Annotated in this window: 60 protein-coding genes and 1 pseudogene (1 of these 61 cut by a window edge); 45 read left to right on the forward strand and 16 right to left on the reverse strand. The window is 57.5% G+C overall.

The window, feature by feature from the left end; translation table 11 throughout:
• Together Q8N00_03075 and Q8N00_03080 are read left to right on the forward strand one after the other, a co-directional pair.
• On the forward strand, positions 1–1,278 hold a 1,278-nt coding region (locus tag Q8N00_03075; GenBank protein MDP2381767.1), incomplete at its 5' end, for a nitrate oxidoreductase subunit beta.
• Positions 1,279–1,360: 82 nt separating this feature from the next.
• Positions 1,361–2,011: a CHASE3 domain-containing protein gene (locus Q8N00_03080; GenBank protein MDP2381768.1), complete on the forward strand. Its 651-nt coding sequence runs from the start codon at positions 1,361–1,363 to the stop codon at positions 2,009–2,011.
• Positions 2,012–2,067: 56 nt separating this feature from the next.
• Here the strand turns inward: Q8N00_03080 and Q8N00_03085 are convergent, their stop codons facing one another.
• The gene (locus tag Q8N00_03085) at positions 2,068–2,913 is read right to left on the reverse strand and encodes a uroporphyrinogen-III synthase (GenBank protein ID MDP2381769.1); all 846 of its coding nucleotides are present in this window, start codon (positions 2,911–2,913) and stop codon (positions 2,068–2,070) included.
• Between the two features lie 8 nt (positions 2,914–2,921).
• Positions 2,922–3,767 (reverse strand): formylglycine-generating enzyme family protein, encoded by an 846-nt coding sequence (locus tag Q8N00_03090; protein ID MDP2381770.1) that lies wholly within the window; start codon positions 3,765–3,767, stop codon positions 2,922–2,924.
• Positions 3,768–3,925: 158 nt separating this feature from the next.
• On the opposite strand from Q8N00_03090, the gene Q8N00_03095 reads away from it, so the two are divergent.
• The 3 genes from Q8N00_03095 (at position 3,926) to Q8N00_03105 (ending at position 7,129) form a co-directional block, all read left to right on the forward strand.
• Positions 3,926–4,369 (forward strand): VOC family protein, encoded by a 444-nt coding sequence (locus Q8N00_03095; protein ID MDP2381771.1) that lies wholly within the window; start codon positions 3,926–3,928, stop codon positions 4,367–4,369.
• A 73-nt stretch (positions 4,370–4,442) separates the two neighbouring features.
• Positions 4,443–6,080 (forward strand): MBL fold metallo-hydrolase, encoded by a 1,638-nt coding sequence (locus Q8N00_03100; protein MDP2381772.1) that lies wholly within the window; start codon positions 4,443–4,445, stop codon positions 6,078–6,080.
• Positions 6,081–6,097: 17 nt separating this feature from the next.
• Positions 6,098–7,129: an NAD-dependent epimerase gene (locus Q8N00_03105; GenBank protein ID MDP2381773.1), complete on the forward strand. Its 1,032-nt coding sequence runs from the start codon at positions 6,098–6,100 to the stop codon at positions 7,127–7,129.
• Positions 7,130–7,188: 59 nt separating this feature from the next.
• On the opposite strand, the gene Q8N00_03110 is transcribed toward Q8N00_03105, so the two are convergent.
• On the reverse strand, positions 7,189–7,761 hold the full coding sequence (locus Q8N00_03110) for a hypothetical protein (GenBank protein MDP2381774.1): 573 nt from the start codon (positions 7,759–7,761) through the stop codon (positions 7,189–7,191).
• A gap of 138 nt (positions 7,762–7,899) precedes the next feature.
• On the reverse strand, positions 7,900–8,628 hold the full coding sequence (locus Q8N00_03115) for an HAD family phosphatase (GenBank protein MDP2381775.1): 729 nt from the start codon (positions 8,626–8,628) through the stop codon (positions 7,900–7,902).
• A 200-nt stretch (positions 8,629–8,828) separates the two neighbouring features.
• Here Q8N00_03115 and Q8N00_03120 point away from each other — a divergent pair, with 200 nt between their 5' ends.
• A complete protein-coding gene (locus tag Q8N00_03120; protein MDP2381776.1) occupies positions 8,829–10,835 on the forward strand; it encodes a cation:proton antiporter in 2,007 nt (668 codons plus the stop codon).
• A gap of 4 nt (positions 10,836–10,839) precedes the next feature.
• Here the strand turns inward: Q8N00_03120 and Q8N00_03125 are convergent, their stop codons facing one another.
• Both Q8N00_03125 and Q8N00_03130 read right to left on the reverse strand, forming a co-directional pair.
• On the reverse strand, positions 10,840–11,520 hold the full coding sequence (locus Q8N00_03125) for a S16 family serine protease (GenBank protein ID MDP2381777.1): 681 nt from the start codon (positions 11,518–11,520) through the stop codon (positions 10,840–10,842).
• Between the two features lie 14 nt (positions 11,521–11,534).
• Positions 11,535–12,623: an aromatic ring-hydroxylating dioxygenase subunit alpha gene (locus Q8N00_03130; GenBank protein MDP2381778.1), complete on the reverse strand. Its 1,089-nt coding sequence runs from the start codon at positions 12,621–12,623 to the stop codon at positions 11,535–11,537.
• A gap of 426 nt (positions 12,624–13,049) precedes the next feature.
• Between Q8N00_03130 and Q8N00_03135 the strand changes: the two genes are divergently transcribed.
• From Q8N00_03135 to nth, 6 genes and pseudogenes are all read left to right on the forward strand, one after another.
• The gene (locus Q8N00_03135) at positions 13,050–13,565 is read left to right on the forward strand and encodes a DsrE/DsrF/DrsH-like family protein (protein MDP2381779.1); all 516 of its coding nucleotides are present in this window, start codon (positions 13,050–13,052) and stop codon (positions 13,563–13,565) included.
• A gap of 62 nt (positions 13,566–13,627) precedes the next feature.
• Entirely contained in the window at positions 13,628–13,873 is a 246-nt protein-coding gene (locus tag Q8N00_03140; GenBank protein MDP2381780.1) for a sulfurtransferase TusA family protein, read from the forward strand.
• 99 nt (positions 13,874–13,972) lie between these two features.
• Positions 13,973–14,863, forward strand: a pseudogene (gene ftcD, locus Q8N00_03145) (glutamate formimidoyltransferase).
• Positions 14,864–14,872: 9 nt separating this feature from the next.
• Entirely contained in the window at positions 14,873–15,652 is a 780-nt protein-coding gene (locus Q8N00_03150; GenBank protein ID MDP2381781.1) for a cyclodeaminase/cyclohydrolase family protein, read from the forward strand.
• Positions 15,562–15,756: a 30S ribosomal protein S21 gene (gene rpsU / locus Q8N00_03155; GenBank protein ID MDP2381782.1), complete on the forward strand. Its 195-nt coding sequence runs from the start codon at positions 15,562–15,564 to the stop codon at positions 15,754–15,756. The genes Q8N00_03150 and rpsU overlap by 91 nt, the downstream gene beginning before the upstream one ends.
• A 74-nt stretch (positions 15,757–15,830) precedes the next feature.
• On the forward strand, positions 15,831–16,490 hold the full coding sequence (gene nth / locus Q8N00_03160; protein ID MDP2381783.1) for an endonuclease III: 660 nt from the start codon (positions 15,831–15,833) through the stop codon (positions 16,488–16,490).
• 111 nt (positions 16,491–16,601) lie between these two features.
• Here nth and Q8N00_03165 read toward each other — a convergent pair whose 3' ends face one another.
• Complete coding sequence (locus Q8N00_03165) at positions 16,602–17,021, reverse strand: hypothetical protein (protein ID MDP2381784.1); 420 nt, start codon at positions 17,019–17,021, stop codon at positions 16,602–16,604.
• A 9-nt stretch (positions 17,022–17,030) separates the two neighbouring features.
• Positions 17,031–17,384, reverse strand: coding sequence for a hypothetical protein (locus tag Q8N00_03170; GenBank protein ID MDP2381785.1), 354 nt, complete (start codon positions 17,382–17,384; stop codon positions 17,031–17,033).
• Between the two features lie 102 nt (positions 17,385–17,486).
• Here Q8N00_03170 and Q8N00_03175 point away from each other — a divergent pair, with 102 nt between their 5' ends.
• From Q8N00_03175 to Q8N00_03210, 8 genes are all read left to right on the forward strand, one after another.
• Positions 17,487–17,918: a PGPGW domain-containing protein gene (locus tag Q8N00_03175; GenBank protein ID MDP2381786.1), complete on the forward strand. Its 432-nt coding sequence runs from the start codon at positions 17,487–17,489 to the stop codon at positions 17,916–17,918.
• Positions 17,919–17,935: 17 nt separating this feature from the next.
• Positions 17,936–20,596 (forward strand): DNA polymerase I, encoded by a 2,661-nt coding sequence (polA, locus tag Q8N00_03180; protein ID MDP2381787.1) that lies wholly within the window; start codon positions 17,936–17,938, stop codon positions 20,594–20,596.
• Positions 20,597–20,653: 57 nt separating this feature from the next.
• Positions 20,654–20,917 carry a hypothetical protein gene (locus tag Q8N00_03185; protein MDP2381788.1) on the forward strand — a complete coding sequence of 88 codons (264 nt, stop codon included), beginning with the start codon at positions 20,654–20,656 and terminating at the stop codon, positions 20,915–20,917.
• 180 nt (positions 20,918–21,097) lie between these two features.
• The gene (locus Q8N00_03190) at positions 21,098–21,355 is read left to right on the forward strand and encodes a hypothetical protein (protein MDP2381789.1); all 258 of its coding nucleotides are present in this window, start codon (positions 21,098–21,100) and stop codon (positions 21,353–21,355) included.
• A gap of 434 nt (positions 21,356–21,789) precedes the next feature.
• Positions 21,790–22,323: a hypothetical protein gene (locus Q8N00_03195; GenBank protein ID MDP2381790.1), complete on the forward strand. Its 534-nt coding sequence runs from the start codon at positions 21,790–21,792 to the stop codon at positions 22,321–22,323.
• A 214-nt stretch (positions 22,324–22,537) separates the two neighbouring features.
• Entirely contained in the window at positions 22,538–23,404 is an 867-nt protein-coding gene (locus Q8N00_03200; GenBank protein ID MDP2381791.1) for a hypothetical protein, read from the forward strand.
• A gap of 394 nt (positions 23,405–23,798) precedes the next feature.
• A complete protein-coding gene (locus tag Q8N00_03205; protein ID MDP2381792.1) occupies positions 23,799–23,978 on the forward strand; it encodes a hypothetical protein in 180 nt (59 codons plus the stop codon).
• Positions 23,975–24,286: a type II toxin-antitoxin system RelE/ParE family toxin gene (locus Q8N00_03210; protein ID MDP2381793.1), complete on the forward strand. Its 312-nt coding sequence runs from the start codon at positions 23,975–23,977 to the stop codon at positions 24,284–24,286. Before Q8N00_03205 ends, Q8N00_03210 begins: the two co-directional genes overlap by 4 nt.
• Before the next feature lie 7 nt (positions 24,287–24,293).
• Here Q8N00_03210 and Q8N00_03215 read toward each other — a convergent pair whose 3' ends face one another.
• The 3 genes from Q8N00_03215 to Q8N00_03225 all read right to left on the reverse strand — a co-directional run bounded on the left by Q8N00_03215 (position 24,294) and on the right by Q8N00_03225 (position 27,616).
• Complete coding sequence (locus tag Q8N00_03215) at positions 24,294–25,565, reverse strand: hypothetical protein (protein MDP2381794.1); 1,272 nt, start codon at positions 25,563–25,565, stop codon at positions 24,294–24,296.
• Positions 25,566–25,765: 200 nt separating this feature from the next.
• Positions 25,766–26,344, reverse strand: a complete 579-nt coding sequence (locus Q8N00_03220) for an LPP20 family lipoprotein (protein ID MDP2381795.1) — start codon at positions 26,342–26,344, stop codon at positions 25,766–25,768.
• A gap of 3 nt (positions 26,345–26,347) precedes the next feature.
• Complete coding sequence (locus Q8N00_03225; protein ID MDP2381796.1) at positions 26,348–27,616, reverse strand: hypothetical protein; 1,269 nt, start codon at positions 27,614–27,616, stop codon at positions 26,348–26,350.
• A 221-nt stretch (positions 27,617–27,837) separates the two neighbouring features.
• Here Q8N00_03225 and Q8N00_03230 point away from each other — a divergent pair, with 221 nt between their 5' ends.
• From Q8N00_03230 to Q8N00_03240, 3 genes are read left to right on the forward strand one after another with little or no spacing between them, the layout of a single operon-like run.
• Positions 27,838–28,857 carry an alkaline phosphatase family protein gene (locus Q8N00_03230; GenBank protein MDP2381797.1) on the forward strand — a complete coding sequence of 340 codons (1,020 nt, stop codon included), beginning with the start codon at positions 27,838–27,840 and terminating at the stop codon, positions 28,855–28,857.
• Positions 28,858–28,863: 6 nt separating this feature from the next.
• Positions 28,864–29,301 (forward strand): hypothetical protein, encoded by a 438-nt coding sequence (locus Q8N00_03235; GenBank protein MDP2381798.1) that lies wholly within the window; start codon positions 28,864–28,866, stop codon positions 29,299–29,301.
• 13 nt (positions 29,302–29,314) lie between these two features.
• A complete protein-coding gene (locus tag Q8N00_03240; GenBank protein ID MDP2381799.1) occupies positions 29,315–30,679 on the forward strand; it encodes a HEAT repeat domain-containing protein in 1,365 nt (454 codons plus the stop codon).
• A 99-nt stretch (positions 30,680–30,778) separates the two neighbouring features.
• Here the strand turns inward: Q8N00_03240 and Q8N00_03245 are convergent, their stop codons facing one another.
• Entirely contained in the window at positions 30,779–32,107 is a 1,329-nt protein-coding gene (locus Q8N00_03245; protein MDP2381800.1) for a hypothetical protein, read from the reverse strand.
• Between the two features lie 197 nt (positions 32,108–32,304).
• Here Q8N00_03245 and Q8N00_03250 point away from each other — a divergent pair, with 197 nt between their 5' ends.
• The 4 genes from Q8N00_03250 to Q8N00_03265 all read left to right on the forward strand — a co-directional run bounded on the left by Q8N00_03250 (position 32,305) and on the right by Q8N00_03265 (position 36,098).
• Positions 32,305–33,387, forward strand: a complete 1,083-nt coding sequence (locus tag Q8N00_03250; GenBank protein MDP2381801.1) for a HEAT repeat domain-containing protein — start codon at positions 32,305–32,307, stop codon at positions 33,385–33,387.
• 113 nt (positions 33,388–33,500) lie between these two features.
• Positions 33,501–34,601 (forward strand): HEAT repeat domain-containing protein, encoded by a 1,101-nt coding sequence (locus tag Q8N00_03255; protein MDP2381802.1) that lies wholly within the window; start codon positions 33,501–33,503, stop codon positions 34,599–34,601.
• Positions 34,594–35,358: a HEAT repeat domain-containing protein gene (locus Q8N00_03260; GenBank protein MDP2381803.1), complete on the forward strand. Its 765-nt coding sequence runs from the start codon at positions 34,594–34,596 to the stop codon at positions 35,356–35,358. Before Q8N00_03255 ends, Q8N00_03260 begins: the two co-directional genes overlap by 8 nt.
• 29 nt (positions 35,359–35,387) lie before the next feature.
• A complete protein-coding gene (locus Q8N00_03265) occupies positions 35,388–36,098 on the forward strand; it encodes a HEAT repeat domain-containing protein (protein ID MDP2381804.1) in 711 nt (236 codons plus the stop codon).
• Positions 36,099–36,106: 8 nt separating this feature from the next.
• Here the strand turns inward: Q8N00_03265 and Q8N00_03270 are convergent, their stop codons facing one another.
• The gene (locus tag Q8N00_03270) at positions 36,107–37,432 is read right to left on the reverse strand and encodes a UDP-glucose/GDP-mannose dehydrogenase family protein (GenBank protein MDP2381805.1); all 1,326 of its coding nucleotides are present in this window, start codon (positions 37,430–37,432) and stop codon (positions 36,107–36,109) included.
• 176 nt (positions 37,433–37,608) lie between these two features.
• Between Q8N00_03270 and Q8N00_03275 the strand changes: the two genes are divergently transcribed.
• The 3 genes from Q8N00_03275 (at position 37,609) to Q8N00_03285 (ending at position 40,396) form a co-directional block, all read left to right on the forward strand.
• Positions 37,609–38,019: a CBS domain-containing protein gene (locus tag Q8N00_03275; GenBank protein ID MDP2381806.1), complete on the forward strand. Its 411-nt coding sequence runs from the start codon at positions 37,609–37,611 to the stop codon at positions 38,017–38,019.
• Positions 38,020–38,080: 61 nt separating this feature from the next.
• The gene (locus Q8N00_03280) at positions 38,081–39,652 is read left to right on the forward strand and encodes a fused MFS/spermidine synthase (GenBank protein MDP2381807.1); all 1,572 of its coding nucleotides are present in this window, start codon (positions 38,081–38,083) and stop codon (positions 39,650–39,652) included.
• A 264-nt stretch (positions 39,653–39,916) separates the two neighbouring features.
• A complete protein-coding gene (locus Q8N00_03285; GenBank protein MDP2381808.1) occupies positions 39,917–40,396 on the forward strand; it encodes a hypothetical protein in 480 nt (159 codons plus the stop codon).
• 99 nt (positions 40,397–40,495) lie between these two features.
• On the opposite strand, the gene Q8N00_03290 is transcribed toward Q8N00_03285, so the two are convergent.
• Together Q8N00_03290 and Q8N00_03295 are read right to left on the reverse strand one after the other, a co-directional pair.
• The gene (locus tag Q8N00_03290) at positions 40,496–40,828 is read right to left on the reverse strand and encodes a hypothetical protein (protein ID MDP2381809.1); all 333 of its coding nucleotides are present in this window, start codon (positions 40,826–40,828) and stop codon (positions 40,496–40,498) included.
• 208 nt (positions 40,829–41,036) lie between these two features.
• A complete protein-coding gene (locus tag Q8N00_03295) occupies positions 41,037–41,384 on the reverse strand; it encodes a 4Fe-4S dicluster domain-containing protein (protein MDP2381810.1) in 348 nt (115 codons plus the stop codon).
• Positions 41,385–41,595: 211 nt separating this feature from the next.
• Between Q8N00_03295 and Q8N00_03300 the strand changes: the two genes are divergently transcribed.
• The 15 genes from Q8N00_03300 (at position 41,596) to Q8N00_03370 (ending at position 55,219) form a co-directional block, all read left to right on the forward strand.
• Positions 41,596–42,090 (forward strand): DUF192 domain-containing protein, encoded by a 495-nt coding sequence (locus Q8N00_03300; GenBank protein MDP2381811.1) that lies wholly within the window; start codon positions 41,596–41,598, stop codon positions 42,088–42,090.
• A gap of 46 nt (positions 42,091–42,136) precedes the next feature.
• Positions 42,137–42,457 (forward strand): Rieske 2Fe-2S domain-containing protein, encoded by a 321-nt coding sequence (locus Q8N00_03305; GenBank protein MDP2381812.1) that lies wholly within the window; start codon positions 42,137–42,139, stop codon positions 42,455–42,457.
• A gap of 56 nt (positions 42,458–42,513) precedes the next feature.
• A complete protein-coding gene (locus Q8N00_03310) occupies positions 42,514–42,864 on the forward strand; it encodes a protease inhibitor I42 family protein (GenBank protein ID MDP2381813.1) in 351 nt (116 codons plus the stop codon).
• Positions 42,865–42,866: 2 nt separating this feature from the next.
• Positions 42,867–43,706 (forward strand): D-amino-acid transaminase, encoded by an 840-nt coding sequence (gene dat, locus Q8N00_03315; GenBank protein MDP2381814.1) that lies wholly within the window; start codon positions 42,867–42,869, stop codon positions 43,704–43,706.
• Between the two features lie 83 nt (positions 43,707–43,789).
• On the forward strand, positions 43,790–44,302 hold the full coding sequence (gene rimP, locus Q8N00_03320) for a ribosome maturation factor RimP (GenBank protein MDP2381815.1): 513 nt from the start codon (positions 43,790–43,792) through the stop codon (positions 44,300–44,302).
• An 84-nt stretch (positions 44,303–44,386) separates the two neighbouring features.
• Entirely contained in the window at positions 44,387–45,550 is a 1,164-nt protein-coding gene (gene nusA / locus Q8N00_03325) for a transcription termination factor NusA (GenBank protein MDP2381816.1), read from the forward strand.
• Positions 45,551–45,573: 23 nt separating this feature from the next.
• The gene (gene infB, locus Q8N00_03330) at positions 45,574–48,111 is read left to right on the forward strand and encodes a translation initiation factor IF-2 (GenBank protein MDP2381817.1); all 2,538 of its coding nucleotides are present in this window, start codon (positions 45,574–45,576) and stop codon (positions 48,109–48,111) included.
• A gap of 16 nt (positions 48,112–48,127) precedes the next feature.
• Positions 48,128–48,415: a DUF503 domain-containing protein gene (locus Q8N00_03335; GenBank protein MDP2381818.1), complete on the forward strand. Its 288-nt coding sequence runs from the start codon at positions 48,128–48,130 to the stop codon at positions 48,413–48,415.
• Positions 48,416–48,441: 26 nt separating this feature from the next.
• A complete protein-coding gene (rbfA, locus tag Q8N00_03340) occupies positions 48,442–48,837 on the forward strand; it encodes a 30S ribosome-binding factor RbfA (protein MDP2381819.1) in 396 nt (131 codons plus the stop codon).
• A 13-nt stretch (positions 48,838–48,850) separates the two neighbouring features.
• Positions 48,851–49,807, forward strand: coding sequence for a tRNA pseudouridine(55) synthase TruB (truB, locus tag Q8N00_03345; GenBank protein ID MDP2381820.1), 957 nt, complete (start codon positions 48,851–48,853; stop codon positions 49,805–49,807).
• A 44-nt stretch (positions 49,808–49,851) separates the two neighbouring features.
• Entirely contained in the window at positions 49,852–50,121 is a 270-nt protein-coding gene (gene rpsO, locus Q8N00_03350; GenBank protein ID MDP2381821.1) for a 30S ribosomal protein S15, read from the forward strand.
• A 148-nt stretch (positions 50,122–50,269) separates the two neighbouring features.
• Positions 50,270–52,387, forward strand: a complete 2,118-nt coding sequence (pnp, locus tag Q8N00_03355) for a polyribonucleotide nucleotidyltransferase (GenBank protein MDP2381822.1) — start codon at positions 50,270–50,272, stop codon at positions 52,385–52,387.
• Positions 52,388–52,392: 5 nt separating this feature from the next.
• The gene (locus Q8N00_03360) at positions 52,393–53,646 is read left to right on the forward strand and encodes a pitrilysin family protein (GenBank protein ID MDP2381823.1); all 1,254 of its coding nucleotides are present in this window, start codon (positions 52,393–52,395) and stop codon (positions 53,644–53,646) included.
• Positions 53,647–53,986: 340 nt separating this feature from the next.
• Positions 53,987–54,496 carry a hypothetical protein gene (locus Q8N00_03365; protein MDP2381824.1) on the forward strand — a complete coding sequence of 170 codons (510 nt, stop codon included), beginning with the start codon at positions 53,987–53,989 and terminating at the stop codon, positions 54,494–54,496.
• Between the two features lie 51 nt (positions 54,497–54,547).
• Positions 54,548–55,219 carry a hypothetical protein gene (locus Q8N00_03370; GenBank protein ID MDP2381825.1) on the forward strand — a complete coding sequence of 224 codons (672 nt, stop codon included), beginning with the start codon at positions 54,548–54,550 and terminating at the stop codon, positions 55,217–55,219.
• Between the two features lie 56 nt (positions 55,220–55,275).
• Here the strand turns inward: Q8N00_03370 and mutS are convergent, their stop codons facing one another.
• Positions 55,276–55,555: the end of a DNA mismatch repair protein MutS gene (gene mutS / locus Q8N00_03375; protein ID MDP2381826.1), read on the reverse strand. 2,387 nt of this gene lie beyond the right edge of the window; the window shows 280 of its 2,667 coding nt (coding positions 2,388–2,667); the start codon falls outside the window, past its right edge — the gene reads right to left on this strand; its stop codon occupies positions 55,276–55,278.

Below are 55,555 nucleotides of genomic sequence, written 5' to 3' on the forward strand. Positions count from 1 at the left end.
TATAATTGGCAACTGGGACGGAAGATGCTGTATCCCTACGAGGAGCGGCATCCCAAGTGGCAGTTTGCCTTTGTGTTCAACATCAACCGGTGCTTGGCCTGTCAGACCTGTTCGATGGCAGACAAGTCCACCTGGCTCTTCTCGAAGGGGCAGGAATACATGTGGTGGAACAACGTGGAAACCAAGCCGTACGGCGGGTACCCCCAGTTCTACGATGTGAAGATCACCCAGCTCATCGAGCAGGTGAATCCGGGCGGCCAGGTGTGGAACGTCCGGGTCGGACGGAAGCACCATGCGCCGTACGGCGTGTTCGAAGGGATGACCATTTTCGACGCGGGCGCCAAAGTGGGCCAGGCGGCGATCGGGTACATTCCGACGGACCAAGAATGGCGGTTCGTGAACATCTATGAAGACACGGCGACCTCGATGCGCGCCCTCGTGGAAGGCATCGACAAAACCGGGTTCTCACGGGACGAACCGTGGAAGATGACGGGCAGCAGTCTGCCGGAGCATGAAACGTTCTTTTTCTATCTCCAGCGGATTTGCAACCACTGCACGTATCCGGGCTGCTTGGCCGCCTGCCCGCGGAAGGCGATCTACAAGCGACCCGAAGACGGGATCGTGTTGATCGACCAGAACCGGTGCCGTGGGTACAAGAAGTGCGTGGAGCAGTGCCCCTTTAAGAAGCCGATGTATCGGGGCACCACACGCGTGTCTGAAAAGTGCATCGCGTGTTATCCGCGCATCGAAGGGAAAGACCCGTTGACGGGCGGCGAGCCGATGGAAACGCGGTGTATGGCCGCCTGCGTCGGCAAGATCCGGATGCAGAGCCTGATGCGCATCGGCGACGACGGCCTGTGGGCGGAAGACCGCTGGCACCCGCTCTACTACGCGATTCGCGTGGAGCAGGTGGCGCTGCCGCTGTACCCACAGTGGGGCACCGAGCCCAACGGGTTCTACATCCCGCCGCGGCACAGCCCTCGTGGCTATGCGCGTCAGATGTTTGGCCCGGGCGTCGACAACGCCATCGAGAAGTATCTCGTGCCCAGCCGTGAGCTGTTGGCGGTCCTCCAGTTGTGGAGAGCCAGCCAGCAGATCATCTTCCGGTACGATGTCATTCCGGGTCCGAAAGTGTTTGAAACCCAGATCCACGGGAAGCGGTTCGAGATGTACAACGATACCGTGTTGGGCTTCAACAAGTCGGGCAAGGAAGTGGCGCGTATTCAGGTCGAAGAGCCGATCTACATTCGGCCGGCCGAGCGCGTCACCTGGTTGTAAGATCAATCGGTGCAGCGTGGGAGGGGGGAGTTCCCCCTCCCACGAGAGAGAAGAGACTGTCGGCGGCACCATGAACATGGATGTGAAACGTAAAATAACGGCGAGCCTCTCCGTGGTGATTCCGCTGTTGTGTATCCTGGCGATTCAGGCGAGCTGCCTAAGCTGGTGGCAGGCGATGCAAGATGATCGTGAAACATACACGCAGGTTAAAGAAGAACTGCTCCGGCTCGAGCGTCTCGTGCCGGCCGTGGATAACGGGTTTCGAGGCTATGTCCTGATGAAGGAATCGATGTTTTTAGATCCCATGGTTGCGGCTGAAGGGAAAATACCGAGGCTGTTGGATCGCCTGGACAGTATGACGGACCCCTGGCCAGATCTTCAGAGTCGTATCCGGGTGCTATCCGGACGGGTGAATGAGCTACTGCAGGTCAAGCGCCGGCTCACGAAGGAGTTTGCTCAGGGGAATGAAGCGGAGGTGCTCTCCTACATCAGGGGAAAGGAAGGGGTGGTATTAGCCAATACCATCGCCCTCGCGTTCGAAGATCTGGCCAACAGGGTGGATCAGCGTGAACGTGCACAGATGCGGGATCGGGCCCAAGCGAAAACGTGGACCCATGTGATGTTCGTCCTCACGACGCTCGGGACGCTCGGCTTAGGGATGGGCATGGGCCGGATCGTGAGGATCTCAAACCAGGCGACCTTCGTCTCCGGCGTCAGTGTCTACGAGAAATAAGCCTGCCTCGATCATCCTGCCGTATCGCCAGAGGGTAGTTAGCGGGCATTGCTCGTTCACGGCTTTCGTGGTCTGTCCTTCAGGAGGGATGAGGCCAGGCCGGCAGCTTCCTTGACGAGGATGCCCATCTTCGAATGTGAAGGCTCAAGGTCCACTGGCCAGCCATAATGGCGCAGGCGCTCGCTGGCGGTCGGCCCGATGGATGCCACCATCATTTTTTTGCAGGCCTCTTTGAACTGCGCTGTGGTGCCTTCCTGTTCGAGTAACTGCATGACATGATCGATCTGCGCGGCGTTGGTGATCAACATCACCTGAACGGTGCCTGCGATGATCTCGCCAAGTACCTGCTTCAACGGGCCTGTGTCTTCTGGCAGCGCCCAACGGTAGATAGGCACGGGAAAGACTTCTGCGCCGCGTTGTCTCAGGGCTTCCAAGAGTTCAGGATTGGGTATGCCATATTCTTGCACGGCGACACGAAGGCCTTTGACTGGACGGTACTCGTCGAGCGTGGAGACCACCTCGATCCATGTATTCGGTTCCGGCACGGTGAGAGCCGGCGTAAGGCCCAGGGTCTTGAGGGCCGCGACCGACTTGGGGCCACGAGCGACGAGGGCCGTGTGCGTGAGCCCCGCGATGATTGAGGCCATGGGATGGCACGAACGGAGAATGTCGAAGAGGGTTGTGGTGCCGATGCCCGTCATCAGGATGAGGATATCGACCGATCCATCGATCAATATTGCGCCGAACCGCAATGCCGCGAGGTTGTCCTGGATGGGAATTTCGTGGAGGGCAGGAGCCACGCGTGCATGCCCGCCATGATGCTCGATCAGCCGGGTCATCTCCCTGGCCATACGGCTTTCGAATGCTGCGACCGTCAGGCCAGAGAATCCCTGTCCGCTCATGGCGATCTCTATTGGACCGGTGGCGTGATGGCGCAGCGGAAACCCGTCGATTCGTTCCGAATCGTCAGATCGCTGTCCACGCGCGTGAAGATGCGGACCGTGGGAGTCTCATTTTGCCATCCGGCGCCCCGAATGACTTTCTTGATGCCGCTCTCAGGGCCTTGGGGATTCTTCGCCGGGCTCTTCTCGTAGTAACGAGCGTCGTACCAGTCGTTGACCCATTCCCAGACGTTGCCGGCCATATCGTAGGCGCCGAAGGGGCTCTTGCCCAATTCATAACTTCCCACGGGCATCAGCGTCTTTTCGCCGATCCACTTTTGATTGAAATTGAGATGTTTCACGGTGGGCTCGACATTCCCCCAGGGGAATCGTCGATCGGTCGTGCCCTTTGCCGCTTTTTCCCATTCGGCTTCGGTGGGGAGGCGTTTGCCGGCCCAGGCGCAATAGGCTTCCGCATCGAACCAATCCACATTGATCACGGGCCGGTCGGTCAGTGACTCAGCGATCGTGTTGCCTTGCCAGAGGTTGCGCGTCGGGTTCTTGGGATTTTGTGGAACACGATGGCCTGTGGCTTTGACGAATTCCAGATATCGACCGTTCGTCACTTCGAATTTGTCGATAAAAAAGATGTCCACAAACACGTCATGCCGTGGGTACTCGTCGCGTCCGCCATCCCGGTCTCCATGTGGGACTCCCATCGGAAAAGAGCCGGCCGGGACCACGACCATCGGTGCGCCGTCTTTACCCGTTGGCGGTGTGAGCAGCGCCTGAGGCGATTGGTCGGCTGCGAAGACCGGAGAGAGGGTGAGCAGCGTACCGAGTACAGTCGAAACAAGCCGTAGTGGGATAGACATCGTGGGGGACTCCTTATTCAAGATCTGAAGGAGCATCGTATCATAGCCGGGCGAGGAAGCGCAGCCGTCAGCTGTTCGAATTGTGTTCTCGTTCGTTGGGTTTTTCGTTGACGGAGGAGGAAGGGCTCCCTACTATACGGACAGGATTGAGGATGATTATGAGTGCTCCACTCCATCGAGGTTTGCGACATGTGGCGCTGCGCGTCACGAATCTCGTTCGTTCGCGCATGTTCTATGAACAGCTGCTGGGCATGAAGGTCGTATGGGAGCCGGATTCTGACAATGTGTATTTCAGCTCCGGTTCCGATAATTTTGCGCTGCACCAGATCCCGCCGTCGGAGCTAGCGGTCTATCAACCGGTGAAGGGGCAATTGTTGGATCACGTCGGCGTCATTCTTGAGAGCCCTGAGGCAGTCGATAGGATGTATCGAGACGTCGAGCCTCGTCTTACGAAACTAGGCGGGCAGGTCGAGAAGCTGCCGAAGCAACATCGCGACGGGAGTTATTCCTTTTACTTTTCCGACCCCGATGGGAACGTCATTCAAGCTCTGTTCGAGCCCACCATCAGCAAGCTTACATGGGAAGTGACGAGTGATCGGTGATGCGTGATCGGTTGAAAGACAGGCATCGGTCCGTTCCGCACCCATCACCCATCATTCTTCACACATCACGATCATGAAGATCTGGGACAGTCTGCCGAAACATCAGTATCTGAGTCTCGCGCCCTGGGCCTGGGTTCAACTCGAAAGCGCCGAGGCTCCGGGGCCCTTTCCCTTTGTTGCAGGGGTCGCGCCGGAAGTCGTCGCCAGTCTCCAAGAGGCCCATAGCCTCATGGCCAGCGCGATTGATACGGCGATCAGCGATGTATTTTCCAAGCGGGCTCCGGTCGACGACCCTGATCGCCAGCGACGATTGGAAGATGCCTATGCGGAGGCGATCCGCGCACGTCCCTATCTGCAGCAGCACATTCGCTGTGGACGGAAGCCGGATGGGACGTTTCAATGGGAGTTTCCGACCGACCCCTCCAAGTCCACCACGGTCACCAACGGTGGGCTCAGAATCTTCCACTCTGTGAAACGGCAAGCCATTCCGATCGGGTTCGACCAACGGCAGTTGGGGCCGGTGGTCGGCAAAGTTCTCGGGTTGTTGGACGGTACGCACCAGGCCGACGAAATACGAACGGTGGTGGCAACTTCGGGGCGAGACGGTGAACGCCTGCTCACACGATTGATCGAATCCCTTCACCAGCATGAATGTTTAGTCAGCTCGAACACCGCCTCTGTCAGATCCCGTTGGTTCGAGACGGTCCAGGATCAAGACATGGTCCATCTCGGTCATGCCGCGTTGCTGTACCGGCAACGGGAGCAGGCGCTGCTGTTCGATCCCTGGCTGCTTCCCTGGTTTGCGGAATCTTCTATCCCGTCGCTGTGGGGATCGCTCTTGCCCAAGCCGGCTGCGGTGTTCTTAACGCATGATCACGACGATCATGTGGATCCTCGTACGCTGTTGCACCTGCCTAAAGACACGCCCATCGTCGTACCGAGCCGAAGGAATCGGCGGATGTTCTCCTACGATTACCTGTCGCTCTTGCGAGAACTGGGATTCGGTCGCGTGATCGAACTGGCCCATGGAGAACGTTGGGACTTCGAAGGAGGGGCCGTCTACTCCGTACCGTTCTATGGCGAAGATCCCTGCGATCTTGAGATGCCGCGCAATTGTTATCTCATCGCCGATCGGGGCTATAACGTGCTCGTGCATGCGGACAGCGGGCCGACGAATAGCGGCAAGTCCGCCCTCAAGGATGGCGTGATCCAGTCACTCGTGCAGCAGCATGGCCCGATCCCATTGGTATTTGCGTCACAACAGCAGCTACTCGAAATCCGTGGCCATGCGGCTCATGCTGCCTTGTCGCATCCTGGGAAATGGCTCGATGTGGGAGAGAACGGCTATCTCACGAACGAATATCTTGCCGAGGTGTGCGCGGCGGCGCAGGCCAAACTCTTCGTGTCCTATGCCACCGGCGGCGCAGATTGGTACCCGGACCATCTCTCGTTCATGTTCAGCCAACGGAATCCCGCCCGTACCGCCCTGTTGACGGCCCATTGGGAACGGCCCGAAATGCTCAAAGATCTTCTTTCCACGTACGGATGCGGGTATCATCACGGCCATGCCTTGGATCTGTTCCGCCGCACGACCGAGGGGCAGGTGGAACCGATGAAGACCGGGGAGTCCTTGACGCCTCTGTCGCTCTACCGTCTCGACCATGGCGATCCGCCGTTTATGAATGCCAGCCGCACCACACCATCTCGATAACTCAAGAAGGACTCACTATGGCCACGCGCAAGACTCAGAAGGCTCCGATCCTCGTGACCGGTGCCGCCGGATTCATCGGCTTTCATACCGCCACCAGATTGCTGGAGCGAGGCGAGCAAGTGATCGGGCTCGACAACCTGAACGACTACTACGACGTGCGATTGAAAAAGGCGCGGCTCGCGAAGCTCAAGGCCTTCAAGTCGTTCTCGTTCACGAAGCTCGATCTGGCCAATCGGGCCGGCATGAAGAAGCTGTTTGCGAAGCAACCGATCCGGCGTGTGGTCCATCTGGCGGCGCAAGCCGGGGTGCGCTATTCATTGGTCAACCCGCATGCCTACACCGATAGTAATATCGAAGGGTTTTTGAACATTCTGGAAGGCTGCCGGCATACGAAGGTCGAGCATCTGGTTTATGCCTCGTCGAGTTCCGTCTATGGCGGCAATACCCAGATGCCGTTTTCGATTCACGATAACGTCGACCATCCGGTGTCCCTCTACGCGGCCAGCAAGAAGGCCAACGAACTGATGGCCCATTGTTACGCACATCTCTACCGGATGCCCTGTACGGGTCTGCGGTTTTTTACCGTCTATGGGCCCTGGGGAAGGCCTGACATGGCTCTCTTCATCTTTACGAAGGCGATTCTGGAGGGGAAGCCGATCGAGGTCTATAACCATGGAAAGATGCGCCGGGACTTTACCTATGTCGATGACATCGTCGAAGGCGTGATCAGAACCCTGGATCATACGGCGACGCCCAATCCTGCCTGGTCCGGAGACAAGCCCGATCCCGGAACCAGCTCAGCGCCGGCCCGGATCTACAATATCGGGAATCATCAGCCGGTTGAGCTGTTACAGTTTATCGAGGTGTTGGAGCAGGCGTTAGGCAAGAAGGCGGTGAAGAAACTTTTGCCGATTCAGCCGGGCGATGTGCCGGCAACCTATGCGGATGTCGAAGACCTGACGCGAGATGTTGGATTTGCTCCAGCGACGTCGATCGAGGACGGCATCGGGCGGTTCGTGAAGTGGTATCGGGAGTTCTACAAAAAGTAAGGGGCGCCAGCCCTTCAGATCAGCCGGCGCCCCTTAGGTCTCTCGCTCTCAGCTGACTGTTAGGGGCAGCCGATCGGCACAAATCCCTGCCCGAACATTTTCGATAACGTGACGTATCGCGCGTTGTCGTAGAAGGAATAACTCGCGCCCCGTTGATTCCTGCCTGAAAGATCTCCGCCATACGAGGGATCCGCCCCGTAGAAGAATCCGCCACGGGTTTTCTCCGCAAGATGGAGCCATTCCCCGTACTTTGCACAGACCTCAGCCTGAACTGCCCCCGTTGACGCGACGCTGGCATGCCAATCTTTGGCCCAATCGGGGACGGTCTGCCCTCCACCGTTCGTACCAGCCTGATTGTGGTCAGAGTACGGAGGGATATCGTAGTGAGGTGCCATTGCCACGGTCGGGCGATAGGTCGGCATGTCATCAAGGGAGGGTACGACGGAGAGAGGTTTGAGGGTCATCATGGTGCAGCCAGGAAGGTCCTTATTCGTGTAGAGGGTGCTCCCGTCTGCTTGAGTACATTGGCGCATCTGTAAGGGATCGGAGGCGATGGTGGCATCGGAGAATGCCGGCGTGGAAGTCAGGGTGAGGACCGCAGATGCGATCACGAACGCCTGGGCTAGTTGCATAGGGCACCTCCCCTGAGACGGTGGAACAGACAGGAATTGCATCTTCATTCACCTTTGTAAAATGATACTCACCGATGGTGACGGTACGTTAGTCCACCGGAGACAAAACCGTCTATTCATCTTTCGAGGGGGGTTCTGCTATCGACCTGACTGTTGGCGGAGCGGTGTTGGTGGCCGATTTGCCGAGATGAGACGGAGGACTGCTTCCGGGGTGACGCCCGCGAGGTTCGGCAGGATATAATCGGCTTCTCCCAATTTTTCAGCAGGATACGTCGTGGCGAGGGCGAGGACTGCCATTCCGGCTCCGTGAGCCGATTGAATGCCGGCCAGCGAGTCTTCGACGACCAGGCATTCCCCGGCTGTGATGAGGGGTGGGCGGGGTTCCTGGGCATTCACTAATTTGAGCGTGTGGCGATAGATTGCCGGGTCCGGTTTGCCGATCGCGCAGTCGTCTGCCGACACCACGACCGGGAAGTCGCGCGCAATGGCCGTGTCGCGCAGGGCATGGTCGATTTGCTGTCGTCTGCCTCCGGTGGCAATGGCTAATCGATACTGTGCTGTGGCTCGTTTCACAAACTCAACGACGCCGGGGAAGAGGGCTGGTTTGTGGCGGGAGGTGTATTCACGGAAGAGCGTCGCTTTGCGCTCCATGATGGCCGACAAGACATTCCGGTCACAGGTATGGTCGCGTACAGCGAGGAGCGCAGTGGCACAGGTCCGTTCATCCATACCCAGATAGGTGCCGTAGTATTCTTCTTTCGTGAGCGAGAGACCGGCCTCGGCCAATGCTTGCTGGAAACAATGCAGGTGCGGTGCCTCGTCGTCGGCGATGACGCCATTGAAGTCGAAAATGATTGCACGGATCATGTTGGGGCCTCGGCTCGTCGTTCAGTGCAGCCACTGTAGCGAAACCCATTTCATTGAACAAGCAGCTTTGCCTTGTTCCCGCATCGTGGCTAGGGTATTCTCCGGTCTGAGTTCGTGAAACGTGAGGCGTAAAACATGACGTGTTCGAAGAACCTCTCTTACCTAACATCCGCAGTCCTTACAGGTGATCAACTCCCTGTATGACCGACTACGGCGTGCTCGCAAATCTGCTCGTGATCTTTTCGGTGTCGATTGCCGTCGTCTTCGTCTTCCATCAGTTCAGGCTTCCCTCGATCGCGGGATTTTTGGTCGCAGGCGCCCTCATTGGCCCCCACGGGTTGAACCTGATCTCGGATATCGGCACGGTCCAGGTGCTGGCGGAGATCGGGGTCGTGCTGCTCCTCTTCACGATCGGCATCGAATTCTCGCTGGCGCAATTGGCCTCGTTGCGCCGCCTCATGTTTCTGGCCGCACCAATTCAGGTCGGCGGCGTGCTGGTGATTGCGTGGCTCGGGGCGATGCTTGTCGGACTGTCCTGGAGGCAGGGACTGTTCTGGGGATTTCTCTTCTCCCTGAGCAGCACGGCGATTGTGCTCAAGACCCTGGCCGAACGGGGAGACAGCGACTCGATCCATGGCCGGGCCACGATCGGGATTCTCGTTTTTCAGGACTTGGCCGTCGTTCCCATGATGCTCCTGACGCCGATTCTTGCCAGCCAATCGGACATAGGCGGGTTGGCGATTCTGCTCACCCTGGGGAAGTCGGTACTAGTCGTCATGCTCGTCATCGCCGCCGCCTGGTACCTGGTCCCTAAACTCTTAGAGCATATCGTCCGCAGCCGCAGTCGCGAGCTGTTCCTGTTGACGATCATCGTCCTCTGTCTCGGCATCGCCTGGCTCACCTCCCTCGGCGGGCTCTCGTTGGCGCTGGGCGCGTTCATTGCCGGAATGGTCATTTCCGAGTCGAAGTACAGCCATCAGGCCATGGCCGAAGTGCTGCCGTTCCGAGACAGTTTCAATAGCCTCTTTTTTGTGTCGATCGGCATCCTCATGGACTGGCGCGTGTTGTTCACGCACCCGTTGCCGGTGGCTGGGCTCCTGGTGACGATACTGTTGGTGAAGTTTGTCGCCGGGGCCGGAGCGGTGTTGTTGGCGGATGTCCCTCCACGTTCGGCGGTATTGGTTGGCGTCGCCCTGGCCCAGGTCGGAGAGTTTAGTTTCTTGTTGGCCCAGCAGGGGCAGGAGACCGGCTTTCTGCGTGGGGATCCCTATCAGATTTTTCTGGCGGTCTCGGTGCTCTCCATGATCGTGACGCCGTTTCTCATGCAGTGGTCGCCGCACCTGGCCCGGCGCGTGGAGGCATGGCAACGGCTTCATCATTGGCTGCCCAGTCGCACCACCGCCCACGTCATGCAGACCGAGAGTAAGCAGATCCGGATGAAGGACCACGTCATTATTGTGGGGTATGGGTTGAACGGAAGGAATCTCGCACGTGTCCTGAGCGAAACGGAGATCCCGTACCTGGCTTTGGATCTCAATGGCGATACCGTTACTCGCGAAGCGAAACATGGGGTGCCGGTCTACTACGGCGATGCCACGAACCCGAACGTCTTGCGGCATATGAAGATCGATGATGCCAAGGTGTTGGTGGTTGCCATCTCAGATCCCTTTGTCACCAGACGGACGGTGCAGGTTGCCAAAGGACTCAATCCGAAAGTGCATGTCGTCGTGCGAACTCGGTATCTGCGCGAACTTGAGGAACTGCACCAGCTCGGCGCGGATGATGTGGTACCGGAGGAGTTTGAAACCTCCATCGAAATTTTCGCCCTGGTGCTCCGTACCTATAAATTGCCGCAGGACTTTGTCATGCAGAAGGCCGAACAGGTTCGCCGTGAAGGCTATGCGTTACTTCGGCGCAGCGAGTTGCCCGAACTGGCGCATCATCTTCGTGGCGGGACCTTAACCGATGCGGAAGTCGAAACATGCCGTATCGAGGACGATTCGCCGGCGCGGGGGAAGACGCTAACGGAGATTTCTCTCCGTCCTCGAACGGGCGCGTCGGTCATCGCCTGGACCAGAGCGGGGGTGACGCAATCGAATCCATCGGAGAAGACTCGGCTGATGGCGGGCGATATTGTGGTGCTGCTCGGTTCGCGTGCCCAGATCAGGCAGGCGATGGGGCTCCTGGTGGAGACGGGTTCGAAGTGAGCCGTTACCGTCTTGCCGTCGTCATGAGCTGGTAGGCCTCCTCCAGCGTGGCCACTTCAAGGATCGTCACGTGCCATCTCGTTGCCAGCTGGGAGAGATCCCCGTCTGGTGAGTTGAGTTGCCCACGGGGGATGAGCAGGGTCTTAAACTGTGCGCGGGCTGCCGCTTCGATTTTGCTGGGAAGCGCACCGACCGCTTCGATCCGACCGTCCTGCATGATTTTTCCGGTCAGTGCGACGTCCGACGTGATTTCGTCGCCTCGCCAAGCCGCCACAATGCCCACCGCGACAGCGCTGCTTGCGCTGGCTCCCTCGGTCAACGAGTTGTATGACCGGTTCTTGATCGTGATCACCCATTCTCGTCCGTCCTCTCCCATGGCCTTCGTGGCAGCCGCGACTGCCTGCTTCACGCCTTCTTTCCAATCTTCGCTGACGGCTGAACCGCCACCGAGGTGAATTTCATTGAAGAGGATTGTCGGCCCCTCCCGTCGAGGGTCTTTGTCGAGTTGGAGCACGATGTAGTGGACCGTACCGGTCTGCCCATTGGCGAGCACGCCCAGGGCCGGCACCGTGGCAAAACGATGTTGATCGGCTGACCACAGGGGAACGGTTTGGGTGCAACACATGATGGTGGAGAGCAGGAGTATCAGCCGAAGTCTATGTCGAGTCGTGCCGTGGTCCGCCATGGAAGTGAGTAGGCTTAACTCCTCCAGCGTAGCGTGACTCGTTCTTTGAGCGGATGGTCGAGGGGCTGCCCTGTCTGCACCGATGCCAGATGTGCGGCCTTCAATTTGTAGTACCACTTGGCCGGCGTATCGGCATCGTCGATGAGCATCAAGGAGGGCTTGTAACGTAACCCCACCGCTTGGCGCTCCATCGCTTCTCGGTCCTGCGCCATGAAAATGTTGGCGAAGTAGCGAAAGATACTCTTGGAAAACGGCACCCAGCCGAGGCAGTTCCAGGCTGCAGTAAAATCGACGCGGCATTGCTGGTCCGTGATCGGCGTGACGGTGGCGCGGCTGGACACGAACAGCGATCCGGACTGGACGAACTCAAACCGCTGGTTGGGCAGCACAAAGTCGATGGTCGTCGTGAGCGGTCCGCCGTAAATCATGTTCAGGAGCTTATAGGGTCCGCTGTTCTTTGACGGCGCATGCGGCACCATGCGGAAGCCGTTGGGAATCGGTTCAAAGGCCTTGGCCTTTTCGTGCATGCTCGCCTGGGTGCGCCACCAGGAGCTCTGGTGCACAAAGGGGCCGTGAGCCGGGTCCATCAAGCCGACGATCCCGTCGTCGATGGTGCAATCCAGCAAGGTCGAGATGTGAGTCATCCGATAGGGGGATGAGGGCAGCGGCAGTGGCGGCACGTCCGGGACGATCTGATTCGGTCGTTGTGGGTCGGGAATGAACACCCACACATAGCCGTCCCGTTCACGGCAGGCATAGGTGGTGATGCCGATTTTATCCGGTTGAATGGGGGAGTTGTCGACGAGCGCGGGAATCCCCTGACAGCGGCCTGCCTGATTGAATTGCCAACCATGGTAGGCACATTCGACGCAGTCGCCGTTCATTTTCCCAAACGAGAGCGGCATGCCTCGATGGGGACAAATGTCGCGCATGGCTGCGACCGCACCCTGCGCCGTCTTGCAGACCAGGATGGGCAGACCTAAGAGGACAGTCCCTTTCAGGCTGTCGGGAGCGAGTTCACTGCTCAGGCAGGCGGGATACCAAAAACCGAGCAGTGGCGCGCTCTTGGATGGCTTAATTTCGGTAATGAAGTCGCTATTCATGGAAAAAGGAAGGAGGCACGTGAGAGGACCAGCCTGCTTGTGAATATAACGAGCAGGTCACAGAACGTCAAGCCAGCAGGTGGTGGACCATCTTCTTTACCCATAGCAGGGAGTAGCCGGATCAACGATTCATTTTTTATCTTAGCGGGGTGGCCTGCTTGGGCTCCCATTGCGCGCGTCCAACGAGGGCCTTCCCCTTACATCACATCTGTTCAGGGAGTCGCCAGACTGTCCTTCACTGCGCGCATCGGACGAGCACCGTTTCATCGTGCGCGTTCTGCGAGCAAGAAGGATGGTCTGGCGGCTCCCTGATCTTCCTCCCTTCCTTGACAGCAAAAAGAAGCAGAGACTATAGTTTAATTCGCGTTGAAATGGCCGGTTTCAGACGTTTCAGACAGAAAAGAGGTCGTTATGACAATTGCGCAGATGGACCCGGCGGTGGCCTTGGCAGACTTGCAGGCTTCCAAGCCCGATAGAGTGACGATTGTGTTATTGAGCGGCGACATGGACAAGGCGATGGCGGCGTTCATCATTGCCACGGGGGCGGCTGCCATGGGAATGAAGGTCACCGTCTTTTTCACGTTCTGGGGCCTCAATACCATTCGCCGGAAAGGTGTCGCCAGCTCCGCGAAGGACTGGCTTCGTCGCATGTTCGGCCTGCTGAACACCGGAGGTGCGGATACTCTCCCTCTCTCCCGGTTCCATTTCTGGGGCCTGGGCACGAAGATGATGAAAAAGGTCATGAAGCAGAACCGGATGCCTGGTGTGCCGGAGCTGATGGATACGGCGCTGGACCTCGGTGTGCACTTCATTGCCTGCACGACCACCATGGGGCTGATGGGGATCACGAAAGATACCCTTATCGAGGGTATCGATCAGTTCGCAGGGGTGACGACGTACCTTGCGGAGGCCAAGCAGGGTAGTGTGAATCTTTTTATTTAGACGCGAGTGCTGAGTACTGAGTGAACTGTTCGGCTCACAGCACTGAGGATAGAGAGGACCGCATGATTCAAGCCGATGTGAAGCTCGATACGCTCGGGTACTTTTGCCCGATGCCGATTATCATGACCTTGAAGAAGATCAAGGAACTGACGTTAGGCCAGGTTCTTGAAGTCGTGTCGGACGACGAAGGAATTAAAAAAGACATGCCGGCCTGGTGCGACACGACCGGACATCAAATGGTCGGGCTCGAAGAAGAACAGACGAAGTCGGGAATGATCTATAAAGCGTTTGTGAAAAAGACAAAATAATTGCACAGGCTCAGTGGAGACAGTTGGTGGAAGCCGGAGGGACGATGAGATGATCACGCCTCCGGCTTCGTCGTTTTCATGCGTGAAATGGAGTCGGACGTGGATCGGATCGTCGAATGTGTGCCCAACTTCAGTGAGGGGCGAAACCAGGCGACGGTGCTGGCGCTGGTACGCGCCGTGGAATCCGTGCCAGGGGTGTGGCTGTTGGATCACACGATGGATCGGGACCACCATCGTTCCGTCCTGAGTTTTGCCGGCGAGCCAGATGCCGTGGCTGAAGCGGCGTTTCGTACCATTCGCGTGGCGACCGATCTCATCGATCTTCGCACGCACGAGGGCGTGCATCCTCGTGTAGGGGCTACGGATGTCGTGCCCTTCGTGCCGGTGCGAGGCGCGACGATGCAGGATTGTATTCTTCTGGCGAAGCGCGTGGGACAGCGGGTCGGAACAGAGCTGGAGATCCCAGTCTTCCTGTATGAACAAGCGGCCCTACACCGTGATCATGCCCCGCTCGAATCGGTCCGTCGAGGCGGGCTGCAAGGCTTGGCCTTCCGCATGGCCTCCGATCCTGACTGGGCGCCGGATTTCGGTCCCCCCCGCCTCCATGAGACGGCCGGTGCCATCGTTATCGGCGCGCGGCCTCCTTTGATCGCGTTCAATGTGAATCTCCGCTCGACAGACCTGGCACTGGCGCGATCTATCGCGAAGGATATTCGCCAATCGAACGGAGGGCTGCCCCATCTCAAAGCCATCGGGGTCGAGTTGCCCAGTCGTCGAATGGTTCAGGTCGCCATGAATCTTACCGATTACATCATCACGCCGATCCATGTGGCGTTCGAAGCGGTCCGCACCCGTGCGGCCGCGCAAGGCGTGGCAGTCGCGGGGAGCGAAGTGATCGGACTGGTGCCTCAAGCGGCCTTGGTTCAGGTTGCTGCGCAGAGCCTGTCGCTCGAACAGTTCAATGCCACACAGGTATTGGAGACAAGGTTGGAGTCTCGGTTGGCAGGCAAGCAGGCCGATCATGTTCCGTCGCGCAAACAGGAGCCGGTTGATCTGCAGGCGCAATCGCTCGCGGATTTTCTGGAGGCTGTGGCTGCGGCCACTCCGCTTCCAGCTGGCGGCACGGTTGTGGCCTTCGTCGGTGCGCTTGCTGCGTCACTGGGGGTCATGGGGGCTCGACTGAGCAAGCAGCCAGCCGTCGAGCATCGGTTGAGTGAGATCAGCCGGCGACTGTGCGAATTGATGCAGGCAGACGGCGAAGCCTATCAGCGATTTCTTCAGGCCTCGACAGTCACGAAGTCAGACAAGACCCGTCCTGCCCTCTTGTCCTCGGCACTCCACCTGGCGACGGAGATTCCGCTCGAAATCGCCGAGCAGGCGACGGAGGCCGGAGTTCTTCTCCATGCCTGCTCGGCAGGAGTAAAGCCTCGGGTTCGGTCTGACGTGACCGTTGGGCTCATGCTGGCGATTGCTGCGGCCGATGCGGGACGGCACACCGTCGAAGGAAATATAAAAATTCAACTCAATCAACGACTTAAGAATTCTCTGCAAGGTCGTATTGAACAGATGACAATCCGTCTTGAGGAACTCAAGGGGCTATGCTACAGTACGCCCCTTGGTCAGGGTCGTGCTGACACGAGAGAAAAACCTGTACAGGCATCGCCTGGGAAAGTAGACAGACGGGAAGAATGGAAATCAAAGTCTTCAATAATAACGTCGAGAAAGCCCTCAAAGTTGCCAAAAAGAAGCTCGCGGGGGAAGGCCTCTTCCGGGAACTGAAGCGTCGGCGGTTTTACGAGAAGCCGAGCGTCAGGAAGAAAGCCAAGGAGCGCGAGGCACAGCGTCGTCGTCAGAAGTGGTTGGCGAAGCGTAAGCCAGAGTAAGCGTCCTTCCGCGGGTTTGCCCGTTCGGTTGAAGCTACGCACTCCCTATAGGCCTCCATATACTTTCCTTGTCCATGCGCCAGGATCAGATCACTGCTGCGCTTCGCATCGTGAAGCGCGAGATTCGGCAGTGGGAGGAACCGGTCCTCGGCGTCGTGGCTCGCGAATCGAATCGGGATCCCTTCCGTATTCTCATTTCCTGTCTGCTCAGTCTCCGGACCAAAGATAAAACGACCGGTGAGGCCAGCGTCAGGCTCTATGCGCTCGCGCATCAGCCTGCCACGATGCTGACCATTCCGCTTCAGCAGATCGAGCAAGCGATCTACCCCGTCTGTTTCTACCGGACGAAAGCCAAATCCATTCATGAAATTTGCCGTCGGCTGTTGGAGGTCTATGGCGGCGGCGTTCCCGATTCCATCGAGGAGCTGATCACGCTGTCAGGGGTCGGCAGGAAAACGGCGAATCTAGTGGTGACGGTCGCGTTTGGGAAACCAGGCATCTGTGTGGATATCCATGTCCATCGGATCAGCAATCGCTGGGGCTATGTGAAGACGGAGACGCCGGATGAGACCGAAGTGGCGCTACGCAACAAGCTTCCCAGGCAACATTGGATTACTTTCAACGATCTGCTCGTTCCGTATGGTCAGCACCTTTGCCAGCCGGTCTCGCCGTTCTGCAGCAAGTGTAAACTCACAGAATATTGCGATCGGGTTGGAGTAACGCGCTCGCGATAAGCGAGTGCAAGCGAGATGGGCGGAACGGGCTCGACAAGCGGGACAAGTAGAATCAGAGTTTGCACGTCGCGCCTGCCTCGCTTTTCACGCGAGTCTTGCGCTAGCGTTTCACTAGATGAAGAGTGTCGTTTCTGCGCCAGAGGTCAGGTTGATAATGGCAGGGAGTCCCATGACTTCGTCGACGTTCTTTGTGACGGCGGCATTATCCACGCCCATATATTCCAGCCCGGCGCTGCAGGCGATCAGACGAAACTTCCCGACCTGTTTTGCATCGTGAAACATTTCCGAAATCTTCGGGACCTTCTTCTCTTTCAAGAGTCGAGCGACCTCGTCGGCTGATGACGCATATTCCGGCGGAAAATCGATCGCGTCGATGTTGCCTTCGGCCAGTTTCTTGATCGTCCAGAACAAGAGAATCACGATCACGTCTTTTCCCATCGCCGCAGCGGTGAGCCCCAGGGTTGCGACCTGGTGCAGCGTATCGTAGGTGGCGTGATGGGCGAAGATGACGAACTTGGGTTGGGGTGGCATCGGTGATCGTTATTTCTTCGGGGCGCGCGCTTTGACGCTGTTCACATAATCGGCAATGGCCGCATCGACTTCGCCCAGGGTCATGGGGCGGTCATGGGTTTCACTTTCGTCCACGAGATACCGCTCCTGCTCTTTTTCCTGCCGTAGAACCACAGAGTTTTCCGGGGTCACCTCGATCAGCATGAACCACTCGCGGGTTCCCTGTGTGATAACCACTTCCTTGCCCAGGCCCTTTTTCGTAATTTCAATGTGAAGATCGTCGGATGCGAGAACGGTAGAAGGAACTATGGAAAGTCCTGCGGCCAAGAATGCCACCCCGAGCAAGCGACTGACGAGTCTTATGAAGGGCGCGCGCGGCGACATCGTAGGGAGATTATAGCCCGTTGCGAAAGGCGCCGCAAACCGTCGATACCACCCGGTCGTTGGCTTGAGTGCCTCAAGGTCGCATGTTAGGATGCGCGTCCCATGGATGGTCTACTCGCAACAATTCAGCAATGGATTCCGGTCGAAGTGCTGATCGGGCTCACCGTGGCCTCGGTCATCGGTTTTATCGGCTCGCTGATTGCTATCCCGTTGATTCTCGTCCGCTTGCCGGCCAATTATTTCGACACGCGCACTCCCCGCCATTGGATGAAAGACCATCATCCCCTACTGCGCCTGTTGGGGCTGGTCGTGAAGAACGTCGTGGGTGTGGTGTTTGTCGTCGTCGGCTTGTTGATGGTTTTTTTGCCGGGGCAGGGTCTGCTCACCATGCTGATCGGGGTGTCGCTCATGGATTTCCCCAGAAAACGCGAGTTGGAGGCCAAAATGGTCGGCCAGCCGACCCTGCTGGGCATCATCAATTCCATGCGCCACAAGTTCAATAAACCACCGCTGACATTAGCGCCCGATCCCTAACGCCTATTTCCAACACCATGCCGAGCCTCGAATCCAACCGCAAGACGCTCTATCTCATCGATGGGAGCGCCTATATCTATCGTGCCTTCTTCGCCCTCCCGGCGATGAATAATTCCAAGGGCCTCCAGACCAACGCCATCCTCGGCTTCACGACGATGTTGCTGAAGATTCTGCGCGAAAAGAAGCCGGACGGCCTCGTCGTGGCGTTCGACGAAAAGGGTCCGACCTTGCGTCACGCGGAGTTCACCGCCTATAAGGCGCAGCGTCCACCGATGCCGGACGGCATGAGTGCCCAGATTCCCTACATCCACCGTGTTGTGGATGCCCTGAATATTCCCGCTGTCCGGCAGTCCGGGCATGAGGCAGACGATTTGATCGGCACCCTCGCGCATCAGGCCGAACAGGCCGGCTTCGACGTCGTCATCGTCACCGGCGACAAAGATATGTTCCAACTCCTGACGCCCCACGTGCGTATCTACGATCCGGTGAAAGACAAATGGCTGGGCGAAGCGGAATGCCGTGAGCGCTTCGGCGTCGAGCCGGCGCGTGTCGTCGAGATCATGGGGCTCATGGGCGATGCCGCAGATAATATTCCTGGCGTGAAGGGCATCGGTGAAAAGACGGCGATGAAGCTGATCGCCCAGTTCAATACGATCGAAGAACTGCTCCGTCGTGTCGAAGAGGTGACGCCACCCCGGATCAAGGCGATGTTGATCGATCAAGCCGAGAATGCCCGCCTCAGCCGAAGGCTGGCGACCATCCAGCTGGATAGCCCCATCCCCTTCGAGCCCGAGACCTATCATCTGAAACCGCCGCATCAGGACCAGCTCACCGACCTCTTGCGTGAGTTGGGATTCACCTCGTTGCTGAAGACGTTTCAGTCCTCGTTCACACAGACTGAGAAGGAGGTGGTGGAGACGGCGCTCGTGCAGGATGAACCCTCCGCCCAGCGATTTGTGGAGAGTTTGCCGAAGGGCGGCGACCTCGGCCTGCAATGTCTGTTGACTCCCGGGCCCGTCGTCCAGGCAGATGTGCAGGGCATCGCGCTGTCCACCGGAGAGAAGACCGCCTTCATTCCGCTCGACGTCCATGCCTATATGCGGCCCATCATTGCCTTGCTGCATGACTCCACGAGAACCAAGGTGGTCCATGACCTGAAAGCAACCTTGCTGGTGTTTCACCGTATCGGCGTGACCCTCGCAGGCCCGTACCTGGACACGATGGTCGCGGACTATCTGCTCAATCCCAACCGCCGAGATCACCAGCTCGAAACCATCGCGTTGGAAGTGCTGGACCATCGGCTTGGGACAGGGAAGAAGGAGAAGGCTGCGCCGAAATCGCTGTTCGATGCCGAGGATACCGGGTCACAAGAGGAGGCCACAGAGGCCGCGTCGGTGCTGGCCAAGCTGGCGCAGCCTTTGACGGAACGGTTGGCGGAACAGGGGAGCCTCAATCTCTTTCACGAAATTGAAATGCCGCTGGTGGCGGTCTTGGCGGAGATCGAGCGGAATGGATTCTTGTTGGATGTCGAGGGGCTGCAGCGGCTCAGCAAAGAACTGGAGCATGACCTCGACAAGATGATCGAGACGATCCAGGGATTGGCCGGCGGCGAGTTCAACATCAATTCGCCGAAGCAGCTCGCCACGGTGCTCTTCGAGAAGTTGGGGCTCAAGCCGATCAGAAAGACTAAGACCGGCTACTCGACCGATGAAGACACGCTCACGCAGCTCGCCACACAGCATGAATTGCCTGCGCAGATCGTGAACTACCGGAGCCTCAGCAAACTCAAGTCCACCTATGTGGATGCCTTGCCTGAGATGGTGAATCCGGAGACCAAGCGGCTCCATACGTCGCTCAATCAGACCGTCGCGGCGACCGGGCGGCTCTCCTCCACCGAACCGAATCTGCAGAATATTCCGGTCAAGGGTGAGTACGGATTACGAATCAGAGAAGCCTTCATTGCGCCGCCTGGCCATACCCTGCTCTGCGCCGACTACAGCCAGATCGAGCCGCGCATCCTCGCGCACCTGTCACAAGACCCGCGGTTGCTCGCCGTATTTGCGAAGGGAGAGGACATCCACATGGCGACGGCCATGGAGATTTTCGGTCTGCCCTCCAGCCAGATCACGCGAGACATGCGGCGCGTGGCCAAGACGGTCGTCTTCGGCATTGTGTACGGGATCAGCCCGTTCGGCCTGGCTTCGAACATCGGCGTGACGCAGGCGGAGGCCAAGAAGTATATCGAGACGTTCTTCGAGAAGTTCTCAGCCGTGCGCGCCTTGATGGACCGGAACATCGAAGAAGGTAAAACGAAGGGCTACACGACCACGATCCTCGGCCGGCGTCGCCCGATCCCCGAGTTGCAGAGCGGCGATCCGGTGCAGCGCGGTTTTGGCGAACGAATGGCCGTGAACAGTCCGATCCAGGGGTCAGCGGCGGATCTCATCAAAGTGGCGATGATCGACGTGAATCGGCGGCTGAGCCACGAGATGCCGCATACGAAGATGATTCTCCAAGTGCACGACGAGTTGATCTTCGAAGTGCCGGAGAAGGATCTGGACGAGGCAAAGCACCTCGTGAAGACGGAAATGGAAGCGACGGGGAAGAAGATAGGCCTGTCGGTGCCCTTAAAGGTCGATCTAGGGACAGGCCACAACTGGCGCGTGGCGCATCCATGAGATGATTTGAAGGCGAAGAGATACCCGTGCCACACTATGCCCAACGATGGTGATCGGATGAAAGTCGCAACCATTAGACAGTTTCGTGGTCGTGCGACAAGTCTGTTCAAACAAGAAGAGCCGGTAATCGTCACGAGGTACGGGAAAATTGTCGGGTTTTACCTGCCGGCTGTTGGTGAAGCGAGTTCACTCAAAACCAAGCAAGATTTGTTTTTGACGCTCACCGATGAGATTCGAGCCACAGTGAAGGGCCGTGGTCTCACTGAGGGTGCCATTCTTGACGACTTCGAGAAAACTAGAAAAGCTCGTCATCGACGTTAATCTGACTCTCCCTGCATTGCTCGGAAGGAAAGCCAAACGGCTGGTGGAACACGTGGGAAAGCGACTGAGACTCTTCGTTCCGCTCATAGTGGATCTAGGGACAGGCCATAACTGACGCATGGCGCATCCATAATGAAGTACTCCCTCGCCCCATCGGGGAGAGGGAAAGGGAGGTGATCTATGCAGAACATACGACTATCAGTTTCATGGGTGATCGCAGGCATGAGCCTTGGCGCATTAGGATTCCTGTTGCTCATGGGGCAGCCGTTTGCAGCTAAGGCGCAGGAGCCGAAACGGTTCCAGTACAAGGTGGTCCAGGTCCTTCCCGACAGCCAGAATATGCAAACCGCGCTGAACGAGTTGGGCGCAAGTGGGTGGGAACTGGTCACGGTCTCGATGGGGGACATGACGGAGCCGAGGATGATCTTTAAGAAGTGAGAGAAAGGGCAGCCTGGTCGTCCTCCTGCTCGCGGAACGCGCACGATGGGAATGTGCTCGTTCGACGCGCGCAATCGAGGATCGACCAGGCTACCCTTAAAATGAGGTGGGGAGATTGGGAGAACGCGCGCAGTGGAAGATCAATCAGCCCCCATCCCTGGAGAGATAGCGAGTGAGTTTGGAAGGCTGGTTCGTGCTGATAAAAGCGGTGAGTGCTCGATGCTCCTAGTAAAGGACGGTCCGGCCACTCTCGATGAAGGTTGAAATGGTGGATAAGACCAGAGGGAAGAGTTTGGTTCAAAAGCCGCAGTCGGAACCGCTTCACAGGCCCGCACGAGGCGAGAGAGGGAAAACCGACAACAATTGAGAGTAGCGCATCCATAGCCCAGATATTTCTGTGTAATTGAAATCAAGCGAGCAGAGTGATTGATAGCATGAGCGAAAGTGGACTGCGGAATCAGATCCTAGGAACGGTAATCGGAGGTGTGATTCTTACTGCCCTCGGTTGGATCATGGGTATTTTCCCCACCATTTGGGGCTGGATCGTTCTGGCAGTTTCGATATTTTGGTTCTTAGTCAAGACAGAGATACCCATTCCAATCGGTCTTCTGTTTTTGTTGTCAGCTTCGATACTGTGGCAGGCATACAAGTTTCTTCAGCCTAGTGAAAAATCAAGAGCAGCATTGGGCGTTCCCACAGCTGTATTGAACGCGCCAATACAATCACGACCGCTGTCTTCCCTTGAGGATAAGGTGTTAAGAGCGTTTGCTCGTTCAGATGGCCGCACCTTCCAGATGGATAGCCTCGTCCATATGGTTGGAGAGAAAAACCTGTTGGTTGATCAGGCTCTAGATTCCCTCCAGTCGCGTAGTTACATCGGTGTGACCCACAATTATATACATGGCACTTACTATTCTCTGACTGCGAAAGGCCGTGATGTTGTGATTCGGCTCGGCTACGTCAGCTAATAGATTCCATAGTCCATTGGAAGAGGTTGCGGTGCTTTCAATTCGCTCCTCAGCATCGGATTTCCCGTTCAAACCTGTCCTTATCGTTGGTCACCGCCTTCAGCCTGTATGTATCTAGAGAGCGTTTGCGCGGGGTTAGGAGGGGCATCCCTCTTGCTGATCTCCTCGTGGCGTTCATGTGCAAGAAGGGGCGTTCTATGAAAAGGGGGATCCGATGGCACCAGTGTTGGAACTCGATCGGCAGACAGCCGCGTTTGTGCGACAACTGGAAGACCAGCGAAAGCTTGAAAAGACTCTTCTGGTCGAACGGGTTCGCGGAACGAAGGAAGGGTTGGAGTCGGTCTTCAGCGACATCAAGAGCCGTGTGGCGGTGCTGGAGAGGCTGAACGGGTTGGCGAGTGCGACCTGCATTGCGCCGATCGGCTGGAGCAAGATGATCTTTACGGGAATGGATAGTGTCTCAGCGCCGAACACCATTGGATTTGGCGATCGGGACGAAACCCTGTGCAGGCTCGATCAGATTAAATACCTCGAAGGCACGCAGTATCTCCGTCTTGCGGCGAATCCTCATTACGTGGAGCAGGTGCTCCCGTATAAATCGCTGATGGCTCGCGTCGGCGCGAATCCTTCGTTCTGGGATACGTTCGGTTATGTCCACGCAGGTTATCAGACCCAGTTGCAGATTCCCGCTTCGTTGGAATCGACGACGGTGTCGATCATGTCGCGGGTGAATACGTTGTTTAATTGGGTTGAAAGTAACGCGGTCGGAGACGAGTGGTATGCCCATGTGTCGGCCACGGCGCGATTGTGGGTGGCCTACGATGGCGAGTTGCGCCAGACGCCGCCCGCCCGGCTGGTCAACCTGTCGGCCACGCCGACACAATTGCGGACGCATCAGGACATTGCGTCGTGCGCGCCGAGCGCGGCCCTCACGATGCAAGTCTCTGTCTCAGCCGGCAGCGGCACGACGATCAGCCTGTACGAATCCATCGAACTCGTCGCGACCACCCCGAACGGCCATGCCTACCTGGATGGCATTTTTTCTTGGGAGCCGTTGGCGGTGCAACTCAGGGAAGGGTAGCAGGATGCTGAAAAAGTCCGCCAGCGTCGTTCTCGCCTCGAAAGCATCCTCAACGTAGCCAGGGGCTACGCCTCCGGTGCTTCCATCGGCTGCGGCCTTGCTGGACAGCCTTTTTGAGCATTCTGCGAGTATTTTGACATCGGCGCCCGTGGAATACTCCATCGACGATTTGTGTATGAAATGAGTTTCTTCGCAGCCTGCTAGCTCTTTTGAACATCCTTGGAGCGAGTAGCGGTCGAGGATGATCCCCTAGGAATAGAAGGTGCGCACGATCTCAGTCGTGTTGAAGAGCATCGTGTCGAGGCGCGTATCGCCCTCATGGTCATCGAATCGGAGAATCTTGACTCTCTTTATGGTGAGGCCTAGACTTTGGGCGAAGGATAGAAAGACGTACATGTCGACCGCAAAGAAACAGGCATTGGAGATGGTGAAGAAGTTGCCGGAGAAGGCGACGTGGGATGACATCATGTACGAAATCTATGTCCGCAAGAAGATTGCGGCCGGCATTCTGGCCGCCGATGAAGGGCGGGTCGTCCCGCACGAAACTGTGAAGAAGCGTTTCATTAAAAAATAACCCGCCTTGAGTGGACCGAGCCCGCCGTCGCCGACCTCGAAAATATCCAAGACTACATCGCGAGAGACTCCGCCGAGTATGCGGATGCTCTGATCGAACGGCTCATTCTGTCCGTCGATCAGCTCGAGTCGTTTCCTGAAAGCGGTCGGCGGGTGCCGGAATCTTCAGATCCAAAGGTTCGGGAGCTACTCGTCGAAGGATATCGCGTGATGTATCGGGTGAAGAAGGGGACGGTTCAAATTCTCGCGGTGACTCATGGCGCGCGGGATCTCGCCGGCATGAAGCCCAAGCCGTGGGCCAAGCGATGAGCGCCTGTTATCGGGAAGAGTAGAATGACTCGGCAATGACGTTGGTGTTAAAGAGCATTGTGTCGAGGCGGGTATAGACCGCGTGGCCGAAGTAATGGTCGCGCACATTCGTCGAGCCGGTGGAATCTTTGTAGTCGGCGAGAATTCCCAGTCCTTCACTCGGGATACGGACGGCACGGCGGGCACATTCGAGCCATCGTTCGAATCCATCGAGCGGCTCCACGATTTCCCACAGAGCTTTATTGGCTGCCTTGGCCGCTTCGGTCGTCGGCACGGCATCGCTGCTGGCCACGGCCAGCTCCTGGACATAATCTCCGCCCCAGGCGATCGGCATTTCCATCGTGATCTGCGGCAACTCCATCTTCGCGAGCCAGGTCTTGCCATCGGTTCGAAGATTTCGATGGTTGACGATGTGCAGGAGTTTGCCCAATCCTGACGGATCCCACCCGTAGCGTACCGGCATGCCGAAGGTGACGACGTCCAGCGTCGCCCCATTGAGCAGGGTGCCGTTCGCCAACAACGGAGTGATTCGTTGGATCGTCGAGGTGAGGTCCGGTCGATTGACTTGTAAGGCATAGGCCGACAAGAGGTCGAGCAGCCTGGTCCTGCTGCTGTTCGCGGTGACACATAGAAGGTTTGAGATGAGGGCGAGGACGAGTCCGGCCTGCCCGTGAGCCTCGACCAGGATCCGATCTCCTTGGCCCAGCTTATGGGTTTCGATCCAATCGCGCAGGCGCCCAAGCAGCGAGATGGCCGCCATCGCACGGCCCAGGTGATGGTGCTCACAGGCCCAGAGTTCGCGGATGCAAGAGATCGGACGATCCAGGCCCCGGTTGAGCGACTGTTTCATCTGCTCCACATAGGCGTTGGTGAAGTTGCCGGCATCTCCAAGCTGCTCATCGAGGAGCCGCTTGGTGGCGTCATCGTTTGCGAGCGGTGGCTTCAATCCTCCGGACAGCGAGGAGATGCCATTGCTGCCGTCGCGGAGCAGCGCTAAGAGAGAATCGAGGCCTGTTACGCCGCGTGAGTACCCCCGTTTGAGCCCGCCCAATTCATCCAGCCGTTGAGCCCCGAAAAGATCGGTGCCCATGATGGAGCCGTGGAGCAACACGATGAGGCGGACACCGGCCTGGGAGAGGCGCTTGCCGGCAAGGGCCATCGCCTCCTGTCCGGATGGCGATTCTGAGAGGGTGGTCGGGGTGACCTCACGAACTGAGAGGCGTTCGCCAGGATTTTTCCGGGACATCTCGTCGTGCTGGAAACTGTTTTCAATCGGCATGGGGAGTTACATACCTGATCTTGATCACGGACTGCAACGGAAGATGAGCAGGATGCTGAAAAAGCCCGCCAGCATCGTTCTCGCTTCGCTCAGAGGCTCAACGTACCGCAAGGGTACGCCTCGCCTCTTCGCTCGCTGCGGCCTTGCTGACGGACTTTTTGAGCATCCTGCGATGGTCAGCCTGTTAGAGGGGAGATGGTTTAGCGAAGGACTGTCGGGGTGGATTCCTGGCGGTCTGGTGCAGGCTTGGGCTGAACCTGGCTCTTGGGCATGACGGCGGTTGCGCTGCAGATCTTGCCCTCTTCGTCGATCTGGCGGTCCACGATCTTGACGCCTTGGAGATATTCCTGGACGATTTCTTCCCTGGTGAGTTCGATGTCCTGCTCGGTTTCCCTGCCGGTCCGGTCGCGCACCCGGTCGACCATGTGCTCCTTGACCATCACGCGAATTTGTTTCGCAAGATCGGTCCGCGCCGACAGTTCCGATACCCGTTGGCAGACCATCTTGCCTTTATTGAGATCTCCCTGGCCTTTTCCGATGAGGTACTGTTCTTCGGAGTACTGGCCATCGCGTTCTGAGACGCTGCCCCTGCTGCCCGCTTGCCGGTTCGTTGTACTGCTTCGTTCTGCCTGTTGGAGTTGTTGGAATGACTGCTCGGCATGGTGGCTGACCGCGGGCGATCCGTTGCCTGACTCAGCCGCTGTCATGCCGGATTGCCAGAAGCAGGTGATGGCCACCAGGCTACAATAGAGTGGGACGAAGGCTATTCTGCTCTGCACGAGTTACTTTCCTTTCCCTCTGCTGCCCCCGCCTCCTCGTCCACCCCCTCCGCCTTGACCTCCGCCTCCCTGTGGGCGTGGCGCAATCTGATAGGGGGCCCGTGGGACCTGGTGCGAGGTTGGAGGATGGATCTGGTTGATGGTTGGAGGCAGGCGATTCGCCATGGGTGGCTGGCCTGCTTGCTGTTGGTGCTGTAAAAATTGTTGGAGCGCACGTGCCGATCTGGAGTTCGGGGGTGCACCGTTCGCTGGGGGCAGGAAGGGATTGAGCTGGTGGATGTCCGTCAGCGTTCGTGAGCCTGGCTGATGCGATGGCTGACCTGATTGGGGTTGATTGCCAATTTGCGGCGGCCCCGTCGGTGTGTTGTGAGAAATTTCATTGAGTGTTCGCGGGGCCGTCTGAGACCCAGGCCCCGGCACGATTTGATAACTCGGCATGGTTGGCGGTCTCATCCCCGGTGCGGGAGGGGACGGTGGCTGTGGCGGTGCCGGCGGCTGTTTCGTGGCAAATACTTGTTGTGCCGCGAGGACATGGGGGCTGGCGGGATAGAGGCCCCGTGCGACGTTCAAGAGCGCTTGGGTTTGGGCTAGTCCCACCCAGGGAGAAGGATAGACCGCCGGCGAGACGAGCACCCAATCCGTCCAGGCTTGCGAGACCATGGCGTTGGATTGCACCCGATTCAGGATCTCTTGGCGTTGCTGAGAGGCTTGTTGTGTTTGTTCCGCCGTTGAGGCTTTTGCTAGGGTCTGGTTCGCCGCGTCGAGTTCTTGTTGTAATTGCTCATTTTCCTGCTGCAGCGCAACGAGCTGATGCCGGGCATCCTCGTTCTCCCGTAAGGCTGCGATGGCATTGCGTACTTCTTCCGTATCGATCTGGGCCACCAGATCTGTTTTGACCACTATGGTGTCTCCGTCGAGCATCGTGTTGGTGTTTTGTTCCAGGATGAGGACGAGACCGGCGGTATAGGTTCGAATTTCGTCTTTCGTGACATCAAGACCGTCCACAACGGTGATGCTTTCGAGGTAGACGGCGACCTGCTCCAGGGCTGCCCGTTTGGCTGCTTCGGTGGCCAGGCGGATCGCGTCTTCTCTGGTGTCCCGGTCCCCCATCCGATATTCACCCTGGGCGGTCACGATTCGGACCTCTGCCAGAGTGACTGCTGGCCAGACAGACAGGACGGTCAATAGGAGGATGAGGCTGAAGTTCGATGGTGTGAGGTGAGGGAGCGCCCAGCGGGGGGGGGCCTGTGAAGTAAGAAAAATGTCCGGCATCGCCCTCACCTTCTGGATAGAACTGACGCGTCAGGCGCCGATTCGGCGACAGCCACGAGGTGGAATGTCAGCATAACACCGGCATCGACTTTTCTGCCAGAAGTCGTTCCTTCGCTGCACGAACCCTTATGAATCCTGCCTGTGGAGCCCTTGCCTCCCTTGCCTTGGCTGAAAACGCCATGATAGCTTAGAAGTTCCATTGGAATAGAAAGGACTGATCTGTGAAACTAGCACTCAGCCTCCATCGCGGATGGTCGACTCGAATACTGATCACCTCGTGGTTCTCTCTCTGTTTGCTCTTCCAAGGCGGAGCCGCGGTCGAGGCTGCCCCGGCGGCAGTTCCTACGGTACCGGTTCAGACCGAGCATGTGATTCTATTTGTTCTCGAAGGGTTCGGTCAGGACTCGTTGAAGGGTGGCACGATGCCGGCTCTCAGCCGGTTGATCAAGGATGGCTCTGTCACCTGGTCTGCCACGGCGGTGAAGCCTGCATTGCGGTTGCCTACGATGGCCTCGCTGATTACGGGGCTGCCGGTCGAAAAACACGGCATTAGCTGGAACGTCTTTGAATTCAGCCGCGGCTATCCACGCGCCCCGAGCCTGTTCGACTATCTCGACTTGAGTGGGGGACGCGACAGTGCGATTTTCCTCATGGACGAATCGCTCTATCAGTTGGCGAGACCGGAGCCTTACACCGACTATCAGATGTGCGGACCTCTGAAGCCTGAATGCAGCACGGACCGGATCGTGTCCTACATCCGTCAATATTTCAAGAAAGCGACCAGCGGTCATGGGTATGGACATGCCATCCCTGCGCTCCCGCATTTCCTGGTTGTCCATCTTCCCGAGGCCGGTCGAGTGGGTACGGCAAAAGGCTGGACCTCGAAGGAGTATCGCGAGGCCCTTCGCTCGGTGGATAAGGCGATCAATTCCGTATTGGATCTCTATACAGAAAAGGGGCTGACCAAGGGGACGACCCTGTTCGTGACCTCGCTCAGCGCTGAGGGAAGTGACCCGGGCCAGGACCAGGCCGACGCAGCAGTGCCGATGGTGCCCTGGATTGCCTCGGGGGTGGGGATCAAACATGGTTACGCCATTCATCAGCCTGTCTCTATCTTAGATACAGGCGCGACGGTGATGCGGACGCTGGGATTACAGACCCATACAGAATGGGAAAGCCATGCCGTGGAAGAAATCTTTCAGGCTGCCTTTGTTGCGGCCCCACGCATATCCTTGGAATAGGTCATCATGATGAAGCATGTGAAACGCAGCAGGATTCGTTCTCTCGTTGGAGGGTTGCTGGTCATCGCAGCGATGGCCTCACCGGCCTTGGCCGGTCCACCGGCCGCCTATACCCAGGAGCATGCCATCATCATCGATGCGACGACCATCACTCCTCAGACCTGGTGGTACGTGCCTGGCGTAACACCCCCTATTCAGGCCTCGGACCCAGAGTCCATGGATGCCTTCAGGACGACCGAGCCTCGTACGCTCAAATTGAAGCCGGGGAAATATAAGTTCATCAGCTTCACCTTTGACTTTCCGTTCACCGTGAATTTAGAGGGAAAGCTAGAGGTTGCCCAGTCGCTCGACCAATGTGTGGAGGGACGAGGGACCCAAACCTTAATCATCCGTTGTAGCCGAACCTATCCGTATGGCGGCCAGCGCGATAACTACTATCAGTAGAGGAGCCGCACCCATGGCCCAGGCGCTTGATGACCTGTTAGAAGCACTCGAGGATGTCGACGACGCGACCCGCGAGGAGGCGTCCAAGGCACTCGCCGAGCTTGCCGATCCGACGACATTGGATGCGCTGGTCGGCGCCTGCGGAGACGAGTATTGGGCTGTGCGAGCCCATGCGGGCAGGGCCGTGGCGAAGATCGGCGGCGCCAAAGCCGTAGAAGCGCTCATCGGTTTGTTTAACGACTCCATCATGGATGTGCGGAACGATGTCGTGGTTGCCGTCGCCTCGATGGGTTCGGCTGTCGTCGATCGCCTGATTGCCGCGTTGAAGGACGAGCGGTGGCGTGTTCGTGAGCATGCTGCAAAAGCTTGTGGCGACATCAAGGACCCGAAAGCGGTCGAGGCTCTCATGCTTGTCTGTCGAGATCGCGATGGCGCCGTGAAGAGTGCGGCGACAGAGGCGCTGGGCAAAATCGGCGATCCGAAAGCGATCCCGACCCTGACCAAGCTCTTCCGCGATCCTTCGAAAACGGTGAGAGAAACAGCCGGGACCGCCCTCATTCTTATCGGCCAGCCCTCCGTCGATCCGTTGCTGGAATGTCTGACTGATAAAGATTTCGTGGTCCGCTGCCATGCGGCCCGCGCGCTCGGTGGGATGACGACCGACTATCAAATCGGTCGAACCTGGGTACGGGACGCCAAAGTCGTCGATGCCTTGATTGCCACGCTGAAAGATCCGGATCGGGCGGTGCGAGAAGATGCGACGATTGCCCTGGGCCAGATCGGCGATCCGCGAGCGATCGATGCCTTGATCGAGGCGATGAAGGACGGGGTCGTGAAACGGCATGCCATTGCATCGCTCGGCATGATCGGCGATCCTCGTGCGTTGCCTCCGGTGTTGGACGCGTTGAAGGGGAAGGGCATTCGGCAGGATGGGACCCCGACGCCAGGTTGTATCGTCAGCGAAGACGCCTTCATCAAGGAAGCCGCGGCGACGGCGCTCGGCCAGTTCCGCGATCCGCGCGTCATTCCTGACTTGATCATGCTGTTGAAGGACGGCGTCTTGCGTGAAAAGGCCAGTGCCGCCTTGGCGACCATCGGTGATACGGCGATCGAGCCGTTGATTGCCTTTCTCTATGATCCGAAAGCCTCCGAAGTCATCGCAGAAGGGGAGCGCGTGCTTTCTTATGCGTCGGTTCGACTCACGGCGAAAGACGCCTTACGGCTCCTGGCGCTTGAAACATTGGAAAAGTTGGGCTGGATGCCGGCGCCGGAAGACGTCATCGTCAATTCGAGCGTAGTCGATAATGCCCGGGTGGACATGCCCCTTGGCGACACCGGTCGATTTGGTCCTTCGGGAGATTTCGCGCAGAGGGGTTAGTGTACTGTCAGAGGTTGAGCGGTCGGTCTTGTGAGCCCGTCACCGGACAGTGTGACCCATCCGGCGACGTGGCTCAAAGGCCAGGAACAATCGTTCAGACTATTTTTGTTTCTTCTTCGGAAGTGCCCCACCCTGGATAATAGAGCCCAGAGGGATTTGCAAAATCGTCCGGGACTCACCTGTTGTCCGGATCCCGATGCCGTGCGTATCGGCGGTTTCTTTTCCATCCTTCATATTCGTGATGGCGGCCTGTCCTTTATAGTGCCCGACCTTCCCGTCCGCGTCGACGTGGATCACGCCCACTCCTGGAATCGTGCCTTTGGCATTGTTCACCGTCTTGTCATTGCCCGTGAGGGGAGCCGGTCCACGGAGGCCTACGAACACATATTGGCCGTCCGGGGAGACGTCCATGAGATCAGGCGCCGGATCTTTGTTGGCATCGGTCGTCAGATCTACCGAGCCGACGCTGAGATGACTCAAGGTATCGATAATCTCCACGTTGTTACCAGCCCGGTCTGCGCTCCAGAGATAACGGCCTACCGCGGCCATTCCATGTGAATCTGCAAAGTGCTGGTCCCGCTGCGAGATCCGTTTCGCCGACACCGACTTCGGGAGATTCGACAGGTCGAGGGCATAGACATCGTAGGAGAGCGGAGCGATGGGCCAGCCGCCGCCTGAGTTGATGTACATCGTGTCATCGATTTGCACGCCCCCGCAGCCGGCGGGATGGATCTGATTGTTGTCCAGAGTGGCCACGACGTTCATCGGTGTCACTGTGACGTCGACCACCAGCAGACCGCCGCCACGGAGCGTGACGAAGGCATACTTGCTCGACGCTTCTGTGATGGGGCAAATCGGGGAGGCGTCAGGCCGCTCACCGCCTTCGAGGGCGGCGAGATTTAGCGCGTCTTTCTCAGGGTCGAACGAGAAGGTGTGCGCGGCGTAGTCGGTCCAAATCCGGATAAACTTCTTTTCTGCGATGTTGGCCGCGATCACCATCTTCTGATCCGGCGTCGGCCAGGCGGCATGGACGTTCTTGCCCATCGACAGACAGGCTTCAGGTTTTTTAGTGGCCGCGTCCATGATCAAGACCTGCCCGCTGAGAAACGAAATAATGACATGGGCCTGATCTTCGGTGAAAAACAGCATGTGCGGCCGGCGAACGGCTTTCTTCGTGGCCTCCTCGCAGAATTTGTTGATGTCGCCTGCGACATCGATCGTGGTTGTCGGTTTGGTTGTCGTGGGGTTTGCCGCCAGAGCGGCTCCGTCATAGATGTAAATGAAACCCCCGCTTTCTTTTGCGGTATCCGACTGGTCGGTCAGCCAGACTTCGTAGGCCTCTGCTGAGGTACCGAGAGCCGTCACGAAGATGATGAGTAGAATCGTCAGGACAGCACATGTCCCGAGCTGTGGTCTCCACGTAGTCATGAGGGCCTCCATTTCAAAATAAGGATATGCCTGTGGGGCGAGATATTGAGCATGGCGAAGATATCGTAGGCGTCGGTCGATGCGCTGTCAATTATCGTCGCCGCCTGTCCTGAACGGGCATCAGCGCCGGTCTCTGTGCGTTGACCCTGTGAAAATGGCTATGTTAGGCTCATCGATCCCGGACCAGGAGATTCTGCATGGCAGATGCGGTAGCTGAACAGATCGCGGCGCTGAAGGACGAGGACTGGGCGATTCGCGAAGAAGCCGCCACGATGCTTGGCACGTTTCGGGATCCGAGGGCGGTCGCGCCGCTGGTCTCCGTCCTTCGTGACGGCGATCGCGCGGTGCGCGATGCGGCGATCGGCGCGCTCTTAGCCATTGGAGAACCGGCGGTCACGACGCTCGGCGCCTGCCTCTCCGATCCGGTGCTCACGGTTCAGGAATTGGCCTCGTCGGTGTTGGCCACTATTGCCGATGTGCGGGTGCTGGCACCGCTCGTCAAGGCACTCAAGAGTCCCGACTGGATTGTGCGGATGCATGCGGCCAAGGCGTTGGGTCGAATTAAAGATTCGGGAGCGGTCTCGCCGTTGGTGCCGTTGTTACAAGATAAAGTGAAAGCCGTCCGCGCGGAGACGTCGACCGCTCTTGCGGCGATCGGCGAGGCGGCGCTCGCATCGTTACTGGCCGCGCTGACCCATACAGACTGGCTGGTGCGGTTGCATGCGGTAGAAGCCTTGGGGAAAACCAAGTCTCCGGAGGCGGTGGCCCCTCTGTTGTCGGTGTTGTTCAACGATCAGGACAGGGCGGTTCGCGAGGACGCAGTCCGTGCGTTGGGTCAGATCGGCGATGCGCGCGCCGTAGAGTTTCTCGTGACGGCGATGCAGACACCTGGCCTGCGCCCGTTAGCGGTTGAGGCATTGGGCCGGATCGGCGATCGTAGTGCCGTGCCGGTGTTGATCGCCGTGCTTGAACGAGTCGACCAACCGGAAATCTCGCGTCCTATCGAGGGCTGCAGCGATCAGTGGGAGGAAGAGCGATTCACGTTAGGAGAGGTGGTTCGGGCGTTGGGTGCGATCCGGGACGAAGCGGCAATCCCGTCTCTGATGAAGGCGCTTCGGTATACGGTGACCCGAGCGGAAGCGGCCGATGCGCTGACTCGATTCGGCTCTGCCGTGATTGCGCCGTTGCTGGCGGTACTGGCCCGTGAGTCGGATGATAATGTTCGATACCATGTCAAAGATACGTTAGCCAAAGTCGGCTGGCGCGCCGGACGTGTGTAAGAAAAGGCGAGGGGCGCAAGGCTAGAGGCGAAAGATCTGTAAGCTCGAGGGTTGTCGGCAAAGACTTCCCCCTGCCTCTCACCGTTGGCTTCGTGCCTGTTTCGAAAGAAATTATGTCTAAAGAAACGATTGAAACGCTGGTCTCCGAGCTCACCCATGAAGAGGATTGGCGTCGGATGCGCGCGACCGCGGCCTGTTTGTCGGGCGGACCTCGTGCGGTGCAGGCCTTGGTGCAGGTACTGGAGACCGGTTCGCCTGCGCTGAAAGCTGAAGCGGCGGCCATGCTGGCGCGCGTGAACGATCCTTTGTGTGGTGTACCCTTGGTCGGCTTGCTCCGGGATGAGGATGAGGCAGTCCGCAAGGCCGGCGCCTCAGCGTTAGAACATATGGCGGGGGTGTTGGACGTGACGACTGCGTCGGCGTTGACCTCGTTGCTCTATGAGTCGAAGGATGATGGGATTCGCGTGGCGGCTTCGCATTTGCTGGGGATGATTCCGAATGCGATCGCCCCACTCAGCGAGATGCTGACCCATCCGGATCCGGAAGCGCAGATCATGGCGGCGAAGATGCTGGAGCATCTGCTCGATCCCCGCTCATCGGATGCCTTTATCACGGCCATGGGGCAGCCGGCTATTCGCGACATCGCGGTGCGGACGCTCAAGAAGTTGACGGCCATTCGTGAGCGCATCAACGAGGTCTTCGACGCGCTGCGCGAGGTTGAGGAACTGAGTGAACGGGAAGAGGCTCGCATGAGCACCGTGATCAATCTCCTGGCGATCGGGCGCCCCAGTGTGGAGATTTTGATCGAGTATCTGGAGGATGACGATTGGGTCATCCGTGAAGCCGCCGCTGATCTGTTAGGCAAGATCGGCGATGTGCGGGCCGTTGAGCCGTTGATGGAGCGGTTGCGGATCGATAAGGATACGGGAGTCAAAGAGCTGGCGATGAAATCGTTGGGCTTGATCGGCGATGCCAGGCCTGCCCAACTCTATATCGAGGCCATTCCCATTCGGCCCCTCCGGGTTTTTGCCATGGAAGCCTTGGCCAAAGTGAAGGATGTGGAGGTGTTGCGGCCATACAAGGAACTGTTCGATCGGTTGAGGACAGACCGGGACGGCCTCGTCGCATACAATTCCGGCTTGATTGCCGATAAACTGGAAGCGCTCGACGGGACGCCTGTCGAGAGTCAGGGAGGGCAGGACGACGATGAGTGACGAGATGCAGGCAGAACGGATTGAGCAGCTGATCGGGGCCCTTCGGGACGACAATGAAGCGCTCCGCAATCATGCGATCGCCAGTTTGAGTCAGGTGGGTGAGGATGCGGTGGGGCCGTTGATCGGGCTCATGGCAGACGAAGATGTCCTGATTCGGGAGGCGGCGACCAGCGCCATTGTGCGAATCGGCCCCTCGGTCGTTGATCCATTAATCGAAGCATTGACGGACGATGAATGGGCGATTCGTGAACAGGCTGCCGCGGGATTAGGGAAGCTGAAGGATCCCAGGGGGATCGATCCCCTCGTGAAGGCGCTCAAGGACAAAGATGGCGCGGTGCGGACCGCCGCCGTGTGGGCGCTGGAGCGTATCGGCGATGCGCGGGCTGTGCCTGGATTGATCGAGGCGCTCACGGACAACACGGTGCGTGAGGATGTGGCGCGTGTGCTGAAGAAGATCGGCGATGCGCGGGCCGTCGATGCCTTGATCGAGGGGCTGCTGGGCAACAATTGGATGGTGCGGCGCCATGCGGCCGAAGCGCTGGGCAAGATCGGCGATGCCCGCGGAGCCGGTCCGTTGATCGAATCGCTCAAGGATGAAGATTGGCTCGTACGGCGGAATGCGGCGGAGTCGCTCGCGCGGCTTGGGGCGAAGCAGGCGATCGACCCCTTGCTTCCGCTGCTCGAAGATGAGAATACGATGGTGCAGGAGACGGTAGAAGGGGTATTGGCAAGTCTCGGATGGAAAGCGAAGCCGTAATCTTTATTTCGACGTAAAGGATACACATCATGGCGGATGAAGCTCCTCCAAAGCTTATTCAGATCGGTCCCAAGGGCGGCGTGAAGAAAGACGGATTCAATCTCGTCACGGAACGAGTCGTCGCGGTGAACCTCGAAGCGAAGCAGCTCGAAGTCGAACTGTTGGCCTACGACGGGAAGACGGTTGTGTTGGATGTGGATGACGAAGCGCTTGAAGATCTCAAGAAGCTCAAGGTGGGAGATGGCGCCACGATTCGCGTCGTCGAAGAAGGCGGGAAGCGGGTCGCCAAGAGCTTCCGGATTCGTGCGAAGGATCCCAATGCGGCGCGCGCCGATGCGATGTTGTTGGATCTGAAAGACAGTCATTGGCTCAATCGAAAGTATGCAGCGGAAGTGCTGGGCGAGCTCAAGGAAGTTCGCGCGGTGCGGCCGTTGGTTGAGGCGTTGGCGGATGAAGTGGGCGATGTCCGGCAGCGTGCCTACGATTCCTTGATCAAGATCGGCGGACCGGCCGTGTCATCCCTCGTGCCGTTGCTGGTTTCTGAAGAGGATGAGGTCAGGCAATCCGTGACGGAAATCATTCGCAAGATCGGAAAGCCTGCCGTCGAGCCGTTGGCCACGGCGCTTGCCGAGGCCGACGACCGTTTGAAAACGAGGGTGATGAAGGTGTTGGACCGGATGGGCTACAAGCCCAAGGTCAAAGAGGAAGCCAAGGAAGCTGAAGCGCCGCGGCTCACGTAACGCGTCGGTTACGTGGACTGAGAAGGAGTCTTCGTTGGTCTCCCGACAGAGATGTGGCGGAAGCCAAATCCCGCGACGCGGTCCGGTTCATAGACATTCCGTAAGTCGAAGAATATGGGCTGACGTAAGAGGGCTTTCAGTCTGTCGAAGTCGAGCGTTCGGAACTGGTTCCATTCGGTCATGAGGATCAGGGCATCCGCCCCCTCTGCCGTGTCATAGGCGTCTTTACAGGGAACGAGGCCCGAAACAATCTGACAGGCTTCTTCCAGCCCGGCAGGATCGTAGGCGCGAACGGTCGCGCCCTGTTTCATCAGCTCCTGCGCAATGGCCAGGGCCGGCGCATCCCGTAAGTCGTTGGTGTTGGGCTTGAACGACAGGCCCAACATCGCGAAGGTCTTTCCCTTGAGCTGCCCCATCTCCTTCAGAATCTTTGCAATCATCCGGCCCCGTTGCTGCTCGTTGACGAGGGCGGCGGCTCCGGCGATTTGCATGGGATAGCCGGCTCGCTCTCCCGTCTGCACTAAGGCGGCCAAATCTTTGGGGAAGCAGGACCCCCCGAACCCCGGTCCTGCATGGAGAAACTTCGATCCAATCCGGTTGTCGAGCCCCATCCCTTTCGCCACCATCTGTACGTCGGCGCCCACTTTTTCGCAGACCGTCGCAATTTCATTGATGAACGAAATCTTAGTGGCCAGGAAGGCGTTGGAGGCATATTTGATCATTTCGGCCGTGGGGATGTCGGTGACGACGAAGGGCGTTTCGATGAGGTAGAGCGGACGATAGAGGTCTTTCATGATCGCTATCGCCTGCTCGCTGTCTGCGCCGATGACGATCCGGTTCGGCCGCATGAAGTCTTCGATCGCAGACCCTTCACGAAGAAATTCCGGGTTGGAGACGATATCGAAACGGAATTTGCCCGATTGATTGGCGTTGATAACTTCACGTAGTTTTGCGCCTGTTCCCACCGGGACGGTCGACTTGGTGACGATCACCTTGTACCCGGTCATGGTTCTGGCGATGCCACGGCCGACTTCTTCAACGTACGAGAGGTCGGCTGATCCGTCTGCTCGTGGCGGGGTTCCGACCGCAATGAAAATGACGAGCGCCTTGTCGACGGCTTTGGCCACGTCGGTGGTAAAGGTGATTCGGCCCTCTCGAATGCCTTTGGCAACGAGCTCCGTGATCCCTGGTTCGTAGAAGGGCACATCGCCTTTTTCAAGTCTCGCGATCCGTTTGGCGTCGGTGTCCATGCAGGTCACGCTCACGCCGAATTCAGAAAAACAGGCTCCTGTGACCAATCCGACATAGCCGGTTCCGATGACACTGATATGCATGGGTCCCTATCCTCCTAGTAAGCAAGTACGATCTGGCCGAGTATAGCAACGGTATCGAGGGTGAGCAACGAGTTATGGATTGTCCTGTTCGCCGGATAAGCAGCTTGAACCGCTCGTTGACAGCTGCACGAGGGCTGAGTACTATTTGCTCCCTTCATTTGGACGGATTCTCGCGTATGGAAATTCAAAGCAGCCCTATTCAGCGGCCACTCGCCGTGATGATGTGCAGGACCCTCAGCACGATCGGTCAGGACGCAACATTGTTGGAGGCGGCCAAGCTGATGCGCGATGCAAAGGTTGGCGCATTATTAGTAGTCGAGGGCGGTCACTATAGCGGCCTCGTGAGCGAATCAGATTTGGTTCGCAAGGGGGTAGCCGAGTCCCGTTCGGCACAAGAGACGTTAGTCCGTGACGTTATGAGCAGTCCGTTGTTATCGATAGACAGTGCGAGCTCAGCCCATGAGGCGAGCGAAAAAATGGCCGAATGTGGTATTCGGCATCTGGCCGTTTCTGACGATGGCGAGATTGTCGGGGTTATCTCTGTTCGCGACCTCTTACGGTACTTCAAAAATTGGGGCGGCCTATGATCGGTTTGAACCGTCTGTGTGTATCGGTGGATTGTTGTTCTACCCGGTGTGATGTTTCTGTATGAGCCCCGTCAACCGGTCGGTTCATACGCCTCGGTGGTTTCTTCTGGTGACGGCGCTGGTGACCGGCGCGGTGGTCATGGCGCTCGAAATCTTGGGAAGCCGACTCTTAGCTCCCGTGTTCGGAAACTCCCTCTTCGTCTGGGGTGCATTGATCGGAGTCATTCTTGCCGCCATGAGTGGCGGGTATGCCTTTGGCGGCTGGGTCTCCGACCGGTATCCTGGCGCGCAGGTCCTGGCAGGGCTGCTGTTGTTTTCGGGATCCTGGACCTTTCTGATCGCCTGGCTTGGTCAGCCGGTGCTCTTTGCGGTAGCGAAAGCGATTGAGGACCCCCGGTGGGGCCCCTGTGTCGCCGCGGCGCTGCTCCTCGGTCCGCCAGCCTTTGGCCTGAGCGGCGTCTTGCCGGCTATGTTGCGGTTGGCCGTATTAGACCTCGAGTATTTCGGCCGGCATACCGGCCGGATGATCGCGCTCTCGACCATGGGGAGTTTGGCTGGAACCTGGGGGACGGCCTTTTTCTTTCTCTCCTGGATTGGCAGCCAGGCGCTTGTGGCGTGGCTCGGGGCTATTCAAGTGGGGCTGGGCCTCTGGTGGTTGGTCCGTGGGACAACAGCACGGCCGGTCGTGATCGGCCTCATCATTCTGTGCATCGGAGGCTTGGGAGCCGGTGCCTTGTCTCCAATCCAGAAGCTGAAGGCGCCGGTCTATCAGGAAGACAGCCCCTACCAGCAAGTACGAATCCGCGACGACGATCTCTTTCGCTATCTCGTCCTGGACCGGACCTTCCATGCGGTCATGTGGAGGGCGGATCCGGTCGCGCTATTTCTTCCCTATAGTCAATTGATGGTTGCGTCGCTGGCCTTGGTGCCTGAGCCGAAACGAGGGTTGATCCTTGGCCATGGAGGAGGGTCGCTGGCGAAGTGGGTCGCCCACCGGTGGCCTGAACTCGAGTTGGATGTGGTCGAGTTCGATCCGGTGGTCGTTCGCATGGCCGAAGAGTATTTTGCCTATCAGCCGCCTCCTCAGCATCACGTCCATGCCCGTGACGCCCGGGTCTTTCTCAATTCCACGGAGCGGACCTACGACTTTATCTGGGTTGATGCGTTCGCCAGACATATGATTCCGTTTCACCTGACCACTGTGGAATTCTTTGCGGAGTTGCGGGCCCACCTGTCGCCGAATGGCGTTCTCGCAGTGAATTTGGCCTCGTCGGGCGAGGGAGGAGACCTGTTGCGGGCTAATGCAGTTGTGCAGACGATGAGAGGGTCGTTTCCCCACGTCGAGTCTTTTGCGGTCAAGGGGCCATGGAAATCCGCTCAGACGAAATCGGAGAATTTGATTTTCTTTGCTGGTACTCCGCTCGCGCAGCACCAGCTCTCTGTCACGACGGACAAGGTCAATGCATTGGTCGAACAACAGCGCCTCCCGGTCGAAGCGATTGCTTTGTTGAGTACCCATCGTACGGAACCCTGGGAGGCAGGTGTTGTGTTAACCGACAACTATGCGCCCTATGATCTTTTGATGGGATCTACGGTTCAAGGGGTACAGCCTGAGGCAGTGATCACGCACTAAGCCATTGAAGTCATTGGGACTTGTCTAGATTATGAACGGCTATTCTGGATGGCGGCCATTTGAAAAATTACAGATTAACCTTCTTGCTTCCGTTTTCGTTGCTGTGCTATAAGGTTGCCTCTTGAAGAGCGGGAAATCTGGCAGAACATAAATAAGTGTTACTCGTAGAGAAGTAGTAGTCAGCATGGTGTAGGCTACCAGGTCGTGGCGGTAGTTATTTACCAACCTAATCACATCTCTTCTTCTTTCTTAAGGAGGTAGGTCATGGGCAAGACGATGTTAGGGGTCTTCTTCGGCCTCGTGATGGTCATGGCTGGAGCATCTTCAGCATTTGCGCTCCAGGCAGGCGGAGTCGAAATCGGAGATTTGGAGACTGGCTCAGTCGTAGGGCAGTCGTTCAAAGAACTGGATATGGATGCGCATCTGTATGCGGTCGAGATCGGAAACTTAAAGACGTGGTACCCGCCCATCACGATCATTGATTTCAAAGTTCGGCCAGGTCGTCCCGTCCTGCTCGTGGTCACGAACAATTCGACTGCCGAGCATGGATTTCAGCTTACCGATGCAGTCAATTCAGATACGCCAACGGTCATGAAGGCGCAAGTCGTCTTGAAGCCTGGCGAGACCAAGTACATCGGGATTCCAACCAGCGATATGTTCTATGCGACGCAGGGGAATACCTTGACCTACCGTTGTCACTTGCACCCGGCCCATGTTGGTGGCAAGATTTTGATGATCAAGTAGTCGTTTTTGGTAGAAGTGTTTGACCACCGCCCTCTTTGCGATACCGCAAAGAGGGCGGTGGTTTTTTTATGCAAAGGACTCTGAATTCAAGAGCGACAATTACACATCTTCTTCGGCTCGGCAGTCAGCGCCAGGCTCGATCGGAATGTTCTGGACCCCTCTGAGCTCTCCCGCCACGATCAGCAGCAGGAAATGGCGTAATGTCGGCTCCGCTTCTCGCCTCTCACTGACGATGGTGTGCATGTCCACAACCATTTCATCTCCGTCCCATTGTGTCCCATTGATTACCCAATAGTGGCTGGCTGCATCGGGGAATTGCCGAACCACAAACGATTCGATAATGGTCCCCAGGTCAGCGGTACTGGCCTGCGTCAACGTTGGCATGGTGAGGATTCCGCAGAGCGCACTCATGACGATCCATTGATATCGCATGGGGCACCTCCTTGCGCGGGGGCGAACAAACGCTGGTGGCTCCATCAAGAGAAAAGAGCCGGATGAGCATTCAATACGTTACGAATAATCTTACGCCTGACAGGGAGTAAGAATCTATAAGGGGGTCGTTGTAGCGGTGACTGTAGAAACAGGAAAGCCCTGCTTCTCATGGAAAAGCAGGGCCCTCTTGTTGACAGATGAATGAGGACTAGTTGCGCACGCCACTCCAGATTTTGGCAGGATCAATGGCCTTATCAGGATTGAGCGTCTTGGCTTTATCAAGAAGGACTTCCGTCGTTTCCGGATAGAGTGGATCGGCGATACAGCAGTTATCAACCGGGCAGACAGCGGCGCACTGGGGCTCGTCGAAGTGTCCGACGCACTCGGTGCAACGGTCGTGCGTTATGATATAAATACTATCGCCGACTCCCTGGCCGTCGCCCACATGATTGCCCTTTGCTTCCGCGTCGCTGCGAGTTTCAAAAATCGCCTCGTTCGGACATTCGGGCAAGCAGGCCCCACAGGAGATACATTCATCAGTAATCAGCAGCGCCATGACCCTCGCCTCCTTCTCACTACAATAGAGACACACACGGTTGACAAGTCCGCCCCGCCACGACATAGTGCGTGCCGCGACGTGAAGGCCATTCTAGTCTGTCGCTCTTTTCCAAGTCAACAGAACGGCACCTGCTCAGAAGGCCTAGCCGCCCTAGATGAATGGGCCTTTGGGCCCACTGACTCATGACGAGTCGCGAGATGAAATAGCCATGGCCACCATGTCGATCAGCGAGCGCGAGCAGAAAAAGAAGCGCATCATCACGCTCGTTCTCATGGCGATTTTCTTGATGAGCGCGTCATTCTTTTTCATCGATCGGAAAGACGAGACGATCATTATCGTGTCGTTTCCGAACGGTCATGTGCTGGAGACGGAAGTCGCGGACACACCGGAGAAGCTGCTCTTCGGTCTTGCCTTTCGAGAGACGTTGCCAGCGAATAGCGGAATGCTTTATATCTTCGAGTCGACCGGACAAAACCATATTTGGACAAAGGCTTATCGGTTTCCAGTGGACATCATATGGGTTGATGAGAGTCATCACATCGTGGGGCTCAAGGAAGATGTCGCTCCTTGTGGGGAAGATGAGTGCCCCAAGTTTAGTTCCTCTCCGGAAGTGGTCCGCTACGCGATTCAAGCAGAGGCAGGCTTCATCAAGCGCGAAGGGGTTACCGTGGGACAGGAGTTGAAATATACACTTCGGATGTAAGGCGCACGAGGGTGGTGCGAAGCATGAAGAGAGGAGTCGGTGTGGCATGTTAGAAGGGTTTCAGTCCGTTGCTCAGGTTGAAGAGCTCCCGCCCGGGCAGGCAAAGGTCGTGACGGTGAACAAGCGCGAGATTGCGCTCTTCAATATTGATGGGGCCTATTTTGCGATCCATAATTTGTGTCCCCATGAGGGCGGTCCCTTGTGTGAAGGGCGGGTCAAGGGCTTTGTCGTGGCCTGTCCCTGGCACGATCTGGCATTCGACGTTCGAAATGGACAAGGGACGGATGGCGGGGGATATTGTGTGGGAAGTTATGACGTGCGGATAGAAGGCGCGGAGATTTGCGTCGGACCCAGGCGGAAACCATAATACGTTATGATCAGGCGAATGATAAGGCGCGGGTTGCCGCGTACGTGACGATGAGTATGACCTCCAGTTCCGACCATGATGGTCTCAAATCCTCAGATGGGGTAAAGGTAATTGAGACGACTCTTGAGCGTCCCCTCCAGATTCGTCTCTGGGAGGATAGGACGCGAGGGGAACTCTGGGTCCCGACCTATGATTCGGCGGGGCTGGCCCTGTTGGCTGACGACTACCAGCGCATCGCGGGAAACAATGCGGTCGATAATGGACAGCGGACGTTCGAGTTTAAGGTGATGAAGCCGGGAACTCATCGGGTGTTGTTTGAAAAACGCATGGGGTGGAAGTTTACGGCTGAAGACCGGCGGGTCTTCGAGGTGACGGCTCCCGATTCTTCGTCTCGGAGGAGTGCGTAGCCGTGCCGGATGTCGCGTTCGTCAATGGATTGTTTGTGCCGTTGGCCGAAGCCAAGATCTCGATCGACGATCGAGGCGTTCAGTTCGGCGACGGCGTCTACGAAGTGATCCGCACCTACAAGGGGCGTCCATTCGCACTCGAGGCCCATTGGGCTCGACTCGAGCGTAGTGCTGCGGCGCTTGATTTGACGCAGCCCTATTCTCGTGCCGACTGGACAAGCCATGTCTTGGAAGGAATTAAACGGGCGACCTATCCTGAAGCCAAAATCTACATTCAGCTGAGCAGGGGCGCCGCTCCCCGTGATCATGTCTATCCGGCGCACGTGGCGCCCACGGTTGTCATGACGGTTCGCGAATTCCACCCTCTCGACAAGTCGGTGCCGGCCGACGGTGTGGAGGCCATGACGATCGAGGACATTCGATGGGGGCGCTGCGATATCAAGAGCCTGAATTTGTTAGCGAATGTGCTCGCACGTCAGCAGGCCAAGCAGGCTCATGTGTTCGAGGCCATTTTGGTCAAAGAGGGCTTGGTGACTGAGGGGGCGGTCACCAACGTGATGGTGGTCCGTGGGGGAGCGGTGGTGACGGCTCCGGAAGGGCCGCGCATTTTGTCCGGGGTTACGCGGGCCGTCCTGTTGGAGCTGGCTCGAAATGAGGGTCTGCCGATTCACGAGCGCGGGGTCTCGCAAGCCGAACTGTATAGTGCCGACGAAGTGTTTCTCACCGGAACCACAGTCGAGGTCCTGGCCGTTGTCCGCGTGGATGGACAAATCATTGGGGATGGGCGGCCTGGTCCAATCACGCAACGACTTGCCGCAGGCTTTACGAGGCTGGCCGGCTAGGCTCTTGCTTTGGCATAGGGGGCATGTTATGGTCCCCGCACTGGAAGTGGGCTCGGGCCCACTTTTTTGTTTGATCACTTGCAATGAGCTATTCCAAAGAAGCAGGGCGAGGGGTGTCGGTGAAAGAATCCCGACCAGTCGTCGATCGCATCAGCGAAGTGGTGTCGCCCATCCTGTGGGCCTTGGGTCTAGAATTAGTCGACGTCGTCTGTGTCGGGCAAGGTACGCGGTCAGTCGTTCGCGTATACATCGATAAGGTGGGCGGCATCACGGTAGAAGATTGTGGGCGTGCACATCTCGAGATCAGTCCGGCCTTGGATGTGGCTGATCCGTTTCCCCATACTTATACGCTGGAAGTCTCCTCACCTGGTCTGGATCGGGCCTTCAGGCGGGCTCAGGATTATCGCCGGGCAGTGGGCAAAGAGGTGAGCGTCAAGCTCAAACAGCCGATCGACGGACAATGGCGTGTGGTCGGACTGTTGACGGAAGTGAGTGAGCAGGGCATTACGGTCGTGGTGAGCGATGCGCGCCCTGAGCGGACAGTCATTCTTGAGTTCGACTCGATTGCTGAAGCGCGACGCGTCGTCACGTTTTAGGGGTACGGGAGTCGATTACCGAGGTATGAGCATATCGCTGCTTTTAGGAGGGTGGCTGCAGGGGCAGCTGCCGGAGAGTGAGCTATGAATCGAGAATTGATTTCGGTCATCGACGAACTTGGTCGGTCAAAGGGCATTGAGAAGAGCCGAGTGATTGGGGCGATTGAGGCGGCCCTTCAAATGGCTGCCAAGAAACGGTTCGGGCAGGCTGAGAACATTCAGGTCGAGATAGACTCCAAGACCGGTGAAATCTCCGTCGTGTCGAAGAAGATCATTGTTGACGTGGTCGCCAATCCCAAAACTGAGGTCTCCCTACAGGAAGCACGCCAGTTCGATAGCGAGGCAGAGGTCGGTGACGAGATCGGGTCGGTCATCGAGATGAGCGATTTGGGGCGGATCGCGGCGCAAACTGCCAAGCAAGTGATTTTCCAGAAGGTCCGTGAGGCCGAATGGGAAGCAGTCCAAAAGGAATATTCGACGCGGCAGGGTGATCTGGTCAACGGCATTATTCTCGGGATGGAGCGTCGGAACTACTTGGTGGATTTGGGCAAGACGGAGGCGGTGTTGCCGATTCAGGAGCAGATTCCGCGGGAAACCTATCGCCGTGGCGATCGAGTGAAGGCGATGCTCCTGGAAGTGCGCCGGACGCCAAAGGATGTTCAGGTCATCTTGACGCGGAGTCACCCCCAGTTCGTCTCGAAGTTATTTGAGTTGGAAGTGCCGGAAGTGCTCGAGAAAATCGTGGAGATCAAGTCCATTGTGCGGGAGCCTGGCGATCGAACCAAGATTGCCGTCACGTCTCGCGAGAAAGCAGTCGATCCGGTCGGGGCCTGTGTGGGGATCAAGGGGTCGCGGGTGCAGGCGGTGGTTCGCGAGCTGCGCGGAGAGAAAATAGACATCATTACCTGGACATCGGATCCGCGTGTGTTCATTGCCGAGGCGTTGAATCCGGCGAGTATTGAGAAGGTCGGCGTCGATGAGGAGAAGAAGTCGGCGTTGGTCGTCGTGGCGGATTCTCAGCTGTCGTTAGCGATCGGAAAGAATGGCCAGAACGTGCGATTGGCTGCCCGTCTGACCGGCTGGAAGATCGATATTATCAGCGCGACGGAGTACGAAAAAGAAAAAGCCGAGCGGGATAACGATATCAAGGCGGCATTGGCAGAGGAAACCGAGGCGTTGCATCAGCAACAAGAAGCCAGGGAACAGGAATTACAAGCTCGGGCAGAATCGGAGTCGGATGCCGGGTAAAGAAGAACAGGTGTCAAATCCTCATGCGCGTTTACGAATTGGCTAAGCAGCTCGGGATGGAAAACCGTGAACTCATTCCTGAATTGAAGCGGATGGGTGTCGCCGTCGCTTCGCACAGTAGTGCGTTGGAGGACGACGTGGTGCAGAAAGCGATGGAGAAGCTCGGTTCGAAAGCCAAAACCGCCGCGAAAGCAACAGGCAAAGAAGCCGATGCTGGTCGGGGTAAGGTTGTCGCGGGGGCAAAAACCGGGTCGGCCCAGGCCTCTCCGGCAGTGGAAGATGCTTCTAAGTCCGATAAGCGCCGCATTTTGATTAAGCGCAAGCGGGAGGACGAGCCGTCTACTGAAGTCGTCGCATCCCAGCCCGCAGTTGAAGCGTTCGGCAGCGGTGGAACGACCGCCGATGCTCCTGTCGTCAGTCCTGTGTTGTCCCATCCCATTATTGAGACGCCAATCGCTCCACATCCTGAGTTGACGCCGATGCCGGACCTGACGCCTATTGTGGGAGTCCAGGTCGCTTCACCTCCAGTTATTGCGGTCAAGCCTGCTGCCGTGCCCATCCCAGACCTCACTGTTGGGAAAAAGAAACCCCTCTCGCTCGAAGAGTTACAAGCTGAAGGCTTGAAAGAAAAAGCGAAGAAGGCTCGCAAGCCTGGCCGTACTCGAGAAGAAGAAGAGCTTCGATTGCGTGAGGATGCGGCTCGCTGGCAGGATCTTCGTGCCATTCCGTTGCACCAGCGCCGTGACGACCGTAGTAAGCACGTGCATCACAGCGCGCCAGGGGAAGTGACCAAGCCGCGGCGGAAGGGTTTCAAGTTTACGGCTGGTATGACGGTGAAGGAGTTTGCCGAGCTGATCGGGCAGCGTCCGGCTGATATTATGCGTAAGCTGATGGATATGGGGCAGATGCTCACGTTCAATCAGACGATGAACGTGGATGCGGCCGTCATCATTGCTGAGGAGAACGGAATCAAACTCGATCTCTCGACGGAAAAGGTCGGAGAAGAATTGTTGGAGTCCGTCGTACAGACGGATGAAGACGCTCAGCTCGAATCGCGGCCACCGGTGGTGACGATCATGGGCCATGTCGATCACGGCAAGACGTCGCTGCTCGATGCGATCCGGCAAACAAAAGTGGCGGAAGGTGAGGCCGGTGGGATTACGCAGCATATCGGCGCGTACACCGTCGCGGTTCGTGGAAAGCAGGTGACCTTCCTGGATACGCCTGGTCACGAAGCCTTCACGGCGATGCGCGGTCGTGGCGCAAAGATTACCGATATTGTTATCCTGGTCGTGGCGGCAGACGATGGCGTGATGCCGCAAACGATCGAAGCGATCAATCATGCCAGGGCCGCGTCCGTTCCGATTATTGTGGCCATCAACAAGATCGATAAGCCTGGCGCCAATGCCGATCGTGTGAAGAACGCCTTGTCCGAGCATGGACTGATCTCCGAGTCCTGGGGCGGGGATACGATCATGGTTGAGGTCTCAGCCAAGGAAAAGACCGGTTTGGATACGTTGCTGGAGATGATTCTTCTGCAGTCCGAAGTGCTGGAGCTCAAGGCGGACCCGCATCGGATGGCCAAAGGCGTTGTGGTGGAAGCCAAGCTGGAACGAGGACGTGGCCCTGTGGCAACCGTGCTGGTTCAGAGCGGGACCCTTCGCGTCGGTGATGTGTTCGTCGTCGGAGTATTTAGCGGAAAAGTTCGCGCGTTGATAGCGCACACGGGCGCTAAGGTACAAGCAGCCGGTCCTTCCATCCCTGTCGAAGTGGCCGGGCTTCCTGGTGTGCCCTCGGCAGGCGATGTCTTTCAGGTTGTGAAGGATGAACGGGTTGCGCGTGACATTGCGGAAGATCGAGCGCATAAGCAGCGAACGACAGATTTGTCAGGGTCCGCGAAGGTCACCCTCGACGACTTGTTTGCCAAGATCAAGGAAGGGTCGGTCAAGGAACTGGCGCTTGTGATCAAGTCTGACGTGCAAGGGTCGGCTGAAGCGCTGACCGCCAGTGTCGAAAAACTTGCCACTGCTGCGGTCAAGCTGCGCGTCATTCACAGCGGCGTAGGCGGGATTACAGAGTCCGACGTGTTGCTGGCTGCCGCATCGAACGCCATCGTGATCGGATTCAATGTTAGGCCGGAGCCGAAGGCGTTGGCCCTGGCTGAGCAGCAAGGCGTCGATATCCGCCAATACACGATTATTTACGATGCGATGACCGAGATTAAGGCCGCGATGGAAGGGCTGCTCGAACCGACGCTCAAGGAGCGGATCTTGGGACGGGCCGAGGTACGGCAGGTCTTCACGGTGTCCAAAGCCGGTGTCATTGCCGGGGCCTATGTGGTGGATGGCACGATTTCCCGTGCGGCGGTCGGAGTTCGGGTGCTTCGCGACAATGTTGTGGCCTACGAAGGGAAGCTCGGGTCGTTGCGCCGCTTTAAGGACGATGTCCGTGAAGTGCAGCAAGGCTACGAATGCGGTATCAGCGTCGAGAATTTCAACGACATCAAGGCCGGGGACATCATCGAAGCCTACGCGATCGATAAGATCGCCGCAAAGCTCTAAGGTGTGAGTCTGCCCTGTGGGTATCATTGTCGGACTCTGTACGGTCGAGCTGTTTATCCCAGGAAGTCAGTCGTTGAAGGATAAGCGGCAGGTGCTGTTGAGTCTCAAAGATCGATTGCGTGAGAAGTTCAATCTCTCCGTCGCTGAGGTTGATGGGCAGGATTTGTGGCAGAAGGCCGTATTGGGGTTGGCCTGCGTGGCCAACGAAGGGCGATACGTCAACCAAGTGTGTGACCAAGCGCTGAACCTGATTCGGAGCGTCCCAGCCGTGGAAGTCGTCCAGTCTCGTGTGGAATTGTTGTGACGGCGGCATGCCTGGTGGAGTGCACGGTGGCCAAGACAGGATATCATCGGGCTGATCGTGTGGCCGATCAAATTCGCATGGAAGTGGCCGATATCCTCATGCGGAAGATCAAGGACCCCCGTGTGCAAGCCGTGACCGTGACCGACGTCAAGCTGACGAGCGATCTGCGGATCGCTCGCGTGTTTGTGACGACCATGGGCACGAAAGACGAAGAGCGGAACGTCTTTGTCGGGTTGGAGCAAGCCAGTGGATTTGTGCGCGGTGAGCTAGGGCGCCGACTCTCGCTCCGGTATCTGCCGGAAATCGTCTTCGCCAAGGATGTCAGCGGGCCGAGAGGCGATCGCGTGTTGCAGTTGCTGGAGGAGCTCCACGTCGATACGGAGGCCGAAGGCGGGTCGTCCGAAGAGAAGACGAGTTCGTAGTATCGGGGGCGTGATGATGGATCTCGCGCAGAGCTGTGCCGTGGTCGACGGCGTATTGATCATCAAAAAAGAAACAGGGTGGACCTCGCATGATGTCGTGGCGAAGGTGCGGCATCTTCTCGGCGGAGTGAAAGTCGGTCATGCCGGGACCCTCGATCCTGCCGCAACGGGAGTTTTGCCCGTGCTGATCGGGCGGGGAACCCGCATTGCCGAATATCTGGTTGAGTGGGATAAAGAATATTGTGCCGTGCTTCGACTCGGCGAAACTACCGACACGCAGGATGCGACGGGAACGGTCCTCGTCAGGCAGGCGACGGAACATCTGACATCGGCGGCGATCCATGAAGCGGTCGGTCGATTTCTCGGACCGATCGAGCAAGTTCCTCCGATGTATTCGGCGGTAAAAGTCGCAGGCGTTCCTCTCTATAAGTCCGCTCGCGCGGGCAAAACGATTGCACGGGATGCCCGGACCATTGTCATCCACACCCTTGAGGTGTTGGGGATCGAAGGCCGGGATGTGGCGTTGCGGATCGTCTGCTCCAAAGGGACCTATGTGCGGACGTTGTGTGCCGACATTGGAGCAGCCTTAGGCGTCGGTGGTCACATGTTGGCGTTGGAGCGAACGCGAGTGGGGCCCTTGAGGATCGACCAGGCGCTGACGATCGATGAGGTGGCCACCCGTCATGCTCTCGGACGGTTGGGGGACGATCTGTTATCGCTGGATTTGTCGTTAAATCGGTTTGCGCTGGCGGTGGTGGATGAACAGACGGCTGATCGCGTCCGACATGGCGCTCCAGTGCCTGCGGGAAAAATCCTGCGTTGGGAAGGGGCGGGCGCTAGTGAGCGCCAGTCACACATGCCGGTTCGCATCCATGATAGCGACGGACGTTTGATCGCGATCGGGAAGTGTCCGGCGAATGCGGGAGATGCGCTCAAGGTGGAGAAGGTATTAATCGATCAGGACGTATGAGCGTTCGTTGCGGATGACGGAAAGGAACAGGAAGGAAGGAAACCATGGCATTACTCAAAGAAGCAAAAACTGAGTTGATCAAACAGTATCAGCAGCATGAGACGGATTCCGGCTCACCGGAAGTCCAGATCGCGGTGTTGACCACCCGGATCACCTATTTGACGGAGCATTTCAAGACCCACAAGAAGGATCATCACTCGCGGCGTGGCCTGCTGCTCTTGGTCGGCCGCCGTCGGCGGTTGCTCGACTATCTTCGTGGCGTCAGCGATGCGCGGTATCGTGCAGTGATCGAGCGATTGGGCATCAGGAAATAGTATTCCGTCCCGCTGTCGCGCCAGGAGGCGCAACAGCGGGACCGTAGTCGTCAGTCGCACAGGTGAACACGGACAGAGACTGGAGTGTTCCTCATCGCTCGAGTCCCTCTCTGTGGGCATCTGTGGGGCCTAACCAGAGGAGACTCAGATGGTACACACAGTTGAAATAGAGGTTGCGGGGCGCATCTTGCGACTCGAGACCGGTCGTGTGGCACGACAAGCAGATGGTTCGATTTGGGCTACGTACGGCGACACGGTCGTCTTGGCGACGGCTGTTGCGTCACAGACTGCCAAGCCAGGCATCGATTTTCTCCCCCTCACCGTCGATTATCAGGAAAAATCATTCGCAGCCGGAAAGATTCCCGGCGGGTATTTCAAGCGAGAAGCTCGTCCATCGGAAAAGGCCGTGCTGACCAGCCGGCAGATTGATCGGGGGCTCCGCCCGCTCTTTCCTGAGGGCTATTATTTCGAGACCCAAGTCATTGCGTCAGTTCTTTCGGCCGATCAGACCGGCTCCTCCGACATCCTCGGCATTATCGCCTCCTCTGCTGCCCTGACCGTTTCGAATATTCCGTTCGATAATCCGATCGCGGGCGTGAGGATCGGGCGGCTGGACGGCAAGTTCGTGGTCAACCCTGATCTTGAGACGGTGGCGAAGAGCGAGTTGCACCTCGTAGTGGCGGGGACGGCCGATGCGGTCATGATGGTCGAAGCAGGGGCGAACGAACTGTCCGAAGCCATCATGCTCGAAGCGATCGAACTCGCCCATAGCGAGATCAAGAAGATTGTGGCCAAGATTCGCGAACTGCAAGCCCTTGCCGGCAAGCCCAAGCGAAAGGTGGCGAAGGAGCAGATCGACAGCGCGCTTGCGGCGCAAGTGAAGGCGCTGGTGGCGCAAGGTATCCGTGATGCCATCATGATCCCCAATAAAGCGGCCAGGCAGGAGCGGTTGGACGAGGTCAAGAATGACGCGGTCCAAAAGCTCAAGAGCGCAGACGATCCGAATCGGGAGCGGCACGTCAAGCTGGTGTTCCATGAGTTGGAATATACCGAAGTCCGGAACATGATCCTGGAGAAGGGATCTCGGGCGGATGGACGTGGCCCGGCTGATATCCGTGCGATTACCTGCGAAGTCAGCGCATTGCCCAGGACACATGGCTCGGCGATTTTCACCAGAGGCGAGACCCAAAGTTTAGCCGTGGTCACCTTGGGGACCTCGGACGATGAACAGCGAATCGATGCGTTAGAAGGGGAGTACATGAGGACCTTCATGCTCCATTACAATTTCCCGCCGTTCAGTGTCGGTGAAGCGCGGCCTCTTCGCTCGCCGGGACGCCGGGAAGTGGGTCATGGTGCGTTAGCGGAACGGGCATTGGCCCCGGTCATTCCGAGCAAGGAAGCCTTTCCTTATACGCTTCGTATCGTGTCGGACATCCTCGAATCCAATGGGTCGTCGTCGATGGCGACCGTCTGTGGCGGGAGCCTTGCGTTGATGGATGCCGGCGTGCCGGTCAGCAAAGCCGTGGCCGGGATCGCGATGGGATTGATCAAAGAGGGCGACCGGGTCATGATTCTCTCCGATATTCTCGGGCTCGAGGATCACCTGGGCGATATGGACTTTAAGGTCTGCGGAACCAGGCAGGGCGTCACGGCCCTCCAGATGGATATCAAAATCGGCGGCATTACGTCGGCCTTGATGCAGAAGGCATTGGAGCAGGCAAAAGCCGGACGGTTACACATTTTGGGTTGCATGGAAAAAGCTCTCCAAGCGCCGAGAACCACCCTGTCGGCTTACGCGCCCAGGATCTTCACGATGAAGGTGAAGCAGGACAAGATTCGCGAAATCATCGGGCCGGGCGGCAAGACGATCCGCGGTATCATTGCGGATTGCGGGGTCAAGATCAATGTCGATGACAGTGGAACTGTGACGATCGCGTCGGTCGACGGCGCTTCGGCCGAGAAGGCCAAAGAAATGATCAGCCGGATTACCGAAGAGGTCGAGATCGGAAAGATCTACATGGGCACGGTTCGAAAGATCATGGATTTCGGCGCGTTCGTCGAGGTCCTTCCGGGAACCGATGGGCTGGTGCATATCTCACAGTTGGCACACCATCGGGTCCAAGCGGTATCCGACGAGGTGAAGGAAGGGGATCAAATCTTGGTGAAGGTCATGGAAGTGGACCGTCAAGGGAAGATCCGCCTGAGCCGCAAGGAAGCCATGCCGGCTCCGGCTGGGGCCGCTACGCCTGATCCATCAGCCGGGTAACTGCCTTGTATCGCAAGCTCGTCCTGGACAACGGGGTGCGGGTCGTAACCGAACGGATACCGACGTTAAAGTCGGTGACCGTCGGTGTATGGGTTAACACTGGGTCGCGGGACGAGCAGTCTCCCCAAGCGGGCTATTCCCACTTTATCGAGCACATGCTCTTCAAGGGAACGCGCAAGCGTACCTCCGCCGAGATTTCGCGCGAAATCGACGCACTCGGCGGAGAGATGAATGCCTTCACCTCGCGTGAGACGACGACCTATTACGTGAAGGTGCTGGATCAGCAGCTGCCTCAAGCATTGGAGCTCCTCTCCGATCTGTTTCACCATTCCCGGTTCGTACCCAAAGACATCGAAAAAGAAAAACAGGTCGTCCTGGAAGAAATCCGCATGGTGCAGGATGACCCGGAAGATCTCGTGCAAGAGCTCCACATGGGGCAGGTACTGGGGCGTCACCCACTCGGTCGCTCTATCTTGGGCCGGGAGAAGACGGTCAGAGGGCTGCGACGCCAGGATCTGCTGAGCTATATCGAGACCCACTACGATTCGAGTCAGACCGTGGTGTCGATTGCCGGAAACTTTGCGCAGGGCAAGCTTGATCTCTTGGTCGCGAAGTATTTCGGCAAGGGCCGATCTGCCAAGGCGACTCCTGTCAACGGGCGCCGTCCTCCTGACTTGCGCGGCGGTGTCCTGCTGAAGAAGAAGAAGCTAGAACAAGTCCATCTATGTCTAGGCCTCAAAGGCGTTCCCGCCGGACATCAGGATCGGTATGCCTTATATGCGCTGAACAGTGTGTTAGGGGGCAGTGTGAGTTCGCGATTATTTCAGGAAGTCCGTGAGAAACGAGGTCTTGTCTATTCCGTCTACTCCTACTTGTCCGGCTATTCTGACGGCGGCATGATCACCGTCTATGCGGCGACTAGGCCGAAAGAAGTGGATCGCGTGGTGGATCTTGTCTGCCGTGAAATCAGACGGCTGGGGAGCAAAGGCGTTGTCGGAAAAGAGCTTGAGCGGGCGAAGGTCCAGATGAAGGGCAGCCTCATGTTGAGTCTGGAGAGTTCGCATAGCCGCATGAGTAAATTGGCCAAGGACGAATTGACATACGGAAAGCATACGTCGATGAACGAGATGTTGGCGCGCATTGATCGTGTGAGCGAAGAGCAGATGTTCGACGTGGGCCGTCAATTTTTCAAGGTAGACTCACTCGCCATCACCGGGTTGGGTCCTCTCGCGCCAGGTACGCTTCAGTCGTACAGATGAGAATTTTCTAATAGATGCGAGTTGAGCACTCAAATATGGTAAAAATTTCGAGTGAACTAATTTTCGTAAGCATTTGATTAATAATATTTATTATGACTAAATTCGAAGTTATGCACAGAGCAAACATTTCCTTGACAGTATTTCGTGGTTTCAGTACCATGACGGAACTTTTTGACAACGATTCTCAATCGAGGGACTCAACGCGAGAGACAGCAAAGGAGGTGGCGAAACCCATCGCTCGTGATTGGAGGAGCTCTGAAACTGTTTCTGTTCATTCATCGCACTTAAACTAGTGTCATCGGTTATTTCGGTTGTTATTTTTATGAAGGAGGGACTAGGTATGAAAAGGGTTGCAGTTTTAGCCTCCGTGGCAATGTTGTCCATGTTCGGTATGTTGACGGCTGAATTTGCCGTTGCGGCCGATGCCCCCAAAGTGACTGGCCCAACCGATAACATTGTCGGCGGAAAGCCGATGAAGGGTGAAGTCGCCAAGACCTTGAAGGGTCGTGTCTGGTCGCAATGGGCGGACAATCCAGATGGCGAATTGCTTTTCGGGATTCAATATTGGAACACCGGTGAGCCGGCGTCAGGGACCCCGTCGGGCCGTTCATCTTCCGATCTCGATGTGAAGCCGCCAGATCCATTGTTCTCTTGCTGCGGCTGGGGTTTTGTGGGCGGAACCGATAAGAACAATCCTTATTCCGGTTGGTACCATGCTGCCACGACCGTTCGTCTGGCAGTGAAGGACAAAGCGTTGATGGACCAGATCATCAAGGCCTCTCAGGAGCTCGTCGCCATGGAAGTGAGCCTGGACGGTCGGACGATCACCGGGTTTAAGGTTATTAAGTAATCGACCTCGACAAGCCTTAATTCATTTATGTCCAGCAAGGAGGACGCGATTATGAAGTTTCATGCGAAAGGTTGGGCCATGGTGGCCGTTGTAGCGCTGGGGGTATCCGTCGCCTCCACTGCGTTTGCCATCGAGTCGTTCCAGGAGCGTTTTGAGTGGGGAGATCTGAGCAAGCCGACCACTATCCAGGGTCGCGTTATTGTGCTCGATCCCTACGATGAAGCGGTTTGGATCAATGTGGCCGTATTCGGCGGAAATGCCGAGAGTGGCCTCTTTTGGCAGAAGATTCACCCGGGCAAGAACCTCAAGTTCTACGCCGACAAGGGAGCCTGGGAAGAGTTGAAGAAGATGGGCCGCGTGCATTCCGGGCCCGCTGCAGCTAAAGAAGTGCCGCCCTCCAGCACGACAGACCTGATTGAGTTTGTCGCGACGGAGCCTGAGCAGAACCACCGGGTTATTTCTTCGGTCAAGAAGCTCCCGGAAGTTGCTGGTTCTATGGGGAAGCCGCTCAGTATCTCTGCCCTTCGCTTGAAGGAATGTACAGGAAAGAGCGAAGTTGAAGCAGGCTGCGCCGCAGCGAAGCAGCAGCTCAATACTTCACCGAAATCTCCGGATGGGGCCCTTGTCCCCATGTTGTACGATGTGTTGCTCCCAGGTGGTCAGCCTATTGGAGGCCTGATCCCTTGGACCGCGGAGTATAACAAGGCCGCGGCTGCTCACTAAGCTAAGCGAGTTGTTGTTTGGGAAGGCGGCATCTCCGAAAGGGGATGCCGCCTTTCTTATGTGTCGAGATCGTCTTGGCCTGCAGGGCCGATCCGGCGTTGGATGTCAGCGAGGCGGTTGAGTGCATCGAGCGGCGTCATGGAGAAGAGGTCGATTTGCTTCATTTCCTCGATGATTGGATGGGGTTTGGGCAGTGAGGCCTGTGGTGTCTCTTTCTCCAAGGATACGGGCGTACCCTCAATGGTGGCATCCGGTTGTTCCAGTTGGGCAAGGACTTGTTGCGCCCTGGCGATGACCGCGGGAGGGAGTCCTGCCAGTTTGGCCACGTGAATACCG

It is taken from the genome of Nitrospirota bacterium, from assembly GCA_030684575.1.
Taxonomy (GTDB): Bacteria; Nitrospirota; Nitrospiria; order Nitrospirales; family Nitrospiraceae; genus Palsa-1315.

What these genes read in the sequence shown, in the direction of transcription:
- Q8N00_03085 (MDP2381769.1), bottom strand. Translation starts at nt 2,913, where the DNA reads ATGAGCGGACAGGGATTCTCTGGCCTGACGGTCGCAGCATTCGAAAGC.
- Q8N00_03090 (MDP2381770.1), bottom strand. Translation starts at nt 3,767, where the DNA reads ATGTCTATCCCACTACGGCTTGTTTCGACTGTACTCGGTACGCTGCTC.
- Q8N00_03095 (MDP2381771.1), top strand. Translation starts at nt 3,926, where the DNA reads ATGAGTGCTCCACTCCATCGAGGTTTGCGACATGTGGCGCTGCGCGTC.
- Q8N00_03100 (MDP2381772.1), top strand. Translation starts at nt 4,443, where the DNA reads ATGAAGATCTGGGACAGTCTGCCGAAACATCAGTATCTGAGTCTCGCG.
- Q8N00_03105 (MDP2381773.1), top strand. Translation starts at nt 6,098, where the DNA reads ATGGCCACGCGCAAGACTCAGAAGGCTCCGATCCTCGTGACCGGTGCC.
- Q8N00_03110 (MDP2381774.1), bottom strand. Translation starts at nt 7,761, where the DNA reads ATGCAACTAGCCCAGGCGTTCGTGATCGCATCTGCGGTCCTCACCCTG.
- Q8N00_03115 (MDP2381775.1), bottom strand. Translation starts at nt 8,628, where the DNA reads ATGATCCGTGCAATCATTTTCGACTTCAATGGCGTCATCGCCGACGAC.
- Q8N00_03120 (MDP2381776.1), top strand. Translation starts at nt 8,829, where the DNA reads ATGACCGACTACGGCGTGCTCGCAAATCTGCTCGTGATCTTTTCGGTG.
- Q8N00_03125 (MDP2381777.1), bottom strand. Translation starts at nt 11,520, where the DNA reads ATGGCGGACCACGGCACGACTCGACATAGACTTCGGCTGATACTCCTG.
- Q8N00_03130 (MDP2381778.1), bottom strand. Translation starts at nt 12,623, where the DNA reads ATGAATAGCGACTTCATTACCGAAATTAAGCCATCCAAGAGCGCGCCA.
- Q8N00_03135 (MDP2381779.1), top strand. Translation starts at nt 13,050, where the DNA reads ATGGACCCGGCGGTGGCCTTGGCAGACTTGCAGGCTTCCAAGCCCGAT.
- Q8N00_03140 (MDP2381780.1), top strand. Translation starts at nt 13,628, where the DNA reads ATGATTCAAGCCGATGTGAAGCTCGATACGCTCGGGTACTTTTGCCCG.
- rpsU (MDP2381782.1), top strand. Translation starts at nt 15,562, where the DNA reads ATGGAAATCAAAGTCTTCAATAATAACGTCGAGAAAGCCCTCAAAGTT.
- nth (MDP2381783.1), top strand. Translation starts at nt 15,831, where the DNA reads ATGCGCCAGGATCAGATCACTGCTGCGCTTCGCATCGTGAAGCGCGAG.
- Q8N00_03165 (MDP2381784.1), bottom strand. Translation starts at nt 17,021, where the DNA reads ATGCCACCCCAACCCAAGTTCGTCATCTTCGCCCATCACGCCACCTAC.
- Q8N00_03170 (MDP2381785.1), bottom strand. Translation starts at nt 17,384, where the DNA reads ATGTCGCCGCGCGCGCCCTTCATAAGACTCGTCAGTCGCTTGCTCGGG.
- Q8N00_03175 (MDP2381786.1), top strand. Translation starts at nt 17,487, where the DNA reads ATGGATGGTCTACTCGCAACAATTCAGCAATGGATTCCGGTCGAAGTG.
- polA (MDP2381787.1), top strand. Translation starts at nt 17,936, where the DNA reads ATGCCGAGCCTCGAATCCAACCGCAAGACGCTCTATCTCATCGATGGG.
- Q8N00_03185 (MDP2381788.1), top strand. Translation starts at nt 20,654, where the DNA reads ATGAAAGTCGCAACCATTAGACAGTTTCGTGGTCGTGCGACAAGTCTG.
- Q8N00_03190 (MDP2381789.1), top strand. Translation starts at nt 21,098, where the DNA reads ATGCAGAACATACGACTATCAGTTTCATGGGTGATCGCAGGCATGAGC.
- Q8N00_03195 (MDP2381790.1), top strand. Translation starts at nt 21,790, where the DNA reads ATGAGCGAAAGTGGACTGCGGAATCAGATCCTAGGAACGGTAATCGGA.
- Q8N00_03200 (MDP2381791.1), top strand. Translation starts at nt 22,538, where the DNA reads ATGGCACCAGTGTTGGAACTCGATCGGCAGACAGCCGCGTTTGTGCGA.
- Q8N00_03205 (MDP2381792.1), top strand. Translation starts at nt 23,799, where the DNA reads ATGTCGACCGCAAAGAAACAGGCATTGGAGATGGTGAAGAAGTTGCCG.
- Q8N00_03215 (MDP2381794.1), bottom strand. Translation starts at nt 25,565, where the DNA reads ATGCCGATTGAAAACAGTTTCCAGCACGACGAGATGTCCCGGAAAAAT.
- Q8N00_03225 (MDP2381796.1), bottom strand. Translation starts at nt 27,616, where the DNA reads ATGCCGGACATTTTTCTTACTTCACAGGCCCCCCCCCGCTGGGCGCTC.
- Q8N00_03235 (MDP2381798.1), top strand. Translation starts at nt 28,864, where the DNA reads ATGATGAAGCATGTGAAACGCAGCAGGATTCGTTCTCTCGTTGGAGGG.
- Q8N00_03240 (MDP2381799.1), top strand. Translation starts at nt 29,315, where the DNA reads ATGGCCCAGGCGCTTGATGACCTGTTAGAAGCACTCGAGGATGTCGAC.
- Q8N00_03245 (MDP2381800.1), bottom strand. Translation starts at nt 32,107, where the DNA reads ATGACTACGTGGAGACCACAGCTCGGGACATGTGCTGTCCTGACGATT.
- Q8N00_03250 (MDP2381801.1), top strand. Translation starts at nt 32,305, where the DNA reads ATGGCAGATGCGGTAGCTGAACAGATCGCGGCGCTGAAGGACGAGGAC.
- Q8N00_03255 (MDP2381802.1), top strand. Translation starts at nt 33,501, where the DNA reads ATGTCTAAAGAAACGATTGAAACGCTGGTCTCCGAGCTCACCCATGAA.
- Q8N00_03260 (MDP2381803.1), top strand. Translation starts at nt 34,594, where the DNA reads ATGAGTGACGAGATGCAGGCAGAACGGATTGAGCAGCTGATCGGGGCC.
- Q8N00_03265 (MDP2381804.1), top strand. Translation starts at nt 35,388, where the DNA reads ATGGCGGATGAAGCTCCTCCAAAGCTTATTCAGATCGGTCCCAAGGGC.
- Q8N00_03270 (MDP2381805.1), bottom strand. Translation starts at nt 37,432, where the DNA reads ATGCATATCAGTGTCATCGGAACCGGCTATGTCGGATTGGTCACAGGA.
- Q8N00_03275 (MDP2381806.1), top strand. Translation starts at nt 37,609, where the DNA reads ATGGAAATTCAAAGCAGCCCTATTCAGCGGCCACTCGCCGTGATGATG.
- Q8N00_03280 (MDP2381807.1), top strand. Translation starts at nt 38,081, where the DNA reads ATGAGCCCCGTCAACCGGTCGGTTCATACGCCTCGGTGGTTTCTTCTG.
- Q8N00_03285 (MDP2381808.1), top strand. Translation starts at nt 39,917, where the DNA reads ATGGGCAAGACGATGTTAGGGGTCTTCTTCGGCCTCGTGATGGTCATG.
- Q8N00_03290 (MDP2381809.1), bottom strand. Translation starts at nt 40,828, where the DNA reads ATGCGATATCAATGGATCGTCATGAGTGCGCTCTGCGGAATCCTCACC.
- Q8N00_03295 (MDP2381810.1), bottom strand. Translation starts at nt 41,384, where the DNA reads ATGGCGCTGCTGATTACTGATGAATGTATCTCCTGTGGGGCCTGCTTG.
- Q8N00_03300 (MDP2381811.1), top strand. Translation starts at nt 41,596, where the DNA reads ATGGCCACCATGTCGATCAGCGAGCGCGAGCAGAAAAAGAAGCGCATC.
- Q8N00_03305 (MDP2381812.1), top strand. Translation starts at nt 42,137, where the DNA reads ATGTTAGAAGGGTTTCAGTCCGTTGCTCAGGTTGAAGAGCTCCCGCCC.
- Q8N00_03310 (MDP2381813.1), top strand. Translation starts at nt 42,514, where the DNA reads ATGACCTCCAGTTCCGACCATGATGGTCTCAAATCCTCAGATGGGGTA.
- rimP (MDP2381815.1), top strand. Translation starts at nt 43,790, where the DNA reads ATGAGCTATTCCAAAGAAGCAGGGCGAGGGGTGTCGGTGAAAGAATCC.
- nusA (MDP2381816.1), top strand. Translation starts at nt 44,387, where the DNA reads ATGAATCGAGAATTGATTTCGGTCATCGACGAACTTGGTCGGTCAAAG.
- infB (MDP2381817.1), top strand. Translation starts at nt 45,574, where the DNA reads ATGCGCGTTTACGAATTGGCTAAGCAGCTCGGGATGGAAAACCGTGAA.
- truB (MDP2381820.1), top strand. Translation starts at nt 48,851, where the DNA reads ATGATGGATCTCGCGCAGAGCTGTGCCGTGGTCGACGGCGTATTGATC.
- rpsO (MDP2381821.1), top strand. Translation starts at nt 49,852, where the DNA reads ATGGCATTACTCAAAGAAGCAAAAACTGAGTTGATCAAACAGTATCAG.
- pnp (MDP2381822.1), top strand. Translation starts at nt 50,270, where the DNA reads ATGGTACACACAGTTGAAATAGAGGTTGCGGGGCGCATCTTGCGACTC.
- Q8N00_03365 (MDP2381824.1), top strand. Translation starts at nt 53,987, where the DNA reads ATGAAAAGGGTTGCAGTTTTAGCCTCCGTGGCAATGTTGTCCATGTTC.
- Q8N00_03370 (MDP2381825.1), top strand. Translation starts at nt 54,548, where the DNA reads ATGAAGTTTCATGCGAAAGGTTGGGCCATGGTGGCCGTTGTAGCGCTG.